This is a genomic window from Pseudomonas sp. IT-93MI4, assembly GCF_949767635.1.
Taxonomy (GTDB): domain Bacteria; phylum Pseudomonadota; class Gammaproteobacteria; order Pseudomonadales; family Pseudomonadaceae; genus Aquipseudomonas; species Aquipseudomonas putida_A.
The window spans coordinates 57672-113158 of the sequence record NZ_CATKPP010000005.1 but is presented as its reverse complement, the minus strand read 5'-3'; the positions used below and the strand labels follow the sequence as shown (position 1 = coordinate 113158).

At 59.5% G+C, this 55487-nt stretch carries 58 protein-coding genes, 1 tRNA gene and 1 pseudogene (2 of these 60 cut by a window edge); 33 read left to right on the top strand and 27 right to left on the bottom strand.

The genetic code is table 11. The annotated features are described in order from the left end of the window. Nucleotides 1-640: the 3' portion of a helix-turn-helix domain-containing protein gene (locus tag ACM6I7_RS04680; RefSeq protein WP_414888049.1), read on the top strand. Its footprint begins 134 nt before the window's first position; only the last 640 of its 774 coding nucleotides appear in the window; its start codon lies beyond the left edge, outside the window; its stop codon occupies nt 638-640. 10 nt (nt 641-650) lie between these two features. Here ACM6I7_RS04680 and phnE read toward each other — a convergent pair whose 3' ends face one another. From phnE to ACM6I7_RS04655, 5 genes are all read right to left on the bottom strand, one after another. Continuing rightward, nucleotides 651-1418, bottom strand: coding sequence for a phosphonate ABC transporter, permease protein PhnE (gene phnE, locus ACM6I7_RS04675; protein ID WP_003224391.1), 768 nt, complete (start codon nt 1416-1418; stop codon nt 651-653). After that, nucleotides 1415-2242, bottom strand: a complete 828-nt coding sequence (locus tag ACM6I7_RS04670; protein ID WP_027613821.1) for a PhnE/PtxC family ABC transporter permease — start codon at nt 2240-2242, stop codon at nt 1415-1417. The genes phnE and ACM6I7_RS04670 overlap by 4 nt, the downstream gene beginning before the upstream one ends. Next, nucleotides 2236-3033: a phosphonate ABC transporter ATP-binding protein gene (locus ACM6I7_RS04665; RefSeq protein ID WP_027613822.1), complete on the bottom strand. Its 798-nt coding sequence runs from the start codon at nt 3031-3033 to the stop codon at nt 2236-2238. The genes ACM6I7_RS04670 and ACM6I7_RS04665 overlap by 7 nt, the downstream gene beginning before the upstream one ends. Beyond that, complete coding sequence (locus ACM6I7_RS04660) at nt 3030-3893, bottom strand: putative selenate ABC transporter substrate-binding protein (protein WP_223008582.1); 864 nt, start codon at nt 3891-3893, stop codon at nt 3030-3032. Before ACM6I7_RS04660 ends, ACM6I7_RS04665 begins: the two co-directional genes overlap by 4 nt. Nucleotides 3894-4044: 151 nt before the next feature. Then, a complete protein-coding gene (locus tag ACM6I7_RS04655; protein WP_414888048.1) occupies nt 4045-4449 on the bottom strand; it encodes a RidA family protein in 405 nt (134 codons plus the stop codon). Nucleotides 4450-4571: 122 nt separating this feature from the next. Here ACM6I7_RS04655 and ACM6I7_RS04650 point away from each other — a divergent pair, with 122 nt between their 5' ends. The 3 genes from ACM6I7_RS04650 (at nt 4572) to ACM6I7_RS04640 (ending at nt 7867) form a co-directional block, all read left to right on the top strand. Then, a complete protein-coding gene (locus tag ACM6I7_RS04650) occupies nt 4572-5516 on the top strand; it encodes a LysR substrate-binding domain-containing protein (protein WP_414888047.1) in 945 nt (314 codons plus the stop codon). Between the two features lie 74 nt (nt 5517-5590). Continuing rightward, nucleotides 5591-6751 (top strand): radical SAM protein, encoded by a 1161-nt coding sequence (locus ACM6I7_RS04645; RefSeq protein WP_414888046.1) that lies wholly within the window; start codon nt 5591-5593, stop codon nt 6749-6751. A 93-nt stretch (nt 6752-6844) separates the two neighbouring features. Further along, entirely contained in the window at nt 6845-7867 is a 1023-nt protein-coding gene (locus ACM6I7_RS04640; RefSeq protein WP_414888045.1) for a GlxA family transcriptional regulator, read from the top strand. A 25-nt stretch (nt 7868-7892) separates the two neighbouring features. Here the strand turns inward: ACM6I7_RS04640 and ACM6I7_RS04635 are convergent, their stop codons facing one another. Continuing rightward, complete coding sequence (locus ACM6I7_RS04635) at nt 7893-8927, bottom strand: alpha/beta fold hydrolase (RefSeq protein WP_103367572.1); 1035 nt, start codon at nt 8925-8927, stop codon at nt 7893-7895. A gap of 302 nt (nt 8928-9229) precedes the next feature. Here ACM6I7_RS04635 and ACM6I7_RS04630 point away from each other — a divergent pair, with 302 nt between their 5' ends. After that, entirely contained in the window at nt 9230-9643 is a 414-nt protein-coding gene (locus tag ACM6I7_RS04630) for a cupin domain-containing protein (RefSeq protein ID WP_414888044.1), read from the top strand. Nucleotides 9644-9649: 6 nt separating this feature from the next. Here the strand turns inward: ACM6I7_RS04630 and ACM6I7_RS04625 are convergent, their stop codons facing one another. Then, the gene (locus ACM6I7_RS04625) at nt 9650-10669 is read right to left on the bottom strand and encodes an AraC family transcriptional regulator (RefSeq protein WP_027613830.1); all 1020 of its coding nucleotides are present in this window, start codon (nt 10667-10669) and stop codon (nt 9650-9652) included. A gap of 90 nt (nt 10670-10759) precedes the next feature. Next, nucleotides 10760-11455, bottom strand: coding sequence for an SDR family NAD(P)-dependent oxidoreductase (locus ACM6I7_RS04620; RefSeq protein ID WP_096796857.1), 696 nt, complete (start codon nt 11453-11455; stop codon nt 10760-10762). 439 nt (nt 11456-11894) lie between these two features. On the opposite strand from ACM6I7_RS04620, the gene ACM6I7_RS04615 reads away from it, so the two are divergent. Further along, entirely contained in the window at nt 11895-13391 is a 1497-nt protein-coding gene (locus ACM6I7_RS04615) for a diguanylate cyclase (RefSeq protein ID WP_414888043.1), read from the top strand. Nucleotides 13392-13432: 41 nt separating this feature from the next. Here the strand turns inward: ACM6I7_RS04615 and ACM6I7_RS04610 are convergent, their stop codons facing one another. The 3 genes from ACM6I7_RS04610 to ACM6I7_RS04600 form a co-directional block, all read right to left on the bottom strand. Beyond that, the gene (locus tag ACM6I7_RS04610; RefSeq protein ID WP_097089988.1) at nt 13433-14350 is read right to left on the bottom strand and encodes an AraC family transcriptional regulator; all 918 of its coding nucleotides are present in this window, start codon (nt 14348-14350) and stop codon (nt 13433-13435) included. Nucleotides 14351-14430: 80 nt separating this feature from the next. Continuing rightward, a complete protein-coding gene (locus ACM6I7_RS04605) occupies nt 14431-14688 on the bottom strand; it encodes an Atu4866 domain-containing protein (RefSeq protein ID WP_096796853.1) in 258 nt (85 codons plus the stop codon). Between the two features lie 168 nt (nt 14689-14856). Continuing rightward, nucleotides 14857-15621, bottom strand: a complete 765-nt coding sequence (locus tag ACM6I7_RS04600; protein ID WP_027613835.1) for an SDR family NAD(P)-dependent oxidoreductase — start codon at nt 15619-15621, stop codon at nt 14857-14859. A 165-nt stretch (nt 15622-15786) separates the two neighbouring features. Between ACM6I7_RS04600 and ACM6I7_RS04595 the strand changes: the two genes are divergently transcribed. The 4 genes from ACM6I7_RS04595 (at nt 15787) to ACM6I7_RS04580 (ending at nt 20338) form a co-directional block, all read left to right on the top strand. Next, complete coding sequence (locus tag ACM6I7_RS04595; protein WP_027613836.1) at nt 15787-16731, top strand: helix-turn-helix domain-containing protein; 945 nt, start codon at nt 15787-15789, stop codon at nt 16729-16731. Between the two features lie 182 nt (nt 16732-16913). Beyond that, nucleotides 16914-17648 carry an SDR family oxidoreductase gene (locus ACM6I7_RS04590; protein ID WP_097089989.1) on the top strand — a complete coding sequence of 245 codons (735 nt, stop codon included), beginning with the start codon at nt 16914-16916 and terminating at the stop codon, nt 17646-17648. A gap of 178 nt (nt 17649-17826) precedes the next feature. Beyond that, nucleotides 17827-18048, top strand: coding sequence for a hypothetical protein (locus ACM6I7_RS04585; RefSeq protein ID WP_097089990.1), 222 nt, complete (start codon nt 17827-17829; stop codon nt 18046-18048). Between the two features lie 163 nt (nt 18049-18211). Then, on the top strand, nt 18212-20338 hold the full coding sequence (locus tag ACM6I7_RS04580; protein WP_097089991.1) for a TonB-dependent siderophore receptor: 2127 nt from the start codon (nt 18212-18214) through the stop codon (nt 20336-20338). A gap of 67 nt (nt 20339-20405) precedes the next feature. On the opposite strand, the gene ACM6I7_RS04575 is transcribed toward ACM6I7_RS04580, so the two are convergent. Next, nucleotides 20406-20945, bottom strand: a complete 540-nt coding sequence (locus ACM6I7_RS04575) for a GAF domain-containing protein (protein ID WP_027613840.1) — start codon at nt 20943-20945, stop codon at nt 20406-20408. A gap of 217 nt (nt 20946-21162) precedes the next feature. On the opposite strand from ACM6I7_RS04575, the gene ACM6I7_RS04570 reads away from it, so the two are divergent. Both ACM6I7_RS04570 and ACM6I7_RS04565 read left to right on the top strand, forming a co-directional pair. After that, the gene (locus tag ACM6I7_RS04570; protein ID WP_027613841.1) at nt 21163-21393 is read left to right on the top strand and encodes a hypothetical protein; all 231 of its coding nucleotides are present in this window, start codon (nt 21163-21165) and stop codon (nt 21391-21393) included. A gap of 83 nt (nt 21394-21476) precedes the next feature. Further along, on the top strand, nt 21477-21716 hold the full coding sequence (locus tag ACM6I7_RS04565; protein ID WP_027613842.1) for a hypothetical protein: 240 nt from the start codon (nt 21477-21479) through the stop codon (nt 21714-21716). Nucleotide 21717: 1 nt separating this feature from the next. Here the strand turns inward: ACM6I7_RS04565 and ACM6I7_RS04560 are convergent. Beyond that, a pseudogene (locus tag ACM6I7_RS04560) lies at nt 21718-21880 on the bottom strand (LysR family transcriptional regulator); the annotation flags it as partial. A 133-nt stretch (nt 21881-22013) separates the two neighbouring features. After that, nucleotides 22014-23789: a metallophosphoesterase gene (locus tag ACM6I7_RS04555; RefSeq protein ID WP_097089992.1), complete on the bottom strand. Its 1776-nt coding sequence runs from the start codon at nt 23787-23789 to the stop codon at nt 22014-22016. 372 nt (nt 23790-24161) lie between these two features. On the opposite strand from ACM6I7_RS04555, the gene ACM6I7_RS04550 reads away from it, so the two are divergent. The 3 genes from ACM6I7_RS04550 to ACM6I7_RS04540 all read left to right on the top strand — a co-directional run bounded on the left by ACM6I7_RS04550 (nt 24162) and on the right by ACM6I7_RS04540 (nt 25932). Beyond that, nucleotides 24162-24377: a hypothetical protein gene (locus tag ACM6I7_RS04550; RefSeq protein ID WP_097089993.1), complete on the top strand. Its 216-nt coding sequence runs from the start codon at nt 24162-24164 to the stop codon at nt 24375-24377. Between the two features lie 235 nt (nt 24378-24612). Next, a complete protein-coding gene (locus ACM6I7_RS04545; RefSeq protein WP_143503126.1) occupies nt 24613-25557 on the top strand; it encodes a hypothetical protein in 945 nt (314 codons plus the stop codon). A gap of 6 nt (nt 25558-25563) precedes the next feature. Next, complete coding sequence (locus tag ACM6I7_RS04540) at nt 25564-25932, top strand: hypothetical protein (protein WP_097089995.1); 369 nt, start codon at nt 25564-25566, stop codon at nt 25930-25932. Nucleotides 25933-26551: 619 nt separating this feature from the next. On the opposite strand, the gene ACM6I7_RS04535 is transcribed toward ACM6I7_RS04540, so the two are convergent. From ACM6I7_RS04535 to ACM6I7_RS04515, 5 genes are all read right to left on the bottom strand, one after another. Then, on the bottom strand, nt 26552-26806 hold the full coding sequence (locus tag ACM6I7_RS04535; RefSeq protein WP_414888068.1) for a hypothetical protein: 255 nt from the start codon (nt 26804-26806) through the stop codon (nt 26552-26554). Then, nucleotides 26803-27348 (bottom strand): NADAR family protein, encoded by a 546-nt coding sequence (locus ACM6I7_RS04530; protein WP_027613778.1) that lies wholly within the window; start codon nt 27346-27348, stop codon nt 26803-26805. The genes ACM6I7_RS04535 and ACM6I7_RS04530 overlap by 4 nt, the downstream gene beginning before the upstream one ends. 11 nt (nt 27349-27359) lie before the next feature. Next, nucleotides 27360-28160, bottom strand: coding sequence for an enhanced serine sensitivity protein SseB (sseB, locus tag ACM6I7_RS04525; protein WP_096797645.1), 801 nt, complete (start codon nt 28158-28160; stop codon nt 27360-27362). Between the two features lie 164 nt (nt 28161-28324). Further along, nucleotides 28325-28486: a hypothetical protein gene (locus tag ACM6I7_RS04520; RefSeq protein ID WP_414888042.1), complete on the bottom strand. Its 162-nt coding sequence runs from the start codon at nt 28484-28486 to the stop codon at nt 28325-28327. 234 nt (nt 28487-28720) lie between these two features. Continuing rightward, a tRNA-Ser gene (locus tag ACM6I7_RS04515) sits at nt 28721-28808 on the bottom strand. Between the two features lie 123 nt (nt 28809-28931). On the opposite strand from ACM6I7_RS04515, the gene ACM6I7_RS04510 reads away from it, so the two are divergent. Together ACM6I7_RS04510 and ACM6I7_RS04505 are read left to right on the top strand one after the other, a co-directional pair. Beyond that, on the top strand, nt 28932-29603 hold the full coding sequence (locus ACM6I7_RS04510) for a Bax inhibitor-1/YccA family protein (RefSeq protein ID WP_027613775.1): 672 nt from the start codon (nt 28932-28934) through the stop codon (nt 29601-29603). Between the two features lie 419 nt (nt 29604-30022). After that, complete coding sequence (locus tag ACM6I7_RS04505) at nt 30023-31381, top strand: hypothetical protein (RefSeq protein WP_414888041.1); 1359 nt, start codon at nt 30023-30025, stop codon at nt 31379-31381. Between the two features lie 43 nt (nt 31382-31424). Here ACM6I7_RS04505 and ACM6I7_RS04500 read toward each other — a convergent pair whose 3' ends face one another. Both ACM6I7_RS04500 and ACM6I7_RS04495 read right to left on the bottom strand, forming a co-directional pair. Further along, complete coding sequence (locus ACM6I7_RS04500; RefSeq protein ID WP_097090060.1) at nt 31425-31751, bottom strand: YceK/YidQ family lipoprotein; 327 nt, start codon at nt 31749-31751, stop codon at nt 31425-31427. A 58-nt stretch (nt 31752-31809) separates the two neighbouring features. Continuing rightward, the gene (locus ACM6I7_RS04495) at nt 31810-32247 is read right to left on the bottom strand and encodes an Lrp/AsnC family transcriptional regulator (protein WP_027613772.1); all 438 of its coding nucleotides are present in this window, start codon (nt 32245-32247) and stop codon (nt 31810-31812) included. Between the two features lie 150 nt (nt 32248-32397). Between ACM6I7_RS04495 and ACM6I7_RS04490 the strand changes: the two genes are divergently transcribed. After that, nucleotides 32398-33294, top strand: coding sequence for a DMT family transporter (locus ACM6I7_RS04490; protein WP_027613771.1), 897 nt, complete (start codon nt 32398-32400; stop codon nt 33292-33294). On the opposite strand, the gene ACM6I7_RS04485 is transcribed toward ACM6I7_RS04490, so the two are convergent. From ACM6I7_RS04485 to ACM6I7_RS04475, 3 genes are all read right to left on the bottom strand, one after another. After that, nucleotides 33281-35170, bottom strand: a complete 1890-nt coding sequence (locus ACM6I7_RS04485; protein WP_414888040.1) for an acyltransferase family protein — start codon at nt 35168-35170, stop codon at nt 33281-33283. The genes ACM6I7_RS04490 and ACM6I7_RS04485 overlap by 14 nt on opposite strands. A gap of 79 nt (nt 35171-35249) precedes the next feature. Then, the gene (locus tag ACM6I7_RS04480; RefSeq protein WP_190953407.1) at nt 35250-36290 is read right to left on the bottom strand and encodes an FUSC family protein; all 1041 of its coding nucleotides are present in this window, start codon (nt 36288-36290) and stop codon (nt 35250-35252) included. 46 nt (nt 36291-36336) lie between these two features. Continuing rightward, on the bottom strand, nt 36337-37962 hold the full coding sequence (locus tag ACM6I7_RS04475) for an NADP-dependent glyceraldehyde-3-phosphate dehydrogenase (RefSeq protein WP_027613768.1): 1626 nt from the start codon (nt 37960-37962) through the stop codon (nt 36337-36339). Between the two features lie 373 nt (nt 37963-38335). Here ACM6I7_RS04475 and ACM6I7_RS04470 point away from each other — a divergent pair, with 373 nt between their 5' ends. The 14 genes from ACM6I7_RS04470 to ACM6I7_RS04405 all read left to right on the top strand — a co-directional run bounded on the left by ACM6I7_RS04470 (nt 38336) and on the right by ACM6I7_RS04405 (nt 52545). Continuing rightward, nucleotides 38336-38689, top strand: a complete 354-nt coding sequence (locus tag ACM6I7_RS04470; RefSeq protein ID WP_414888039.1) for a c-type cytochrome — start codon at nt 38336-38338, stop codon at nt 38687-38689. A gap of 76 nt (nt 38690-38765) precedes the next feature. Beyond that, on the top strand, nt 38766-40094 hold the full coding sequence (locus ACM6I7_RS04465) for a D-arabinono-1,4-lactone oxidase (protein ID WP_414888067.1): 1329 nt from the start codon (nt 38766-38768) through the stop codon (nt 40092-40094). Between the two features lie 74 nt (nt 40095-40168). Then, nucleotides 40169-41377 (top strand): DSD1 family PLP-dependent enzyme, encoded by a 1209-nt coding sequence (locus ACM6I7_RS04460; RefSeq protein ID WP_414888066.1) that lies wholly within the window; start codon nt 40169-40171, stop codon nt 41375-41377. Nucleotides 41378-41651: 274 nt separating this feature from the next. After that, nucleotides 41652-42263 (top strand): transposase, encoded by a 612-nt coding sequence (locus ACM6I7_RS04455; protein WP_247269082.1) that lies wholly within the window; start codon nt 41652-41654, stop codon nt 42261-42263. Between the two features lie 57 nt (nt 42264-42320). Beyond that, nucleotides 42321-43919 carry a ShlB/FhaC/HecB family hemolysin secretion/activation protein gene (locus ACM6I7_RS04450; RefSeq protein ID WP_414888038.1) on the top strand — a complete coding sequence of 533 codons (1599 nt, stop codon included), beginning with the start codon at nt 42321-42323 and terminating at the stop codon, nt 43917-43919. A 12-nt stretch (nt 43920-43931) separates the two neighbouring features. Continuing rightward, a complete protein-coding gene (locus ACM6I7_RS04445; RefSeq protein WP_414888037.1) occupies nt 43932-45731 on the top strand; it encodes a DUF2341 domain-containing protein in 1800 nt (599 codons plus the stop codon). Between the two features lie 11 nt (nt 45732-45742). Then, a complete protein-coding gene (locus tag ACM6I7_RS04440; protein WP_414888036.1) occupies nt 45743-46168 on the top strand; it encodes an ExbD/TolR family protein in 426 nt (141 codons plus the stop codon). Between the two features lie 3 nt (nt 46169-46171). Next, on the top strand, nt 46172-46876 hold the full coding sequence (locus tag ACM6I7_RS04435) for an energy transducer TonB (protein ID WP_027613761.1): 705 nt from the start codon (nt 46172-46174) through the stop codon (nt 46874-46876). Nucleotides 46877-46915: 39 nt separating this feature from the next. After that, entirely contained in the window at nt 46916-48613 is a 1698-nt protein-coding gene (locus tag ACM6I7_RS04430; RefSeq protein WP_414888035.1) for a putative porin, read from the top strand. 18 nt (nt 48614-48631) lie between these two features. Next, nucleotides 48632-49261 carry a DNA repair protein gene (locus ACM6I7_RS04425; protein WP_414888034.1) on the top strand — a complete coding sequence of 210 codons (630 nt, stop codon included), beginning with the start codon at nt 48632-48634 and terminating at the stop codon, nt 49259-49261. 30 nt (nt 49262-49291) lie between these two features. Further along, nucleotides 49292-49762 (top strand): YbjN domain-containing protein, encoded by a 471-nt coding sequence (locus ACM6I7_RS04420; protein WP_027613758.1) that lies wholly within the window; start codon nt 49292-49294, stop codon nt 49760-49762. Continuing rightward, entirely contained in the window at nt 49759-50706 is a 948-nt protein-coding gene (locus ACM6I7_RS04415) for a peptidylprolyl isomerase (protein WP_414888033.1), read from the top strand. The genes ACM6I7_RS04420 and ACM6I7_RS04415 overlap by 4 nt, the downstream gene beginning before the upstream one ends. Before the next feature lie 157 nt (nt 50707-50863). Further along, complete coding sequence (locus tag ACM6I7_RS04410; RefSeq protein ID WP_414888032.1) at nt 50864-51844, top strand: LysR family transcriptional regulator; 981 nt, start codon at nt 50864-50866, stop codon at nt 51842-51844. 191 nt (nt 51845-52035) lie between these two features. After that, the gene (locus ACM6I7_RS04405) at nt 52036-52545 is read left to right on the top strand and encodes a GNAT family N-acetyltransferase (protein WP_333991703.1); all 510 of its coding nucleotides are present in this window, start codon (nt 52036-52038) and stop codon (nt 52543-52545) included. Between the two features lie 20 nt (nt 52546-52565). On the opposite strand, the gene ACM6I7_RS04400 is transcribed toward ACM6I7_RS04405, so the two are convergent. Next, a complete protein-coding gene (locus ACM6I7_RS04400; protein WP_247269090.1) occupies nt 52566-53258 on the bottom strand; it encodes an aspartate/glutamate racemase family protein in 693 nt (230 codons plus the stop codon). A 205-nt stretch (nt 53259-53463) separates the two neighbouring features. Between ACM6I7_RS04400 and ACM6I7_RS04395 the strand changes: the two genes are divergently transcribed. Beyond that, the gene (locus ACM6I7_RS04395; RefSeq protein ID WP_414888031.1) at nt 53464-53955 is read left to right on the top strand and encodes a hypothetical protein; all 492 of its coding nucleotides are present in this window, start codon (nt 53464-53466) and stop codon (nt 53953-53955) included. Between the two features lie 132 nt (nt 53956-54087). Here ACM6I7_RS04395 and ACM6I7_RS04390 read toward each other — a convergent pair whose 3' ends face one another. Next, nucleotides 54088-54306: a CcoQ/FixQ family Cbb3-type cytochrome c oxidase assembly chaperone gene (locus ACM6I7_RS04390; RefSeq protein WP_096797626.1), complete on the bottom strand. Its 219-nt coding sequence runs from the start codon at nt 54304-54306 to the stop codon at nt 54088-54090. 18 nt (nt 54307-54324) lie between these two features. Beyond that, on the bottom strand, nt 54325-55487 hold the 3' portion of the coding sequence (gene ccoN, locus ACM6I7_RS04385) for a cytochrome-c oxidase, cbb3-type subunit I (protein ID WP_027613751.1). The gene runs 265 nt beyond the window's last position; only the last 1163 of its 1428 coding nucleotides appear in the window; its start codon lies off the right edge, out of view; its stop codon occupies nt 54325-54327.

Genomic DNA, 55487 nt, shown 5'->3' with positions numbered 1-55487 from the left:
CAAGGATCTGCAGGCGCGCTACGTAATGGCCAACCAGACGCTGGTGCAGCGCTGCGGTTTGAAAGACCTGCGACCGTTACTGGGCAAGACCAGCGCCGAGGTGTTTCCGGCGCAATTGGGCCCGGGCTATACCGAGCAGGATCGGCGCGTGCTGGAAGAGGGGTTTGTGTTGGAGGATCAGCTGGAGTTGCATCTGTACGGCAGCCGCGAACCGGGCTGGTGCCTGACGCACAAGCGTCCGCTGTACGACCGCGACAACCGGATCATCGGCCTGGCGGGGATTTCCGTCGACTTGCAGACCGCCAGCGAAACCCATCCGGCGTATCAGCGGCTGGCGGCGGTGGACGAGTACATTCGGGCGAATTTCGCCAGCCGCGTCAGCCTCGGCGAACTGACGCGCATCGCCGGAATTTCAGTGGCGCAACTGGAGCGTTACTGCAAGCGCGTGTTCCACCTGACGCCGCGGCAGATGATCCAGAAAGTGCGTCTTGAGCATGCGCATCGGCTGTTGCACGGCGACCTGCCGATCACCGAAGTGGCGCTGCAGTGCGGCTATACCGACCACAGCGCATTCACCCGGCAGTTCAAGGCTTCGACCGGATTTACCCCGCGCCAGTATCGCTTGGCGACAACGCCCTGAGGCTTGCCCGTCAGGCCTTGACCCAGCGCTGCCGGCTCCAGGCACTCAGCGAATCCACGCCCAGCACCAGAATCAGCATCGCCAGAATCACCGTGCTCGCCTGCGCTTCCTGAAACAGGCTGAGGCTGACATACAGCATCTGCCCCAAACCCCCGGCACCGACAAAGCCCAGCACGCTGGCCATGCGAATGTTGTTTTCCCAGCGATACAGGCAATACGCGAGCAATTGTGGGGCGAGGTTGGGCAGGGTGCCGTAGCAGAACGCCAGCACCGGGTTGCCGCCCTGCAAGCGGATCGCTTCGGCCGGTTCCGGCGGGGTGTTTTCCAGCGCTTCGGCGAACAACCGACCGAGCACCCCGGTGGTGTGCAGGGCCAGCGCCAGGGTGCCGGCATTCGGGCCGAGGCCGGCGGCGAGCACCATCAGTGCCGCCCACACCAGTTCCGGAATCGCCCGCAGACCGTTGAGCAGCAGGCGCGAAGCGCTTTGCAATGGCCAGCCGAAACGCCCGGCGGCGGGCAGCGCGAGGAGGATGCCGAACACCGCCGCGAGCAGGGTGCCGAGGGCCGACATGGCGAGGGTTTCCAGCGAGCCCTTGAGGATCGCCTGCAAATGCGTGGCGCTCAGGTCCGGGCTGAGAAAGCGCTGCGCGTAGGCACCCATCTGCTTGAGGCTGGTGGCGCTGCCGAGTTCACCGAGGTCGAGTTCGAGGTAGCCGAACGAGGCGATGACCGCGACGCCAATGCCGACGATCAGCAACAGATTGATCAGGCGATTCATGTCAGCCTCCAGCGCAGCAGGCGGCTGAGTTGGTCGGCACCGAGCACCAGAATCAGGAACGTCAGCAACATGCTCGCCACTTCACCGCTGGCGAACATGCGCAATGACAGGTCGATCTGTTGGCCGAGGCCGCCGGCGCCGACAAACCCCATCACCACTGACGCACGAATCGCGCACTCCCAGCGATACACCGTGTACGACAGCAGCTCCGCCGCGACATTCGGCAGAATCCCGTAGGCGAACGCCGCGAGCCGTCCGCTGCCGGCCTGCATCAAGGCGTGCGCCGGGCGTTGGTCGGTGGATTCGAAAATTTCCGCGTAGACCTTGCCGAGCATGCCGCTGTAGGTGATGGCGATCGCCAGCACACCGGCCGCCGGGCCGAGGCCCACGGCGCGCACAAACAGCAGTGCCCAGACGATCTCCGGCACGCTGCGCAAGAAGATCAGCAGCCCGCGCACCGGCCAGCGCAGCAAGCTTCCGACCCGACTGGGAATGCCGCTGCGGGACGCCGCCGACAACGACAGTGCGCGACTGGCAATCAGGCTCGCCGGCACCGCCAGCAGCAGCGCCAGAGCCATACCGGCGGTGGCGATGGCCAGGGTTTGCAGGGTCGCCTTGAGCAGTAACTGGAGAAAATCGTGGTCATGCGCCGGTGGCCAGAAGCCTGCGATGAAACGACCCATTTCGGTCTGGCTGTCGCTGTGCAGCAGCACGCCAAGGTCCAGTTCGCTGAGCTGGATGCCCGGCCACAGCAGGGCAAGTGCCAGCAGGGTCAGCAGCAGTCGCGGCGCGGCGGCCGGGTCGCGTGAATCGGCCTTCAGCATCGCGGGATCTGCACAATCAGCGGCGCATTGGGCGTCGTCGGGCTTTGCAACTGCTCGTTGGCGTACAGCGTGTCGAGCATCTCGCGGCTGACCTGTTCGGCCGGGCTGTCAAACAGGATCTGGCCGTCGCGCAAACCGATGATGCGCGGAAAGTGCGCCAGCGCCAGTTCCACTGCATGCAGGCTCGCCACCAGCGTGACGTTGTGTGTCCGGGCGTGCTGCGAGAGGATCGACAGGGTGTGCCCGGCCAGCACCGGGTCCATCGCCGACACCGGTTCGTCCGCCAGCAGAATCTCCGGTGCCTGATACAGCACCCGGGCAATGCCTACGCGCTGCAATTGGCCGCCGGACAATTGCTGGCAGTAAGCGAAGAGTTTGTCGCCCAGATCCAGGCGGGCGAGGGCCGCACGGGCGCCGGGGATGTCCGTGGGATGCAGCAGATTCAGCAAGCTCTTGCCTAAACTCCACTGGCCGAGTTTGCCGGCCAGCACTGCCGTCACCACCCGTTGGCGCGGCGGCAGCGGTGGGGCTTGATGCACCAAGCCGATGCGCGCACGCAGGCGTTGCCGTTGACGAGTGGAGAGGTGCCAGGGACGTTCGCCCAGCACCTCGATTTCGCCGCTGCTGGGGCGCAACGCGGTGGCCAGCAGATTCAACAGACTCGACTTGCCGGCCCCGGAAGGACCGATGATCGCCACCTGCTCGCCCGCGCCAATCTGCAGGTCGACGCCGCGTAGCGCATCGACCCCGTTGGCGTGGTGCAGGCGGGCGTGTTTGAGGCTCAGGGTCATTTCAACAGATCGGCAGCGCGAGCAGCTTCCTCGATACCCTTGTAGTTTTCGGGCTTGGTGTCGATGAAGCGGCTGGCCGCCTGCAGATCAAGAATCTTCTTCTGCTCGGGGTTGGCCGGGTCGAGGTCGAGGAAGGCTTTCTTGATCTTCGCCGCCAGCGCCGGGTCGAGGGTGCCGCGCACGGTCCAGTTGTAATCGAAGTAGGCCGGGGTGGTGGCGAACACGTGGACCTTGCTGGTGTCGACCTTGCCGGCGTCTACCAGTTTCTGCCAGACGCTGGCGTTCAGCACACCGGCATCGACCTTGCCGGCCTGGACCCAGGCGACGGTGGCGTCGTGGGCGCCGGAATAGGCAACGCGGCTGAAATAGGCTTCAGGCTTGATGTTGTCGTTCTTCAGCATGAAATAACGCGGCATCAGGCTGCCGGAGGTGGACGACACCGAGCCGAAGGCAAAGGTTTTGCCCTTGAGGTCGGCCAGGCTCTTGACGTTCGGGTCGGCGGTGATGAATTTGCTGGTGAACTGCGCATCCTGCTCGCGCTGCACCAGCGGGATCACCGGGGTGGTGGCGTCGGTCTTCAGGCGTGCCTGAACAAAGGTGAAACCACCCAGCCAGGCCATGTCGAGGCGGTCGGTCGCCAGCGCTTCGACCACGGCCGGATAGTCGGCCACGGGAACGAACTGCACTTTCATGCCCAACTGCTGCTCCAGGTACGCACCGAGCGGCTCGAACTTGCGCAGCAATTCGGTCGGGGCTTCATCGGGAATCGCGCTGACCCGCAACACATCGGCGGCATGCGCCACCAGAGCAGAAAAAGACAGGGCCAGAGCAGCAGTCAGTGCCAGGGTTCGTTTGAGCATGGAAATCTCCGTTTCATGAGCGTCGCATTCTAAGCGCCGCCGGGCGCGGTGTCGCGCGCGGACGCTCAATCAGGTTAGACGAAACGGTGAGGTTATACGCAGCCGGGCAGTCAAAGGCCAGCCGTAGTGGCTGGCGATGTTTTACCTCAGGTTACGCTGCATGATTGTCCGGCAGCCTGGCGATTACCTTGATCTCGAACTGAAACCCGGCCAGCCAGGTCACGCCCACCGCAGTAATCGTCGGATACGGTGCGCTGCCCCAGAACTCCGGTACCACTTCCCAGATGGTTTCGAAGGTCGATTGTGGATCGATCATGAACACCGTGACGTCCACCGCATCGGCGAAGCTGCAACCGGCGGCATCGAGGATCGCGTTGAGGTTATTGAACGCCAGGCGCACCTGGTTCTGCAGATCCGGCTCGGGCGAACCATCTACACGGCTGCCGACTTGCCCCGAGACAAACAGAAAACCGTTGGAACGAATCGCTGGCGAATAACGATGGCGCTCGTAAAGCGCATGGCGGGCTGGCGGGAAAACGACGTCGCGCTGGGTCATGGGTGTCTCCATCATTGTTTGGTGGTTGCTGATGGAGTGACTGTAGGGGCTTGCGCAGTGGCGATAAACGCGCAAGCTTGGCGTTCACTGTTTGCAGATTCCAAACAATTCGAGGGCGCAAAGTGGACCGTTTCGATGCAATGCAGGCGTTCGCCCGGGTGGTCGAGGCGGGCAGTTTCACCAAGGCTGCCGAGACCTTGCACATGAGCAAGACCACCGTGACCCAACTCGTGCAGCAACTGGAAGCCCGGCTGCGGGTCAGGTTGCTCAACCGCACCACGCGCAAGGTCAACGTCACTGCCGATGGCGCAATCTATTACGAACGGGTCATTAGGTTGTTGGCCGATATGGACGACGCCGAAACCAGTCTGTCCGGCGCCTCGGCATTGCCCAGAGGACGCTTGCGCGTAGATGTGCCGAGCCCGCTGGCGAGGCTGATTCTGGTGCCGGCATTGCCTGAGTTTCATGCGCGTTATCCGGACATTCAGATCGATATGGGTGTCAGCGACCGCATCGTCGACATCATCGATGAGAACGTCGATTGCGTGGTGCGCGGCGGCGAACTGCTTGATCAGTCACTGATGGCGCGGCGGGTCGCCGATCTTCAGCTCGGGGTTTTCGCCGCGCCGGATTATCTGGCCCGCGCTGGCACGCCGCAGCATCCACGCGAGCTGGAGGACTCGCATCATCGGGTGGTCGGATTTCTCTGGGCGCGCACCGGCAAACCCGTGCCTTACGCCTTGCACAATGGCAGCGAACACCTGCAGATCAAGGGCCGCCACGTGCTCGCCGTCGATGACGGCAACGCTTACCTTGCGGCAGGTCTGGCCGGCATGGGGGTGCTGTGGTTACCCAGGTACATGTCGCACGCGCATCAGGCTCGGGGCGAGTTGGTGCCGCTGTTCGAGGACTGGCAACTCGAGTCGATGCCGCTCTACGTGGCGTACCCGCCGAACCGGCATATCAGCCAAAAGCTAAGGGTATTTATCGATTGGATCGTGGAATTGATGGCGCACCATGGCAATGGCCCGGAACTTGCTGAGCCGCGCTCCGGGACTGTCAAATAACTAACGAATAACGCCAACCATGACAGTCGCTTGCTCTGGATGCACCGCTATTCACTCAAGGAGCGTCACCCGTCATGAATATGTATATCGATATTGTCGGTGCGTGCAATTTAAGCTGCCCTTCGTGCCCGATGGGCAACTCGGAAAACGTCAACTTCAAGAAAGCCATGCAAGTCGACATGTTCCGCAAGATCGTCGAGAAGGCCCGCAACGAAGGGGTCGAGACGATCTTTCTGTACAACTGGACCGAGCCGTTGATCCACCCGCGAATCGGTGAGTTTGTCGAGATCATCAATGCCGCCGGTTTGCAGAGCGGTATCAGTTCCAACTTGAACCTGGCCAAGAACATGGAAACCACCATGCTGGCCAACCCGTGGTTCTTCCGTATTTCGTTGTCCGGGTTTTACCAGGAGACTTACCAGCAGGGGCACGTGGGCGGCGACATTGAAGTGGTCAAAGCCAACATGATCAAACTGCATGAACTCAAGCAACAACATGGCTTGAGTACGCGCATCGAGGTTTACTACCACCGTTATCTGGACAACATGGAAGAAGAAGGGCTGATGCGCGAATTCAGCCAGAGTCTGGGTTTCGAGTTCTCCACCGGGTATTCAGTGATGATGCCGCTGGAGAAAACGCTGGCGCTGATCGAGCGCGACCCTTCGGTGACGGATACCGATCATGAAACCCTGAAAAGGCTGGCGCTGCCGCCCTTCGACGATCTGGTCAATCTGGTCCGTCAGTATCCCAAGCAGGCGTGCTCGCTCAAGGATGACTGGCTGGTGCTCGACTGCAACGGCAATACCGTTTTGTGCTGTTCCGTTTTCAATCAGACCGAATACCAGGTCGGCAAGTATCTGGACATGCCTCTGGCGCAATTGACCGGCCTGAAGTCCACCCAGAAAAATTGCGTCGACATGTGCAATCGCTGCGCAAAAAACGGCTTGCACATCTACTCGACCCAATCCAATCGGGGGCCGCTGGAAAGTCACGCCGTCAACCGCATTATCGACTTCCAGCGGCGCACGATCATGGGGCTGCCGGTCGAAAGCGAAAAGCTTGGGCGAACCGGCGAAGTCAGTGCGGAGAACTTCGACGAAGCGCAATACCTGCATATGAACCAGGACGTCAAAAACGCGATTTCCACGGGCGCGTTCACCAGCGGTTATCAGCATTACGTGCTGTTCGGTCGTCTGGAAGGCCGGCTCGGTGCGGGTTATCTCACGGTCGTCTGACCGTGCGGATCAGGTCCCGCCAATTCAGTTGCCACAAGCGTGATTGACTCTTTGGCCCATCAAGCCAACTATCGGCGCATAACAACATGACCGATGGGCCAGACCTTGATCGAACGACGTCAATTCAGCGGAGGCATGAAGGGTAAAAACCTCCGCTATCTGAATGAGCAATCCGCCGAAACCCTCATCACCCGCACCGGTTTCCTGTTGCTGGAGCACTTTTCACTGCCGGCCTTTACCCAGGCGCTGGACACGATCATCACCGCCAACCTGTTGCGCGCCGGACTGTTCAGCTCGCGCACGTTCGGGCTGGGCGAGGGTGAGGTGATCAGCGATCTGGGGTTGGTGATTCGCCCGGATGCGCGGATTGACGCCGCCAGCCTTGCGGATCTGGACTTGCTGGTGGTGTGTGGCGGCTACCGCACTGAGCTGAAGGCCTGCGAGGAGTTGATCAGCCTGCTGCGCTCGGCGGCGGAGCGCGGTGTCAGTCTGGCCGGTTTGTGGAACGGTGCGTGGTTTCTCGGCCGCGCCGGGCTGCTCGATGGTTATCGTTGCGCGATCCACCCGGAACACCGTCCCGCACTCACGGAAATTGCCAAGGCCACCCAGGTCAGCAGTGAACCTTATGTGATCGATCGCGACCGGCTCACCGCGTCGAGTCCATCCGGGGCTTTCCATATGGCACTGGACTGGATCAAGAGCCTGCACGGCAAGGCGCTGGTCGAAGGCATCGAGGACATTCTGGCGTTTGAGGAGTCGCGGTATCGGCGGATCAAACCGGATGAAAACCTCTGCGTCAGTGCACCGTTGCGCGAGGTGGTCAAGCTGATGGACGCCAACCTCGAGGAACCGCTGGAGCTGGAACAACTGGCGGTGTACGCCGGTCGCTCGCGGCGACAACTGGAGCGCTTGTTCAAGGAGCAACTCGGTACCACGCCGCAGCGCTATTACCTGGAATTGCGCATCACCGAAGCCCGGCGCCTGTTGCAGCACACCGAGCTGTCGCAGATGGAAGTGCTGGTGGCCTGCGGTTTCGTTTCGCCGAGCCATTTCAGCAAGTGCTACAGCGCGTTTTTCGGTTATCGCCCGTCCAGGGAAAAACGCCTGGTCAAATAGACCGAGGCGTTTTCTGCCTTCGACCTCAGAGGTGATCGGCGTCGATCACTGCCTGAGCAAACGCCTGCGGATCTTCCTGGGGCAGGTTGTGGCCGATGCCGCCGTTGATCAGGCGGAACTGGTACTTGCCGGTGAAACGCTTGGCGTAATCCTCAGGCGCCGGGTGCGGCGCGCCGTTGGCATCGCCCTCGAGGGTGATGGTCGGCACGCTGATCGACGGGGCGCTGGCGAGTTTCTGCTCCAGCGCCGCGTATTGCGGTTCGCCCTGCACCAGGCCCAGACGCCAGCGGTAGTTGAACACGGTGATCTCGACGTGATCGGGGTTTTCCAGCGCTTTGGCGCTGCGGTCGAACGTGGCGTCATCGAAGGCCCATTTCGGTGAGGCGAGCTGCCAGATCAGCTTGGCGAAGTCGTGGGTGTTTTTCCGGTAACCGTCCCGGCCACGGTCGGTGGCGAAGTAGAACTGATACCACCACTGCAATTCGGCCTTGGGCGGCAACGGGTTCTGCCCGGCAGCCTGATTGCCGATCAGGTAGCCGCTGACCGAGACCAATGCCTTGACTCGCTCCGGCCACAGCGCCGAGACGATATCTGCCGAGCGCGCGCCCCAGTCGTAGCCACCGAGCACCGCTTGCTTGATGTTCAGGGCATCCATGAAGTCGATCACGTCGCTGGCCAGCGCTGCAGGCTGGCTGTTGCGCAGTGTCTGATCGGAGAGGAAATGCGTGTCGCCATAACCCCGCGCATACGGCATCAGCACCCGATACCCCTTGGCGGCGAGCAACGGCGCGACCTCGTCATAACTATGAATGTCGTACGGCCAGCCGTGCAGCAGAATCACCACCGGCCCCTGCGCCGGGCCGGTTTCGGCGTAGGCCACATCCAGCAGCCCGGCCTTCACATGCTTGAGCGGGCCGAACGGCGAGGGCGCGGAATAGCTGACGTTGTGGTCGCCGGTTGCCGGCTGCGCGGCGGCGGCCGTTGGCATTTGCGTCGCCGCCAGCGCGCCGAACAGCGCCACGGCGAGGATGTTCGTGCGGCTGAATGCTGCGTTTTTCATGCTGAAGTCTCCTTGGCAATCCTGTCGAGGGGCAGGTGCGGGCTGAGCCCGGCAAACCTTGCAGGCATTTGAACGCCGGGACGTATCTGGCCCATGTCGAAAAAACGCGATGATTCAAGTTCATGTATCGCCGGGGCATCTGTACACACTGTGATACACAGCCGGTGTGCTTTGTATGGCCGTGTATCCAGCTCTGCACGTGATACACGGCGAGACCAAACGCGGGTTTTTCGACACATCGCCGCTACACCCGGCAGTCACAGTGCAGGCCTTCACACCATGACTGTCGAGAGGGCATTTGCATGCAACGCACACTGATTCTGGCCACTGTGGCCGCACTGGTTTCATTCACCGGCCTGGCGCAGGCGGCAGACGCTCAGGCCATGAGCTGGCAGCAGGGCTTGAGCCGTACCGACCTGATTCGTCAGGACCTGGGCGCCGCGGATCGCGAGGTGATACAGGCACGTATCGATTTCGAACCGGGTGTCACCGCGCCGCGGCATGCGCATCCGGGTGTCGAAGTGGCGCACGTGGTCAGCGGCACGCTGGAGTATCAACTGGAGGGGCGGCCGGCGGTCACGCTAAAGGCCGGTGACTCGCTGTTCATCCCGGCTGGCGTGGCCCATGTGGCGAAGAACGTCGGCCAGGACAAAGGCGTGGAACTGGCGACCTATGTGGTGAAAAAAGGCCAGCCGCTGCTGGAGCTGAAGCCGTGATCGGGCTTATCTGGCGCGCAGCAACTTGCGGTAATCCACCGGTGAAATCCCGCGTGCCTGACGGAAGGAATGGCTGAAAGAACTGGCCTGCGAGTAACCCAGCATCAGGGCGATGTTCATGATGCTGGTCTCGGTGCGGCGCAGGTAATGGTCGGCCAGTTCCATGCGCATGGTTTCCAGTACCTGATTGAAGTTTTCCCCTTCGGCCGCCAGTTTGCGCTGCAAGGTGCGCGGCGAAATCGCCAACTGCCGGGCCAGACTTTTCAAGCTGAAATCGCCGGTCGGCAATTGCTCGGTGAGCAGCGCGCGCAATCGATCTGTGACCGAAAACGCCGGATACGACAGGCACAACTGCCAGTCGGCCTCCAGCAGCATGCTGCGATGCATGCGCGGGTCGGCGCCCTGGATCCGCGTTGAGAGCGTCGACTCGGCAAACACCAGCGCATTGCAACCGGCCTCGAACTGCACCGGACAACCAAAGAAGTGTTCATACAGCGCCGGTTCGCCTACCGCCGAATGCATCATCCGCACTTCCAGCATCGGCTGATTACTCGCGATCAACCAGCGGCCGAACGCTGCCCAGCCGACCATCAGCGCTTCCTGATGCAGGGCGCAGTAAGGCTCCAGCTCGCTGATGCGTTGATCTTCGAGGGTCACGCGGCCGTCGCCGATGACGATCCGGGTCTGACTGGACGGACTGTCGTAAACGATCTTGCCGAAACGCAGAATCATGTTCAGCGACTCGCCCAGTGTCGCGCTGGTCATCAGCACATAACCCAGCACGCCATAGGTGCCCGGGCGCACGGCGGCGCCGACCAACAGGCCGAAATGCGGCAGGTTGCTGCTGAGCGCCGCCAGTTCCAGCAAGGCACGCAGTTGGCGCATGGGAATGCGCACGATCGAGTCGGACAACTGCTCGCGTGAGAGTCCGGTCTGCTGCAACAGCCAGTCGCCATCGCAGCCGTATTGTTCGGCGACATCAAGGACGTGGTTAACGAAGGCAGCGCTGGAAGTGGCGGGTCGCATGGGGGGAGGGGAAGTCCGGTAATCCGGTGATCTTGCTTTTCCGAAAGGTGAAGAAAGCGACGTCGCCAAGGCGCGCGGCGTCAATAGACCCTACATGCGCCCGATCACCGGAATACCGGTGCCAGTGACGGCCGACGCTTGTTCCGAGATCAGAAACAGAATGACCGCCGCCAGTTGTGCGGGCGTCACCCAGCGCTGGTGCTCGGCGTCGGGCATGGCTTCACGGTTTTGCGGGGTGTCGAGCACGCTCGGTAGCACGGCATTGACCGTGATGCTCATGTCCTTGAGTTCTTCGGCGAGGCTCTCGGTCAGGCGCAGTACGCTGGACTTCGACGCAGCGTAAGCGCCCATGCCCAGCCCGGCCTTCGCCGCCATGCTCGATCCGATATTGACGATGCGTCCCGCCGAGGATTGCAGCAGCAATGGCAGCAAGGCTTTGCTGGCGTTCAATGCGGTTCGAAGGTTCAGCGAGTAGAGCCGATCCCAGGCCTCTATCGCACTGCCCAGCAACGGCTCCCACGCATAGCCTCCGGCGCCGTTGACCAGGGCGTCGAGGCGTCCGAAATAGCGGTTGATCTGGTGGGCGACTGCCTGGCAATCGGCAAGGGAGGTCAGATCGATGCCGGACAGGACCAGTCGATTGTGGGAACTGGGAATCGCCATCGTCGCCTGATCGATCAGCACCAGATCCGCGCCCTGGGCTGCGGCCATGTCCGCCAGGGTCTCGCCGAGATTCCCCAGGGCGCCGGTAATCGCCACAACGCGCCGTGAGAGTGACTGAGTCATCAAGAGTCCTTTCCTTTTTAAGGGCGCATACTCTAATGATATCGGTGGCCCGTGGCATGCTTTTGGATGTCAACTTGTTGTGCAAAAGTGCCAAAATTTTATGCTTGGCAACACATCACGAAAGGGTCGTGAAACAGGCGTCAGAAAGTTGGCTTCTGACGGTGGGCGCCAAGCGGATTCTGAAAGCCTGGCGATGGTTTGGTCTGGCATTCTTGTCGCTGTTTCGCCAAGCGCAAAGCCAGTCCTGAAGTCTTTAGCAGGCTTTTTCCGGACGATGCAGCGCGAATCGGAAGTATGTCTTTTTTGCGCGACATAATCTGTTGCTGCAGCAAGCCAGTGCTGCTTGTATCCTTGCGCGCGACAAGGACACGCGGCTGCAGTCATCGAGTCGGTCGACCCGCCGCAGGAACGGAAACCGGACTTTCCCAAAGGTAGTAATGTGAAGCGTGATACCCGCCTGGTTGTGCTTTTGTTGTTGGTGATCGGTTGTTCCCTCGGGTCACTGACGGTGTGGAAAGTGCTGGCCTCTCGAGAGCGCGCACTGGAGGAGGTAAACGTTCATGGCCTGAACCTGACCCAGGCGCTGGCGACTTATTCCGAAGGGATCGTTCGCCAGAGTTCGTTGCTGTTGCTCGGGATCGTCGAACGTCTGGAAACCGAAGGCAGTGGCCCCCCGCAGATCCAGCGTCTGAGCGCACTGGTCAATCGTCAGGAACCGCTGATGCCGCAGCTCAGCGGCATCACCATCTACGACAACCAGGGCCGTTGGCTGATGTCGTCCAACCGACCGATTCCGGCCGGGGCCAACAGCAGTGATCGTGTTTATTTCATCCATCATCGTGACGACCCGAGCCGCGAGACCTTTATCGGTCCGCCGATCCAGAGTCGCTCCAATCAGGAGTGGGTGATCACCGTCAGCCGCCGTTTCAATGATGCGCACGGCGAGTTTGCCGGTGTGGTGGCGGTGACCCTGGGAATCGAAAACTTCCTGCGCCTGTTCGGCAAGATCGATGTGGGCCAGGAGGGTGCTATCGGCTTGTCCTATACCGACGGTACGTTGCTGGTGCGCTATCCCTTCCGCGAGCAGGACATGGGCCGCAATTTTTCCAAGTCGCCCATCTATGAGAAGTATCTGGTCGATCGATCGGTTGGTACCGCGTCGTTTACCTCCAGCCTCGATGGCGTCGAGCGGCTCTACGCTTTCCGCAAGAGTGACCGGCTGCCGCTGATCACCACTGTCGCCCTCGGCAAGCGCGAAGCCCTTGCTGCGTGGCGCATGGAGGCCTGGCTGTCGGCAGTGGTGGTCGCGGGGTTGCTGGGGCTTACCGGGCTCATCGGCTGGCTCCTGATTCTCGATATTCGCAGGCGTACCAGGGCTGAAGATCAATTGCGCGGGACGCAGCAGCAGTTGCTTTCCTCCAATCGTCAGCTTGAGTTACTGGCGATGAAGGACGCCCTGACCGGCCTGGCCAACCGGCGCTGCTTCGATGAGAGCCTCGCCATGGAAGCCCGGCGCGCACAACGTGACGGCACGACACTGGCGTTGCTGATGATCGATATCGACTACTTCAAGCTGTTCAACGACTCATTCGGGCATGTCGCTGGCGATGCCTGCCTGCAGAAGGTCGGCACAATCCTCGAAGGTTGTGTACGGCGCCCCTCGGATCTGGTGGCGCGTTACGGCGGCGAGGAGCTGAGCGTGATCATGCCGGCCACCGACAGTGACGGTGCTGCAGTGGTCGCGCAGTTGATCCTCGAACGCTTGGAGCAAGCGAACATCGCACACCCGTCCAGCCCATTCGGCCGGCTGAGTGTGAGTATCGGCATCGCTACGGCCTCGGGGGCGCAACTGCAATCCTTGCAAGGGTTGATCGAGGTCGCCGATCAGGCGCTGTATAACGCCAAAACGCTGGGGCGTAACCGGTTTGTGAAGTGATTGGTGGGCATTAATCCGATAGATCGCCGTCGGGCTGACTTTCACGCCGGGCGGCGAACCCGCTGGGTGTCTCTTGATGGCGGACACCCGAACTGGCGACTGTATTCCCGGCTGAATTGCGACGGGCTTTCGTAGCCCACTCGATAGCAGGCACTCGCCACATCCAGCCCTTCGCCGAGCAATAAGCGGCGGGCTTCCTGCAGGCGAAGCTGTTTCTGGTATTGCAGTGGACTCATGGCCGTCACGGCCTTGAATTGATGATGCAATGTGGAGCTGCCGAGACTGGCGACCCGCGCGAGTTCTTCGATGCGCAAGGGTTGGGTGTAGTGGTTGTTCAGCCAATCGATTGCCCGCGTTACCCGGCGTGTTTGCGAGTCAACGAGGGCAAGCTCATACAGACGACGACCGTGCACACCTCGCAGGAGCCGGTAATACAGCTCGCGAAGGGCGAGGGGCGCGAGCATGCCGATGTCTTTCGGTGTTTCCAGCAGCCGGACCAGCCGAAGCATGGTTTCCAGCAGAGGCACATCGACCTTTTCAATGAACAGGCCAAGCTCCGGCTCGTCCGGGACGCCCGTCGGGGGCGCATCGGCGATGACCTGCGCGATTTCCGTGGCTTCGAAATCAATGCGGATACACAGATAGGGCGCCTCCGGGCTGGCCATCAGCACGCGCCCGGACACGGGAAGTGTCACTGAGACCACCAGGTAACTGAGCGGGTCGTACAGGTAATGGTCGTCACCCAGGCCGACTTCTTTTTGTCCTTGCACGATCAGGCAAAGTGCCGGCTTGTGCACGGTGTGGATCAGCTCCGAAGGTGCGTCAAAACGGATTACATGCAAGGGCGCTACGGCGGTCTCATAGACCCCGGGTGCGCTAAACCGTTGCGTCAGCAAGCGAACCAGTTCGTCACGGTAGATGGCCGTGTTTTGCAGGATGAAAGCATCGCTCTGTTGCATTTCAGGCTCTCACAAGTGTCCATGAGCGTCTGCCCGGAACTGTCCAGGCAGACGATATTCACCCGACATCATTAAAGTGCTCATTGCCGATAAAGGACCATGCCGGCGTGATACAGCACGTCGTCATGAAAATGCCCGTCAGCGGTGAAGCCGGTGTCGTCCCAGTACTGGATATAGTCACCGGTTATTTCGTAGCGACCTTCATAAGCACTGTTATTTTTACCACGGGCCTCGTCATAACGCCCAGTGGTCAGAAGCTCGTGACGGATGAACCCATCAGCGGTGACCCACATCCCGGCGTAACGATGGTCAGGCGTGGTTTGTCTGGCATTTTTCATCAGCTTTTCTCCTCAGTCCTCATTCAATCCGAGCGGCCTGCCGTGGCCTGTGTCTGCATCCGTTGCGTGCTTTCAGATTACGTAGCAGAGCGCAGAGGTGTCAGAACAAAACTGCCGCAGATTTGCCTGATCCTCTCGGGCTTGCGGGCGGATCTTTCCTGTAATGGCTCAACCGGCCGTGACGGTCATGCCGCCGTCGGCCATGACAACCGAACCGACCATGAAGCTGGCACGGTCCGAGGCGATGAACGCGACCACTTCGGCGATTTCTTCCGGTTGTGCCGCACGGCCGATCGGCGCGGCCTCGCCGTGTTGGGCGAGAAATGCCGGGCCATCGTCGACTACATTGTTGAGGATGTTGGTCACCACATCTCCGACGCCGACGGCATTGACGCGGATGCCGTGGCCAATGACTTCAAGCGCCAGGGTGCGCGTCAGTTGCGCGAGTGCGCCTTTGGAAGCGGTGTAGGCGGCGATGGTGGGGAAGGCGAAGTAGGAGGCGTAGGACGCGATGTTGACGATCGAACCGGATTTATTCGGCATCATCGCCTTGACCGCTTCGCGGCTATGCAGAAATGCCGCCGTGGCATTGACCGCCTGAATGCGCTCCCAGTCTTCGCGAGTCATGTCGATGACCAGCTTGTTGATGATGATGCCGGCGTTATTGACCAGAATGTCCAGTCGACCAAATTGCTCGACGGCCAATGCGACCGCGCGTTCAGCGGCCCCGTCCTGAGTGATGTCGGCTACCAGTGGTACCAGCCCGGGGCGAGCCAGCGCCTCTACCTCAGGGCTGATATCTTCGGCGATGACTTTGGCGCCGCGGGCATGCAGCAGTAGTGCGATGGCCTTGCCGATGCCACTGGCCGCGCCAGTGATCAGAGCCACTTTACCGGCCACTTCGTTTGGTGTGCTGTGCTTGATATCGGTCATGATGTTCTCCAGCATTTTGATCGAGTAGGGATTGGCCGGGTCGGCGCCCGCAAGGCGCTGTCATCGGCGACGGGCCTACTGTCTCGCAGCGGGGCGAGGTCGGCTTTCGGGAGATTGCCCCGGCTGTCGGGGTTTTGCGCTGAATCTCAGCAAAAGGGCATGTTCATGACCAATACCGGGCAAACGGCGTTGCAACAGAAGTCCACTTCCTCCCAGGACTTGCGCATCACCGGGCAGTCGATGGGAGACTACCTGCCGGGCGAGCCGCAGGCGTTGCCAGCGTGTCCGGAAATCAAGGACATCGTGATCCGGTTTTTTACCCATGGCAGCGTGGTTGAACCCATTCTCGTGCCTGCGGTGGTGGAACCGCTGCTCGTCCTGGTTCTGGCGGGGTCGGCGAGGGTGGAGGAGCGCGTGCCGGGTGGCGAGTGGGAAGCGGCGGAGGTCAGCGCGGGCGATTTTTTCCTCACCAGTTCCGACGAGCCTTATGAGATGCGCTGGCAGACTCAAGGGGCCGACACCTTTGAAGTCATGCACCTTTATCTGGGGCTGCCGTTGATCGAGCACGCGTCGCGTGAGTTGTTGGGGGATTACGGGGGAGCTGTGCGTTTGCGTGATATTTCCGGGGCACGCGACGCGCGCGTCGCGTTTGTCATGGAGCAGTTGCGCACCGAACTGGTTCTGGAGCGCTCGCCCAGCGCTCTGTTTGCCCGCTCGCTGGCACAGGCGCTGGCCGTACATCTGGTGCGCAGCTATCGCGCCGAGGCCCGAGGCGGACGTCGGAGCAACGCTTTGCAAGCCTACAAGCTGCGCAAAGTCACTGACGCCATGAGTGCGGATCTGGGCGCTGAATTCAGTCTGGCAAAGCTGGCCAGACTGGCCGAGCTGAGCGAGTACCACTTCAGCCGTCTGTTCAAGCGTGCGACGGGTTTTTCGCCTTCGCAGTACTTCATCCGCTTGCGCATGATTCGCGCGCGGCAGCTGTTGCTCGAGACCGGGCGCAGTGTCATCGACGTCGGCCTGGAGGTCGGCTATTCAAGCCCCAGTCACTTCTCTCAGGTATTTCGTCGCGAGGTGGGCGTAACGCCCAGCGAGTTCCGTGGGGCTTGAGCATCGCTGCTTTATCTGTTTTGCAGATTGATGCACACCGACACGAATAGGCAAAAGTTGCGCAGGTTTCGGCACGCGCCGAGCAGGCATGTGCCCTTAATCTTTTCGACGTACCCCGCAGCAACGCCCGCAACTTCAGCGGTCGCTGCTGAACTTAAATGCTGAGAGCAGGAGCTACGGATATGTCGAACATTCACAACAAAGTCGTGCTGATTACCGGTGCAAGCAGTGGTATTGGCGAAGCGGCGGCCAGGCTGATCGCCAGCAAAGGTGCCCATGTGGTACTCGGTGCCCGCCGTACAGAGCGTCTGGACCAACTGGTCAGCGAGATCCGGGCCGAGGGTGGCTCGGCCAAGGCCCGCGCACTGGATGTCACCGATCTGCAATCCATGCAGGCGTTCGTGACGTTCGCCAAGGCGCAACATGGCAAGATCGACGTGATCATCAATAACGCGGGCGTGATGCCGCTGTCTCCCCTGGCCTCGCTGAAAGTCAATGAGTGGAACCAGATGCTCGATGTCAACGTGCGCGGGGTGCTGCATGGTATCGCTGCGGTCTTGCCGGACATGCAGGCGCAAGGGTACGGGCAGGTTATCAATATCTCGTCGATTGGCGGTCTTGCGGTCTCTCCAACCGCCGCGGTGTACTGCGCGACCAAATTCGCCGTCCGCGCCATCTCGGATGGTTTGCGCCAGGAAACGGACAAGATTCGCGTCACGGTGGTGTGCCCGGGTGTCGTCGAGTCGGAACTGGCCGATACGATTTCCGATGAGGAGGCACGCGAGGAAATGAAAGCCTTCCGGCGTGTGGCGCTCAACGCCGACGCCATTGCACGAGCCCTCGCTTATGCCATCGAACAGCCCGACGATGTTGATGTAAGTGAGATTGTGGTACGTCCGACGGCCAGCCCGCACTGAGCCATCCTGGAAGGCAATCGCTCTCAGGCTCAAAGCAGTCGTGCATCAACGGCTGCTTTGGGCCGCTTCATTTTCGAGGCCGCAACGAAAACCATCTGTCGCGCCGTCAGTCGCCGCCGCTGAACACTCCAGAACCGCAGCCCTCTACCGACTTACAAGTCACCCGGGGGTAATGACCATGAGCGACGTTCGGAAAGAGCAGGCGTTGGCCGCCTGGCGAAAATTACTGGAAGAGCCAGAGATCCGTATGGACGCCGAGGATCAATACGACGAGTTGCTGAAAATGGCCGACACCATGGAGCAGGAAGGGCTGATTACAGCAACAGAATGGCGCCAGTTGGTGCGCAAGGCCGGTGCGAGGTTCGCCCAGGCCACCGAGGGGCTTTCGGGCGGAACCTGAGAATTTGGCGGGGCAGGGCGCAGAGCGACGGTGCCGCATTGACAGCGGCAACTGTTGTTAATGGGAATCTGTATTAATTGCGAATAATTTTGTATAGCATGCGCGGGAGTTTTTTGGCGGATTCACCCCCTGCATTGGCCTATTCGTAAAGGTTTCCCTCTCCATGCGTCGAACCCTGCTTTCCATTTGTGTGCTGCAAGCATTGTCGCCTGCCTCATGGGCTGATCAAACGGGGGCATCACCCTCAACGCTGGAGCTGGACGCTACCGATGTCATCGGTACGGCGAATTACGAAAGGGCGGACGGCCCGGTGCAGGGTTATCGCGCGACGCGCTCGGCCAGCGCCACGCGTACCGACACCTCGATCCATGAAACTGCGCAATCGATCAGTGTCGTCTCGAAGGATGCGGTCGAAGATCTGGGCGCCACCCGATTGCAGGACGCGCTGGACTACGCCGGCGGCGTGGGGCGGGCGAACAATTTTGGTGGGCAGGGTCTGACCACGTTTACCGTGCGTGGCTTCACCACTGGCGAGTTCTATCGCAACGGTTTCCCGATCAACCGCGGCTATCCGAACATGCCGGATGCCAACACAATCGAACGCCTCGAAGTGCTGCGCGGCCCGGCCACCATGCTCTACGGTCGAGGTGATCCTGGCGGCACCTTCAACGTGGTGTCCAAGCAGCCGTTGCCTGAAAGCAGCGTCACCCTGGGCAGCCAACTCAACGATCAGGGCATGAAACGCGGCACGCTGGACGCTTCCGGCCCGCTCGACGAAGAAGGGCGTCTGGCCTATCGCTTAAACGTTGTGGGCGAGGGCGGCGACACTTTCCGCGATCATGTCGAAACCGAGCGCTACGGCATCGCACCGGTGCTCACCTGGCAGGCTACCGACGCGACCAAGCTGATTTTTGAAGGCGATTTCATGCGCAACAACGCGCCTCTGGATCGCGGCCTTACCCGTTACGCAAAACAGACGGGAACCGCTTCGCGCGACAGTTTTTTCGGCGAAAAAGACGCTGGCAAACTGCATAACGACAACAACATGGCCCAACTGCGTTTCGAGCACATGCTCAATGACGACTGGACCCTGGGCGGCGGGTTCCAGTGGCTCGACGGTTCGCTCAAGGGCAACGCAATCGAGGCCAATGGCATTGCCGATGACGGCCGCACGTTGGGGCGCAATTTCAACTATCGCAAGCTGGAGTGGACCGACAAGGATACCCAGCTCAACCTGACCGGGCATTTCGATACCGCGGGTTTGCAGCACACGTTGCTCACCGGTATCGAGTACGAGGATTACGACTACAAGTCGATCATCCAGCGCTCCAGCGGCGCCGTCGGTGCGTACCCGATCGACATCTTCGACCCGGTCTACGGCCAGCCGCGCCCGGCACTCACCCGCACGCCGACACACGACAAGGAAAACCTCAAGACGTATGCCGCGTTCGTGCAGGATCAGGTGGCGTTGACCGATAAACTCAAGGTGTTGGCCGGGGCGCGTTTCGAGCGCTTCGAACATGACTACGAAACTTACGTGCCCGGTGGCAAGAGCTGGCAGGCCAGTGACAACGCGGTGACTCCGCGCATCGGCGTGACCTATGACCTGACCGAGACATTGGCGATCTATGCCGACACGGCGCGCTCTTTCAAGCCGAACACCGGCGCCAGTCGCCAGGGCGGAGGGTTCGAGCCAGAGAAGGGCAAGTCCTATGAAATGGGACTCAAGTGGGAAGCGCTGGATCAGCAGTTGAGCGTCGACGCGGCGATCTATCAGATCGAAAAACGTAACGTGCTGACCACCGACCCGGTTGACTCGACCTTCAGCGTTGCGGCCGGCGAAGTGCGTAGCCGCGGTTTCGACGTCAACGTGGCCGGCAACCTGACTCCCGAATGGCGGGTGATGGGTGGCTACGCCTATGTCGATGCCGAGGTAACCAAGGACAACGTGCTGCGCTCTGGCACGCGGCTGATGAACATCCCGAAGAACAGCTTCAGCCTGCTGAACATGTATGAATTCCAGGACGGCACCTTCAAGGGACTGGGCCTGGGCACCGGCCTCAAGTACGTCGACGAGCGCGCCGGCCAAACCGCCAACACCGCGTTTTCGATGGGCAGCTATACCGTTGTCGACTTGCTCAGCTTCTACAAGATCAATGACAAGGTGCGGCTTAATCTCGACGTGAAAAACCTGTTCGACCGTGATTATGAAGAGGGCGCATTCGGCAACGTCTATGCCTACCCGGGGGCGCCGCGAACCGTGCAGATCGGCGTTTCCTACACCTTGTAGCAGGGTGGAGCAAAATTCTCACAGGCCACAAATGAAACAGCCCTGAATATTCAGGGCTGTTTCTTGTTTATCCGATAACGCTTGAAACGTTCTTGCTGTAGCCGCTGCCGGCCTCCGTCAGATTCGCGTAAAAGATACAGCCGATCAGTCTCGCGAACAGGCCTAACGTATCCGCCAGATCCGGGTCGTCGAAAATCACCGCCCTGGAGTCCAACGCACACAGCGCGCCCCAAAGTTGTCCGTCAGGAAGGAAAATGGGCGCGCCTGCGTAGCTTTCAATCAAATATTGCTTCACCACGGGGCGTGTGGAAAATCTGCCGTCGCGACTTATCTGCGGCACGAAAAGCACCTGAGGGTCTCTGCGAAACTCACTGCACAGCGTGGTTTCCAATTCCAGCGTGTCGCCGGAGTTGATCCCAAGCTCGATCGGATCGTAGGCGGAACAGACGATCCAGTCAGTCTCGGTGAATTTCGCGATCGCCGCGAACCGCGTCCCGGTCATGCGTGTAACAAGCTGCAGAATATTGGTTGTAGCTTCAATTTCAGCGATAGAGGAACGTTCCTCTGCGCTTAGCAACGCTCTGTCAATGGTGTCACTGAGGGGCATGCATTGTTCTCCGGTCATGATTTTTTAAGTTGGCGACTGCTAAACGCTTTTGAAACTGCTCATTTTGATACTAAACAAAATGGATTCGTTCACATCAAAGGTTCCTGATGGCTGCAATAGCGAAGCGTCATTGGCGTGCGGCTTGAGGCGCCGTTATCGGCGGCGTAGCCTTGATCTCATAAATGTTGGATGTCGCATTGAATGAAAGGTGAGGAAAGTGGAAGGCGTAGTGTTGAGCGAAAAGATGCAACGTGAAGCTGATCGGCTCCTGGCGCAGATTGTCCGGGCAGACTCGATGATCATCGCCGTGAAGGCGGGGGCTCGTGCGGATGGCTTCGTGCTTGGGCTGGAAACCAGCGAGGTTCTGCGTGCCGGCGATGCTGAAAAGCTGTACGTGATTTTTGAAGCGGCTTTGGTCGAGCGGCTGAAAACGCTTTCTCGCAGTTGAGCTGCAGAACATTTATCCGCTTGAACTAACGATTGACCGGTAAGTCAGGGTAGTTATCTGCCACTCTGATTTTGAGGTTATCAATGCGCAATTACACCATCGAGTACCTGTTCAACGGCGAGTCCCGTACGCATCAACTCGCGTTGCAGCAGTCGAAGCTCTCCATTCACGACGCTGCCATGCATCTGCTGGAACTGCATTTTGGGGATGCTGAGAACAGTCTGATCATGCCAACAGCTGACTCGACTGCTGAAGAGATACTGGAGCAGGCCAGTCTGGTGGGTATTACGCAAATCGACGTGAAGGATGCAGGCGCTGACTGATTTCTTCTTCGCTCGCCCCCGGCCCCTGCGCGATGCCCAATCCTGCGTTGACGATACTCACGTATACACTCAGGCGAGTTGACACGCTGTTGATCGGAAATCGGGACATCAGCATCCTTGAACCGCCAGTTGGTTCCAGTGGACAGGAGGGTATAACTGAGGCAGGCGGCGAAGGCGTCCCTTATGGCTCCTTTTTGTGCGCATAAAAAAGGGAGCAAAAAAGGGTACGGACAAAAAAGGGGGTTGATTTATTTCCAAAATATAAATCAGTTCCCATTTTAGTGGTCGCCATTTTAGTCATTTCGGAACACCTCCTGCCAAATCGAAGGCATAGCTGACGGTCTCTGGCGGCTTGTGGTTCTTATTGAACGAAAAAACTTTTCCGCCAGCGAGAGCGGCGCATGCTAGGCGCTCCTGCTCGGCAATGTTACCAATGAGCGAAGCGTCCATAGATGCTTGAGCGGTTCTGTAGCGGGTCAAAAAATCAGGTGTCGGGCGCAGCGCACTACCTGTGCACTCGGCGTAGTCCTTTTCTTCGACGGCCTGCCCCGCGAGGTCACGCATGGACCTACCGGCGAACGTTAGGCGTTCGCACCATTGTTGCTGCGGCTGAAAGCGTTTGCTGTGGGCGTATGTTTCGGCTGAAACCCGACCTGCCGCAGCTGCTTTGGCTTGTGGCGACCCGTCGGCCGCGCAGTTCAATTCCGTCCAGGGGGTACGCAGTTCAGATGTAAGCAGCAAACGCGAACGTTCTGCGTCCCAGCTGAAGATCGCCTTACGGTAGTGGACGGGTGCATCGATGAGCGAGCCGACGTTGATCTCCCGGATTACGCCCTTCGACACTTCTTGGTCGTCGCCCACAGCGGTGTATCCCTCGTGAGTGTGTGCACTGAAGTAGACAGGGGTTACGAAGGGAAACTCGTCGTGCAGCTTTAGCATCCACTGTGCCGAACTGCGGTCAAGGGCGCGAAGCGGATAGTGGCCGGTCAGCACTACCGCCTTGACGCTGCGCGTCGGATCGTCCCGCCATGACTTGAGCTGCTCTACGACTAGGTCACGCTGGCCTTGGCGAATAGTGCCGACATTGGAGTTCGACTCTTTCGACAGAAACTTAAAGCTCGGCACGCTGGGCCAATCAGTTGTGTCGAGCAGGATCACACCAAGCTCCGCACTGGTGACATTGCCAAGCTGTTTAAGGGGGACGCGTACGGATTGGAGCAGCGAGCCCTTGTTCCATTTATTCACCGAGTTGCCGGTGTTCATTGTTGCCGTGTACTCGTATGGGGTGTGGACAGTCAACTGCGAATTAACGAGCGGAGGTGTTGCTTTGCCCGCCGCCACAAGTACGCGTCGGTGATAGTCCGAGGCGTTGCAGAAGGTATCAATTGCAAGTGGGAGTTTTCCGCCGCTCTTCAACCGCAGGTAATCACAGTTGAACTGGTGCGGCCATTCGCGAGCATCTGGAAATGGGCGCAGTCTGTTGGCATCAGATGCAAGCGGATTGTCATCCAGCTGGCCGCAAACGGCGTTGAAGTGCCCCTCAAGTGAGGGATCGATGCTGTGGTTGACAGTAATTTTTCGGATGTAAAGCCAAGCCGTTCCCATCCAGCCGCCATAACTCATGTTCCCCTGAAAAATTCCATCGTGATTACCTTTGGCAATGTAGACGTTTGGAGCAGATAGAAAGGACAAGCGCTTAAGGCGCTTAAATTCGGAGTGGCATGAATAGTCCAAAAGATCGCCTAGGTGGATCACCGGTGGAGTCCCGTCTTGCTGAGTAATTCTCCGCATCACCGACTCGGCAACATACTTGGTGTAGAGATCCTGCTCGACGGAGCGGATGGCGACGTCGCTGGTGTCCTGCGCAAGGCGCGCGGAGTAGTACGTCGGATCGCCGAACAGCTCTCTCTCCTGATTGTCGGCCATGAAGTAGACAACGGCCATGGGGAAGTCGCCGCCGGCAATCGGCGTGGCAGATGGAGAATCTGGCAGAACTCGGATGGTCGAGTAGCATCCTGTCAGAACGGAAAAAAGGAGTGCGACGCTTATGCGCGCTAAAACGTGATTATCCATGTGCCTTGTCCACCATCAGAGCGTACGGTTGGAACTTCCACCCAGAGCCTTAGATTAGGCGACTGAAAAGTGGGACCGTTTTCATAAGGAGCAACGATTAAGCCAAAGGGCGAACGAAGTGAGCGGCAGTTAAGCGCATTACAGTTTCCGCTACTTGTGTCTGGTTGCGCTCCTTGCATGTGCGTAGCTCACTGTTCAATCTGTGTAACGCGCCAGAAAAACGACATGCGGTGAGCAAGAAAGGCGACATAGCTTTTGGCCATACCATGGAGCCTAGCAGTGTATCCATAGTCTGCAATTGGCCGATTCTGTCAAAAAATAGCTTCACCTCTCCATTCCCCTGGCAGAGTTTCTCTGTCAGTGAGCGCGGGGATGAACAGCATGATTGGGTTGTTACCGGAAGGGGAGCAGCACTCGTTCAATCTGGAAAACCACGTCTCACCCCACCACCTTTTACGCAGCATTGACCAGTGCTCGGATTTAAATGACCTGTGTACCCACCTGAAAGTAGTCGCCGATCAGCATTTGATGGCGAATGTTCATCCGTGCCTCAGAGAAAAGGGGACTGATTTATTTTCTGAGAAATAAATCCGTCCCCATTTTTTTGGTCCCATTTTTTTGCGCCCCCATTTTTTGCCATTTTTTGTTCCGTATTCCATGAAGAACCATTTTTTTGATGTGCGGTATGTGCGTTATGGAATGGCCACCCAGGTTTTTATTCCGTTTTATTTAAAAAAATATTGGACAGTGTGATTTTGATTGACTAGTGTCATTTTGCCTTTGCAGAGATATCCATAAAATTAATGTGCAAGGAAGCGATCTTATGCGATTAACTCCTAATTTTAGTTCTGGATCGAAACTTGCTTTTCTAGTGGCTACTGTTTTTATGCTTGCTGGTTGTCCCAAGCCTGCATTATATCGAGAGCCAATTGTTAGATATCAGCAGGCGTCGACAGTGGTTATCGAAGGAGCGCGCACTGAGTATGGTCTGGCAAACAGTAGAGAGTACGATAGTCTACTTAATGCTCATCTTGCTAAGCGAGAGCGTATTTCGCTTAGTGAAATTGATAAAGGAGATTGGCGTGTAATTAGCGCTGATGCTTTGGCTGTTCGTATGTCTGCGTTAGACGCTTTGACAAAACACGGTAAGTTATTGTTGGCTCTTGCAAGTAGTGATGCTCCTGACAGAGCAAAGGACGCAGCAAACTCACTTGATGATGCTGTCAAGGGTCTTCGTTTGTCACTTAATAATAATACCGCTCCTGATACGGTAGATGCTAAAGCAACTGCTTTTGCAGGCGTGGTGGCAGAGGTAACAAAACTTACTTTGGAAGCTAAAATTCAAAAGGCTCTAGATTCGGCAATAAAGTCATCTGAAAGTGCTGTTGAAGGACTAATAGTTTCAATTAAAGATGATATGGCTAATTTATATGAGCGCCGTCGCAATTCTTTGAGTTTGTCAAGAAAATCCGCTGTTGATGCCTATAATCTAGAGTTGACTCAGAAAATTCCTGATGCGGAAAAGCTGAAGAAGAATATTTCAGGGATTAAAAAGGCTGAGGAGGATTGGGACGGATTACAACTAATGCTAGGTGCTGGACCTGGTCTTGATGCAATGCTTCAAGCCCATCAGGAATTAGTCGTTTATGCGAAAAGCCCAAAGAACCCTCAGGATTTTTCTGAACTAGTGGAGGCTGTCGATGCTTTTGTGTCTAGTGCGACGGTGATAGCTGATTCCATTAAGGTTTTACGTTCCGGGAAGGAGTGATGATTTATGTCTTCTGATATTATTTCTTACACTGATTTGATTAGGGCTGTTGGTGACTTGATAGTTAGGGTTGATGTGCTATCAACCGAATTTGATCCTGGCGTTCCAAAGCGACTTATTTTAGATGATATACGTGATGATTTAGATGTTTTTCAGAGGAAGTTGGTTCGTGCTTATTTCGATACGACGACGCCTCAAATTAAGAGTAAGGTGGATTCTTTAAGTAATATAAACTTTGAAATTAAAAAGACTATCAGTGATCTGGATAAATTTACTAAAACTTTGGAGCAGTTAGTGAAGTTTATAGAGGTGGGACAAGAACTTGTGAAGTTGCTTCCTGTTCCCCTGTCTTTGCGCTCTGCTTTACTGGTATAAGCGCACGCATATAGTTTAGCGTGCGTGGAATGTCAAAAGAGCTGTGCGATATAGTAGTAAGTAGTGCAGTGGTGGGTGCGTATCATATTGACTGTGTTAGCTATTTGTGCGTCTGTGCTATTCTGGAACGGGTTCGAATCCCTATTCCCCTCCACATAAGCCCCCCCTGTAGCTCAATGAGTTACAGGGGTTTTTCTTTGTTTTTTAATGCTCAAATCGCCTCGGGGGCATAAGACGGACAATTTGGGAGCAAAATCCGCTACCTCCTTACCGCTTCAGCCCCTTCCCAAATCCCATCGGTTCTGAGACATGCGAGGTCATCTGTTTAGCATTGGATGGGATCAGCTTGCCATAGTGTTTCTTAATCATGGTGGTGCGTGAGTGAATCCCCCCCCCCGGCTTTGTAAACATCCTATGACCGCTTTTGCCGAATGCGGTCGCTCCTGAGCGCCAGCCATCGGCCCAGAGTGTGTAAAACACCATGAACCTCATCGTTGTCGAGCAGTGACATTTGCTGACCGAGAGATCGCACGGTCATGTCACGCGCCATATCGTTCGTAGCTTGGAACACGGCAACGCTGTTTTTACAGCCTCTGGAATGGGCCGAAATCAGCCTTTTTCAGGCCATTAGCGCTTGCATCAAACCGTAGGCACCGATGATTTTCATGACCCGTTTCAAGTTGTAGGCGAGAACATTCAAGCTCATCAGCGCACTCACTCCGGCCAGCTTTCGCGTCAGGAACTGCGTCCGCCCCCATTCATTGTTTGAGCGTCCCGAAGGAAAAGCGAGCACGAGAGGGCGGTCGCGTAAGCTGCCCGGCTTCTGTGCGGTACGCCCGTCGCGGTGTTCGCCACTGCGACGTGGGCGAATCATGTTTCGTCGCGGACCTGCATCAGCGCGAACCCCAGCAGATTCAGGCCTTGCCACAGGTTGGGGTTATTCGCGTTTACGTGATCCTGGGCGAGTCCGATGCCCCAGATGCTGTCAACCGGGCTGGCCTCAACGATGATGCGAGAACCGGTATTCTTGAGGAATGCATTCAACTCCGGGTTTTGCGAGAACTTGGCCTGGTTGGCCCGGACGACAATTGCATATCGGTGTTGCAACCAATCGTGCTCGTTGAATCCGCGCACGTTGCGGCCAAGCGCCTTGGCCGCGTTGGGCGTAGGCGCCGTTAGCACTTGAGCGCGAATGTCCTGATCGCCGAACAAGGCTGCTTTCTCTGCCATCATGAAATGTTCGGCAGTCGCGTAGCGTTGCCCGTCGACAACAAATTCGGCTTCGAACCACTGGCTGAAGCACGAAGCGCTGACTCCGTGCCTGCTTCGCTGGTGTCCCCAGAAAAAGACATAGTTCAGCTCCTCTCCAGCGTTGAAGCGGGAGCGGAGGTCTTCCAGATATTTGGAGTCGTGCAATTGGACTTCCTTCATGCTTTGTCAAAACCAAACAATGAACGCAGCCAACCTGCCGACTTCCGTTCATAGAAGGGCGTGGTTTGCTTGAGCAAGTAATCGCTAAGGCCTGAATCTGCGTCATGAACGCGGTACAGGTCAACGGGTTCGCCATCCGGAGCCAAGTCCGCGGCAACGCTGCCCGCTTCGCGCATGACCTGTTCAAAATCGCCGTCCGCTTCGATCCCGATGATCAGATGAGGCTTTTGGTCAGACGAAGCGTCATGCATCAATGCCAGAAACGCGCGCTTCACATTGCGATGTCTGGCGAGTAGTTGCTTGAGCGAATGGACCATCTTCGAGGGATATTGCGACGGCTGTCCCAGCAGTACCTGAGTGTCCTTTTCGACCGTGCGCTGCACCGGTCCCTGGCCGATCTCATCGGAGAGCAGGTAGCGCACTTCCTCGGGGAAAAACTCTTTCCCGTAAGGAGACTTTGGATTGAGGAAAAGAGGAGTGCCCAGCGTGATTTCAAACAGCGATCTGGCCGGGATCTCTATATAGGACTCCTCGCTGTTTATGGATCTTCGTAGTGTATGCAACGAAGTGAAAAACGGGATGACAGCGGAGCCGTCGGGCTTTTGCCAGTGCGCAATGCTGATGTTGCTGCCTGCCTCAAGGTTGACTCGCCCTTCGCCAGTGCCGGCGGTGCCGAGGACGTAGATATCCGAATTCAGCAGCGTCTTGAAAAAATCAGGTCGGTGGGCGGGTTCATCCGCCGCCAGTCTGAGTGACTTTTCGAGGGTGTTTTCTTGCTGGGTATCCATGATGTCCATCGGCCGTTCCATCAATGCAGGCAAAAAATGGGTGACAAAGAACGCGCAGTTTTTCACGCTGCTGTGAAAACAGGAAGAACTGAAGCCTGATAAATCTGCCGCATCAGGAAGGCAACACCGCGTGATGACGCCGAGCCGCGTGGAAAGAATGCTCTATCTCGTCTTCAGTTTTGCGCACCGTAGAAGTGGTTGAGCAGTATCAACTCAATCACCGCTACAAAAACGCACAGCACGAGAAAGCCAGGACTGAAGACGCGCTTGCGGCCGGATGAGCTTATATCCATCCAGTTAGCGCCGGAATCGCCGGAAGTCAGCAGCAGGAACATTACTCACGCACAAGCCCAAACTTTGCCCCAGAAACCAGCATTTCTGAAAGAAGTCATCCGTGTTTTTCCGTATGCCGCTTGATTCGGCAGATCTTTATTTGCTGGTTAAGCTTGGCGGGAGGGCATTTACGCCTTCCAGAGAACGCTTCCGTGCCAAACGAGACGGCCGATTGATTTCCTCAACCCCCAGAAACGACAAAGCCCTGAATAATCAGGGCTTTGTCGTATCAAATATGGCGGAGGCGATGGGATTCGAACTCATGGACCTGTTACAGTCGACGGTTTTCAAGACCGTTGCCTTAAACCACTCGGCCACACCTCCGTTTGCGTTGCGGGCGCCATAATACCTGAATGAAACACACTGTCAAACTCTGTGCATGGCTTGTTACAGAGCGTCTGTTATGATCTTTGCCACTGAACGTTTCAAACCAACAGGAGTGTCGCCATGCGCGAACAGGATTACGCAGTTCACAACAGCGTGCAGGCTGAGCAGCTAGAGGTTAGCCGCGTCCTGCGCAACACTTACGGTCTACTGGCGCTCACCCTCGCATTCAGCGGTGTGATGGCTTTCGTGGCCCAGCAGATGCGCGTCGGCTATCCGAACATTTTCGTGGTGCTGATCGGTTTCTACGGGCTGTTCTTCCTCACCAACAAACTCCGTGATTCCGCGTGGGGCCTGGTGTCCGCCTTTGCGCTGACCGGTTTCATGGGTTTCCTGCTCGGCCCGATCCTCAACCGTTACCTGGGCATGCAGGGCGGCGCAGAAGTGGTCAGTTCGGCATTCGCGATGACCGCGCTGGTGTTCGGTGGTCTCTCGGCCTATGTGCTGATCACCCGCAAGGACATGAGCTTCCTCGGTGGTTTCATCACCGCCGGTTTCTTCGTGTTGCTGGGTGCAACGCTGGCGAGCATGTTCTTCCAGATCAGCGGCCTGCAACTGGCGATCAGCGCCGGTTTCGTGCTGTTCTCGTCGGTGTGCATTCTGTTCCAGACTAGCGCGATCATCCACGGTGGCGAGCGCAACTACATCATGGCAACCATTAGCCTGTATGTATCGATCTACAACCTGTTCATCAGCTTGTTGCAGATCTTCGGCATCATGAGCCGCGACGACTGATCGCTATTTGTGAATTAACAAAAAACCCGCTTCGGCGGGTTTTTTGTTGCCCGTGCGAAAGCGTAGTGGCCTTTGGCCGAGATTTTTTCAAGAAATCATGGCGCCTTTATGGAATTGGCCTACACCTAAGACAAGGAAGAACGGCAGGCGGTCGACAGGAGTCGGCATGCAGTAACACCTTCTACAGCCCCCGCATCCCATTTTTCTTCTTCTGTTCAAGCCCGTAGCTTCGCCCGGGTTGTCGTATTCGTTCATCCGGAAAACAGGAGGTCCTCCAAACCAGCCTACCCAGATTCAACCGTGAGTTGCTCTCGGCCTGCAAGCCGAGTCCCTGATTATCAAAAAAATAATGGAGGCCCTGGTGGTCGGACTCGATTCATGGGTCGCTGCAGGCGTTGTCCCAATCAAGGAGATCATCGATGAACCAGCCCCAAGGAAAGCGTGCCGTATTGGCTATCACGACAGCACTGTTCAGTGCCTCGACTCTTGCCGGTGTCTACCCCGATTTTGGCTATCAGCCACCCGCCAGCCAATATTCAGGCCCGTTGTTCGAACTCAGCCAGAGTTACCCGACCCAAGCTCCCCAAGGAGCGCTGCCGGATTTTTTCAAAAAACTTCCGGCCAAACCCGACAACAACTTTGAAACCTGGCGTGCCTACATGGAGGAGGTGAAACACTATTGCCTGGAAGGCAATGTCGAGGTCGATTGGAATGTACAGAAGAACAAGCTGCGTCAGTGGTACCACATGCCTTGGCAGCACTATGGCCCGCTGGGGCGTGAAGGTATTCATGGTCTGACCAAGGAAGCGCAGATTCCGGTCAAACAACTGGCACAGACGCAGATCGCCAGTGGCCAGACCTACGCCGTGGGCATTTACAACGACATTGGCGCCTACACCATTGGCGAGGTCTGGAAAGATCCGAACAACCCGGATCCTGGCTTCACTTCGCAACCCAAAAGCTTTTCCAATGGCACCGTAGTCTGCAAGGCATTGTTTGCCGATATTGATCGCACCACCGTACCGTTCCTCGTCAACCCGGTGTTGTGGCAAGGCTATATCACTGAAACTTTCACGTCCGCAAATCGCAAGATCAAAGATGTTGCGCTCATTCAGATGGACATCGCCGTGCGTGATACCCGTATGAGCGACACCGGCTGGATTTTCGGCACCTTCCAGTACAACGGGGCTAAAACCGGCAAAGCCGGTTGGGACAATCTCGTTCCGGTCGGGATCATGTGGGGTAACGATCCGAAAGAAACCGGCAATGACTTCACCAATCCGACGCCGACTGAAACCAGAATCAACCCGGCATTGCAGCAGACGGCAATCAACGCCAATACCAAAGAACTGCCGCCCACCCACCTGGGCTGGAACGGTCGCCTCAACGGGCCTGTAGACAACCCCAACAGTTCCTGCCTGAGCTGCCACGCCACGGGTGAGTCGCCACAGGTGGCGATCATGAATCCCACCTTCCAGCCCAAGGACAAAATACCGAGCCCGGGTTCTGCGGAATGGATGAAGTGGTTCCAGAATATTCCGGCGGGTCATCCGTTCACGCCAGGCACCAAGAGCACGGACTACAGTCTGCAACTGTCAGGCGGTCTGGTTAATTATTTCGAATGGAAATGTGACATGAGCGGGATCTACGCCGATGGCAAGAACGCCTGCGCCAAGGTTCAGAACCTCAAGTTGAAAATGCTCAAGACAGGCGACGACAATTCGCAGCCTCAGCAAAAAGTCATGCGTGACCCAAGTTTGCAGCAATTGCTTGAGTAAAGTGCAGCAGCCTCCAGACGTCTCGGCGTCTGGAGGTTTTCAATCAGTTGATCACGATGCTGCCATCGGCCTGTTGCTTGTAAATCGTGTAGGGCAGCAGAAACGTATCCAGCACACCCGAAACTGCTGCATCGACCACCAGGCCAAGGGAGGCGTTGTTGTAATTGAACGCGTCGACGTCATCCGGCTTTTCGGCGTGCAGCATGCAGAAGTCGTAGGTTGCACCGCTGTAAATGCGTGGGACGGCGCCACAGTAGGTTTTCTTGGTTTTCAGCTGGTTCACGGAAAACTTGTCGTTGAACGCAACCGTTTGCACCGTTCCGCACCCGGTGAGCAATACTGCCAACAGCATCAATGCCTGAAATTTCATTACCGCCAATCCTTCGCCGGAAAAATCTCAATCTACGCCAATCCTGCGCGAAACGCACTCATGCCATCGGCGGCAACCGGCGCTTGACCGGGGTTTTCTTGACGATCGCGGTGTTGGTTTCGGCCAGCGTATTGAGGCGGTCGAGCAGGGTGTCCAGCTGTTCCATCGAACGCACATGCAATCGGGCGATGAAGCAATCTTCCCCGGTGACCTTGTCGCACTCGGTGAACTCCGGGATCGACATGATTTGACGTTCCACCTCCTGCAATTGCCCCGGCAGTGGTCGCACCCGGACGATCGCCTGGAGCTGATAGCCGAAGCATTTGGGGTCGATCTCGACGGTATAGCCCTTGAGCACGCCGCGCTCCTCCAGGCGGCGCAGGCGTTCGGCCACGCTGGGTGAGGACAGGCCGCTGATTTGCGCCAATGCCTTGAGCGAGCGACGCGAGTCGTCCATCAAGGCGCTGATGAGGATCTGGTCGATATCGTCGGTCATGGGGCAACTCCGGTATTAGGCATTTAAGGGAAACCACCCACGATAAAAAAGGCAGAAATCGAGTTTAGCCTGCTTTTTGCGCTGGAGGCGCTCGTGGTCGGCTTGGCATACTTTTGCCACGCTTTCGTCAAACGCTTAGGGAGATCGATGATGGACAACACAATCCGCCGTGGTTCATTGGAAATGACCGCCGCCATGCTGATTTCCGGGACCATCGGCTGGTTCGTGCTGGTGTCCGGGCAACCGGTGCTGGATGTGGTGTTCTGGCGTTGCGTGTTCGGCGCCGGCACCTTGCTGCTGATATGCGCGGCGTTCGGCTTCTTGCGTCCGGGCATTCTGACCCGCACCACGTTCCTGCTCGCGGTGCTCAGTGGGGTGGCGATTGTCGGCAACTGGGTGTTGTTGTTCGGCTCGTATTCCCGGGCCTCGATTGCCATCGGCACGGCGGTCTACAACGTGCAGCCGTTCATGCTGGTCGGCTTGGCGGCGCTGTTTCTCGGCGAGAAAATCACCTTGCAAAAGCTGTTCTGGCTGGCGATTTCCTTTCTCGGCATGCTGGCGATCGTCAGTGCCCATGGCGGGCAGGGCGAGGGCGGTAGCGAATATCTGCTGGGGATTGCGCTGGCGTTGGGGGCGGCGTTGCTCTACGCGATGGCGGCGCTGATCATCAAGCGACTGACCGGCACGCCGCCGCATCTGATCGCGCTGATCCAGGTCTGCACCGGAGTGCTGTTGCTCGCGCCGTTCGCGCACTTCAACGGCCTGCCGCAAACCAACGGAGCCTGGGCCAGTCTGGTGACGCTGGGCATCGTCCACACCGGCTTGATGTACGTGCTGCTGTACGGCGCGATCCAGAAACTGCCGACTGCCCTGACCGGTGCGCTGTCCTTCATCTACCCGATTGCGGCGATTTTCGTCGACTGGTTCGCCTTCGGCCATCGCCTGCAGATCCTGCAGTGGATCGGGGTGGCAGCAATTCTGCTGGCCGCCGCCGGGATGCAACAGGGCTGGGGCCTGAAAGCCCGGCGCCAGCTCAAATCGGTTTGATCAGATCCTTGAACAGGCCTTTGAGCTGTTGATTGCCGGCATCCACCAGATGATTGTCGTCAAAGTACAGCGGCACGCCGTCCATGGAGCCCATGCAATTGCCGTTGGGGCACAGGTACGGCGTCGGGTCGATCACCGTCGCGTTGCAGCGGCTGGCGGCGGCTTCGATGGTTGCGATGGCGATGCGGTTGCGCTTTTCATAGGCCTGCAACGGCAAGGAAATGTCTGTGTTTTGCCGGAACAAGCGCTGATTCAGATTCAAGCCCTTGTAGACGCTGAAAGGCATCTCCGGGATCGGTTTGACGATGTACACCGGATGGTTTTCCGCGATCGAGCAGACCGTGCTGACGTACTCTTCGGTATACGCTTCGGCAAACGTGGCCTGGCGCTCGGGAAAGGAAATCCGGTAGCTGTTTTCCCGGCCCGAATCCGCATACAGCGCCGCACGGCTGAACAGCACCACCGGCACCCCGGCGTACGCGGTTTTCAGTTGTTGCAGCTTTTCCTGATTGAAGCCCCGGCACTGGCTTTCGACGGTCTTGTCGTGCATGGCGAAGTGCGTCAGGGTCGGGCAACCGCCCCGTGACCATGACAGTGCCGCTTGCGGGTTGTCCATCTGCACCGCCGCTGCGGTGGATTGCGCATGGCTGTCGCCGTACAGAATTACCGACACATCACCCGTGCCCAGTTTGCAATCCGCCGCCGCATAGGCATTCGGGTAGCACTCCTGCGGATACAGCTTGCTGGTGTATTCCGGCTGGCCAAGTTCGACCAGTGCCGGGCGCCAGTCGGGGTGTTGCTTGACCAGCGACGACGTCGTTGCCGACACGGCCACCACCGCTACCGTCAGTGACGCGAACTTGATCACTGTTCGAGTAGCGCTCGTACCTTTCTTCACCTTCGATTCCACCAGGTAGAACGACAGGGTGCCGAGGGCGAACGAGGCGATGATTGCGCCGATCACGTGCGGCCAGCTGCTCAACAGCCCGCACAGGTAAAGCAGCACCACCAGCGGCCAGTGCCACAGGTACACCGAGTAGGAAATGCTCCCGACAAATTGCAGCGCAGGATTGCCGCTGAACATCGACCGGGTGTTGGCGTGAATCACCAGCATCGTCCCCAGCACCGGCACCAGTGCCAGGTAGCCCGGCCACAGATCCGCCTCCGAAAAAGCCAGCACGCTGACGGCGATTGCCAGCAGGCCGAATCCTTCGCAAATCGCGCCGCCGCGCTGGCCCAATCGTAGGGGAAACAGAAAAACCAGCCCGCCAGCGATCATTTCCCAGGCGCGGGTGGGCAGCATGTAGAAGGCGAACGTCGGGTTGACGCGGGTCACGATGATGGACGCCAGCAGCGAAATCAGCGCCACGGCCAGCAAGGCAAAGCGAGTTTTATCGGTGCCGAAGAACCGGTGCAGCCCCATGATCAGCACGGGGTAAAGCAGGTAGAACTGCCATTCGACCGACAGCGACCAGGTATGCAGCAACCAGTTTTCATGCAGCGGCGCCGCGAAGTAATTGCCGCTTTGGGCAAAGCTGAAGTTCGAGCTGAACAGCAGACTGCTCTTGATCGTACGGATGGTTTCGCGCAAGTCATCCAGCGGCAGATAAAAGTAGCCGAAGATCAGCAGCGCAACGCACAGGACCAGCAGGGCGGGAATGATGCGGCGGGCGCGGGAGGCGTAGAAACCGAGGAGGGAAAAGTTCTGCTGCTGCACGCCATTGACGATGATGCCGGTCATCAGGAAGCCGGAGATGACGAAGAACACGTCTACGCCGACAAACCCGCCCTCGAACCCTGGCACCTTGAAATGAAACAGCACGACCGAGAGCACGGCCAGTGCCCGCAAGGCGTTGATACTCTTCCTGAATTGCATTTATGCGTCCATGTCACATCCATTGTGCGGCGCATTGTAGTGATGATGTCGGCTTTGTTACATGGATTTTTCCGCTGATTCAGATGTTCCAGCGCGGCGCCGTCATCGCCAGGCGTTGGCGCAGCTCGCCAATGTTCGCGGCCAGTTGTCGGGTCAGTAACCGGTAACCGTCCAGCGTGTTGTAGACCGGCGTGTCGAGACTGGCGTCCGGCAACTCCAGCGGGCGCTCCAGACGTTGCGTGGCGCCGGATTTCAAGGCCCGGGCCATGCCGATCAGTTGCACGCGGATCACCCGGTGCTCGGCCCGCAGTGCCGATTGCAGGTGTGCCATGGCGTCGGGGTCGTTGGCATCCGGGCGGGTGTTGCCGAGGATCTCCAGAGTGCTGACGCACATGCGCAGGTTGCGTTGAATCGCGTCCAGCTCGGTCATGGAGATTTTCACTTCCTTGGACACCGAAGGCATCAGCGAGCGCAGTTGCACCATCACTGTGGTCACCCGGCCCATCAGCTTCAGATGTTCATCGGCGCTGACCGGTTGGCCGCTGATGATTCGCCCGTACAACGTGGCGCAGTCGCGCAAGGCATCGGCCAGGTTGTACCGCCACGAATACACCGCGTACAGCGGCAGGGCGAAGGAGAACGCCAAGGCCAGGGCGATACCGATCAGGATGTCGACCCCGCGCCACAAGCCGTCAGTGATCGGGTTGTCGCCATGCCCGGCGACAATGAATACGGTGATGGCCGAGAGCAGGGCGGTGTACCCGCCCTTGCCGATCGCGTGATAGGAGAAGAACCCGCAGACCACCGCCATGGCAAAGTAGGTCAGCCACGGCAGGCCCAGCCATGCCTGTTGCGCTACCAGCAGCAGACCGACGCCGGCACCGATCAGGGTGCCGGTGGCGCGTTCGGCGGCTTTCTTGCCGATGTTGCCGTGGTGTTGCAGGCCGCCGATCACCACCAGCATGGTCACCGAAGCCCACTCGCCGTGGGGCAGGTTGATGCCGGTGGTCAGCAGGATGGTCGCCAGCAGCCCCAGCGCTACCCGCACCGCGTGAATCAGTCGGGCGTTCTGATAGCGGCGGTACGGGTCCAGCAACGGACGCAGGATTCGCCGCAGCAGCGGTGGCAGTTGTCGGGTGCTGAAGGTGCTCAGTGCAAAGTCCTCGTCAGAAGATGTAATCGGTGGTCAGGAAGCTCGAATCGCGGCCGCGAATGATTTCGCTGATCAGGTCCTTGTTGCTGTCCTGGAACTTGGTTGCCACCAGTGTGCGGATCGAAAACACCCGCAGGGCATCGTGTACCGACAGCGTGCCTTCGGCGGAGTTCTTGCGCCCGTTGAACGGGTAGGTGTCCGGGCCGCGCTGGCACTGGGCGTTGAGGTTGATCCGCCCGACCTGGTTGGCGAAAGTGTCGACCAGTCGACCGATCGCCACCGGGTTGGTGCCGAACAGGCTCAGTTGCTGGCCGAAGTCCGACTCCAGCACGTAATCGATCACGGTATCGAGGTGACGGTACGGCACGATCGGCACCACCGGGCCGAACTGTTCTTCGTTGTACACGCGCATCTGCGGTGTCACCGGGTACAGCACCGCCGGGTAGAAGAACGACTCGCGACTCTCGCCGCCATTCGGGTTGACCACTTGTGCGCCCTTGCTCTGCGCGTCGGCCACCAGACCGTGCAGATAGTCGACCTTGCCCGACTCCGGCAACGGCGTCAGCGCCACGCCGCTGTCCCACGGCATGCCCGGCTTGAGGGTGGCGAGTTTGGCGTTGAATTTTTCGATGAAGGCGTCGACTACGTCCTCGTGCACAAAGAGGATCTTCAGCGCGGTGCAGCGCTGGCCGTTGAACGACAGCGAACCGGTGACCGCTTCGCTGACCGCATTGTCCAGATCGACTTCCGGCAGGACGATGCCGGGGTTCTTCGCATCCAGGCCCAGCGCGGCGCGCAAGCGGTGTGGTTTCGGGTGCAGTTTCTTCAGGTCACTGGCGGCCTTGTTGGTGCCGATGAAGGCGAAGATGTCGATCTTGCCGCTGGCCATCAGCGCGCTGACGGTTTCGCGGCCGCTGCCGTAGATCACGTTGATCACGCCGGTCGGGAAGCTGTCGCGGAACGCTTCGAGCAACGGGCGGATCAGCAACACGCCGAGCTTGGCCGGTTTGAACACCACGGTGTTGCCCATGATCAGCGCCGGAATCAGCGTGGTGAAGGTTTCGTTCAGTGGATAGTTGTAAGGCCCCATGCACAATGCCACGCCGAGCGGCACGCGCCGGATCTGGCCGAGGGTGTCCTGTTCCAGTTCGAAACGGCTGGAGCGGCGGTCGAGTTCTTTCAGTGCATTGATGGTGTCGACGATGTAGTCGCAGGTGCGGTCGAACTCTTTTTCCGAGTCCTTGAGGTTCTTGCCGATCTCCCACATCAGCAGCTTGACCACGGCTTCGCGCTGCTGGCGCATCCGGCCGAGGAACGCTTCGACGTGCTGGATGCGTTCGGCCACGCGCATGGTCGGCCACAGGCCCTGACCACGATCGTAGGCACGCACGGCGGCGTCGAGGGCGGTGAGGGCGGTGTCGGCGTCGAGCAGCGGGGTGCTGCCGAGAATCACTTGTTCATCGCCGTTTTCGCCGTGCAGATACACCGGGCTGCGCACGGTGGCGAGTGGGCCGTCCCAGCGCCGCAGTTGGCCATCGACGAGGTATTCGCGTTGCTCGACCTGACCGTCGAGGCGGTATTTTTCCGGGATGTCGCTGACAGAAGGGAACAGATTGCCAAGGATGTTTGCTGTGGTCATGTCGCTACCCCGTGTTGATGTCCGTATACAGATCAAAAAGTCTTTACAGGTTATACGCCTGAATGAGCCGACATTTAAACCCGCCAATGTCACGCGAATGTCACGCAGAGATGCGGAACAGAGCTCTGACTGGTTTATGAGTTCCACTGTGGGAGCGGGCTTGCTCGCGAATGCGTCCTTTCAACTGACATCCTCATTTGCTGACATACCGCATTCGCGAGCAAGCCCGCTCCCACAGTTGAATTGGGTGGCCTGAACACTCTCTACTGGCCCCGTTTGGCCCCATCGTTGTCCGGCAATGCCCTCAACCCGCTGCCGTGCCTGCCTTAAGGTGTGATCACAACAAAAAGCGATGCCACCCTCGAGGATCGTTATGCGGGCAATCCGACTCACTTTACTGCTGGCGCTGATGATGACGCTGTGCGGCTGCGACGAAAAATCCGCACCGCCGGCGACCACTCACAATGCCACACCCTCTGACCCGGCCCTGGCGCAGATCTACGCCAACAGCTGCCAGCTCTGTCACGCCTATCCCGCCGCCAACGCACCATTGACCGGTGACCGAAAAGCCTGGGAACCACGCATCCGCCAGGGCGCCGACACGCTGCTCGACCACGCCATCAACGGCTACAACGGCATGCCGCCGATGGGCCAGTGTGTCGAGTGCAGCGAAGAACAATTCCTGCAACTGATCGGCTTCATGGCCGACCAGCCCCTCCCACAATAAGGGCGCGCGCATGAGTATGGATCTGACACGGCGTCAGTTGTTGCAACGGGCAAGCATCGTCGGCGCGTTCAGTGCACTGGCGGCCAATCCCGCGCTGGGACAATTGATGCGCGCCCCGCGACTGATTCCCTGGCGCAACTGGTCGGGCGGGCAGAGTTGCCTGCCGGCGGCGCGGCTGGCGCCGAAGAATCTTGATGAATTGACCGCCGCGATTCGTCAGGCCCAGGGCAAGATCCGCCCGGTCGGCTCGGCACATTCGTTCAGCGCACTGGTGCCCACCGACGGCACGTTGCTGTCGCTGAGCTACTTCACCGGGCTGCTCGACCACGACCTGAAAACCCTGCAGGCCGAATTCGCCGCCGGCACGCCAATGTCGCGCATGGGCGTGCCGCTGAAAGACGTCGGCCAGGCCCTGCAGAACATGGCCGATATCGATTACCAGACTCTCGCCGGGGCGATTTCCACCTCGACCCACGGCACCGGCAAAACCTTTCAGTCGTACTCGGCACACGTCTGTGGCCTGCAACTGGTGACGGCCAATGGCGAGGTGCTGGACTGCGACAGTCAGCGTCACCCCGATGTGTTCAACGCCGCGCGGGTGTCCCTCGGGGCACTGGGCGTGGCGACGAAAATCCGTCTGCAAAATCGCCCGGCCTACCGCCTGCGCGAACGCCAGTGGATCGCCAAGACCGAAGAGCTGCTGGAAGACCTCGACAAGAACACCCGGGAAAACCAGCACTGGGAAATGCTCGTCGTCACCCATTCCGACTACGCGCTGTCCATCGCCCTCAACGAAACCAGCGACCCGGCCACACCGCCGATCCCGCCCGAAGAGGAGGGCGGCAACGAGTTCGTGACCCTGATCGAGAAGATCGACAAATACGGCAGCGACTTCCCCGAGTTGCGCCGCACGCTGCTCAACAGCCTGCGGCATATGGCGAGTTTCGATGATCGGGTCGGCGACTCGTTCGACATCTACGCCAACGTGCGCACCGTGCGCTTCAACGAGATGGAATACTCAGTGCCCGCCGAACACGGCCCGGCCTGTCTGCGTGAAATCCTCAAGCTGATTCAGGACAAGGACCTGCGCACCTGGTTTCCCATCGAGTACCGCTACGTCAAGGCCGACGACATTCCGCTGAGCATGTTCGAGGGCCGCGACAGCTGTTCGATCTCGGTGCACCAGCATTACCAGATGGATCACCACAACTTCTTCGCCGCGGTCGAGCCGATCTTCTGGAAGTACAACGGCCGCCCGCACTGGGGCAAATTGCACACGCTCAACGCGAAGAATCTGCAACCGCTGTATCCGCGCTGGCGCGAATTTGTTGACGTGCGCCAGGCGCTGGATCCGAGCGGGCGTTTTCTCAATGCATATCTGGCATCGATTTTGGGGGTGAGCTGATGGCGGTCAATCGACGCAATTTTCTCATCGGCACGCTGGGTGTCGGCGCTTTGTTAGTGGGCGTGGGCGCCTGGCTGCGACCGAGTGATCGTGGCGGCCCGTACAGCGAGTATTTTCGCGCGCTGAATAAAGAGTTGAAGGGCAACGGCCCGATGCGCCCGGTGTTGTTGATCGATCTGGATCGCCTCGATCACAACATCGACGTGGTGATACAGTCGGTCAAACGCGGCGGCAAGCAATTGCGTCTGGTGGAAAAATCGTTGCCGTCGCCGGGGTTGCTCAGTTACATCGCCCGGCGCGCCGGAACGCAAAAACTCATGTCGTTTCATCAGCCGTTCCTCAATCACGATGCAGTCACGTTTCCGCAGTCAGACATCCTGCTCGGCAAGCCGTTGCCGGTGCGTTCGGCCGAGCTGTTTTATCAAAGCCACAAAGGTCCGTTCGACCCTTCCAGGCAGTTGCAATGGCTGATCGATAACCCCGAGCGTCTGCAGCAATATCTGGCGTTGGCCCAGGGACTCGGCACGCGGATGCGCATCAACATCGAACTGGATGTCGGCCTGCATCGCGGCGGGGTCAGTGATGTGAATGTGTTGGGGCAGATGCTCACGCTGATCAGCGCCAATCCACAGCATCTGCAGTTCGCCGGGTTCATGGGCTACGACCCGTTCGTGGGCATGGGCGTGCCGGGGATTCTCGGTTCGCCCGAGGAACTGTTCGCCAAGGTGATGGTGATTTATCAGCGCTGCGTCGATTTCACCCGCCAGCAGTATCCGACGTTGTGGAATGACAACCTGTGCCTGAACACCGCCGGCAGCCCGAGTTACCGCATCCACGAAAACGAAAAGCTGAGCACCGAGGTTTCGGTGGGCACGGCGATGCTCAAACCGACGCATTACGACCTGCCGTCGCTGGTTGACCACGTGCCGGCGACCTACATCGCCACGCCGGTGCTGAAGAGTACCGGTGCGGTGAATATTCCGGCGCTGGATGACAAGTCGACTTTGTTCTCGTGGTGGGACACCAATCAGCGCCAGACCTTTTTCATCTACGGCGGTTACTGGATGGCCGAGTTCGAATCGCCGCCGGGGTTGCAGAGCAATGGGGTGTATGGGCGCAGTTCGAATCAAGAGATGGTCAACGGCTCCCACGCCGTCGGCCTGACCATCGAGGATCAAGTGTTTCTGCGCCCGACCCAGACCGAAGCTGTCCTCCTGCAATTCGGTGATCTGCTGGCGGTGCGTGACGGCAAGATCGTCGATACCTGGCCGGTCTACACCTGACCCAAAAACACCTCAGATCCCCCTGTGGGAGCGGGCTTGCTCGCGAAGGCGTCCTGTCAGTCAGCATCTATTTGACTGGCACACCGCATTCGCGAGCAGGCTCGCTCCCACAGGGTTTTGTGTTGTCTGTCAAATCTCGATCAATTTCTGTAATGAAGCTTTTATGACAAAAGTTCGGTAGCACATAGCCAGTCCGGTCATGCCTATGTAACGCGCTTGAGGGGCCCAACGGGGCGCTTTTCACAAGCCGAGGCGGGACGCCGGGAGTGAGGCAATGGGGACTATGGAACGCTACTCGAAAGTGGGCATGCAGGAACTCGATCAGCGCCTGTCGAAGATCGTCGAGGCCGCGCGCAAGAAGCCGGTTTCGGTATATCGCTACGGCGCGCCGTGGGTCTGGATCGTCTCGCAGGATGACTGGCAGGGCGCCTTGAAAGAGGTCTCCAGCTACATTCCGCCCGGCCATTCGCTGGTGTTGCTGCGCCCGCAGATCGATGACTTGCTCAACGCCCACCAAGGCCTGCTGCACGAGCTCAATGCCGAGCCCGGCATGCTCATCCCCGCGCAAACCGTCATGCACATCCTGCTCCTGCAACTGCTGTATTCGGTGCCCAGCGAGCAGCAACTGTATGAGCAACTCAATTACAACCTGCTGTTCCGCTGGTTCGTCGGTCTTGGCCTGAACCAGAAAGTCTGGAGCTTCAACGTCCTCAGTCGCGACATCGCCACGCTGCTCAACAACCCGCGTGCGGTGCAGCTCATTCAAAAAATCATCGGCGAAGTGTTCTGCGGTGCCTTGCTGCAAATGCCCGAGTTCTCGTTGAACTTCGCGCTGCTGCACACCTGGCTCGGCAAGCACAGCGGTGCCTCGACGGTCAGCAACTGACGCAACACACAAGGCGCGCAACAGCGCCAACAGGTCATCGCGAATTCAGGGGGTAGTGTGGATCAGATTTTCACGTCACGGCTGGCGCTGTGGGGCTGGCTGCTGGTGACGGCCGGCGCGCAACCGGCATTCGCCGAAGAGGCCGCCCAAGGCGCCGCGCCGCAACGTCTGGTGGACGTCAACGAATACTTCGTGCGCGGCAACACCGTGCTCGACGCCCGGGCAATTGAAGAGGCGGTGTACCCGTTTCTCGGCCCGCAAAAAGCCATGACTGACATCGAAGGCGCCCGCGATGCCTTGCAGAAGGCTTATCAGCAGCGCGGCTACCAATCGGTGTTCGTCGAACTGCCGGAGCAAGCGGTAGCGGACGGCATCGTCTACCTGCAAGTCAGCGAAACCAAGGTCGGCCGGGTGCGTGTGGTCGGCGCCAAACACTATTCGCCGCTGGACATCCGCGACAACGTCCCGGCGCTGAAAGAGGGTGAGGTGCCGGACTTCGCCAAGGTTCAGGGCGAACTGGCGCAGCTCAATAAAACCCCGGGCCGCCAGGTCATGCCGCTGGTGCGCGAAGGTCAACGCCCCGGCACCATGGACGTCGATTTGCAGGTCGAAGATCAGAACCCGTGGAGCGCCAGCGTCGGCCTCAACAACGACTACAGCGCCGACACCGAGAAGCTGCGCGCCGTGACCAGCCTCGGCTACAACAACCTCTGGCAACTCGGCCACAGCATCAACCTGACGTACTTCACCGCACCGCAAGACACCGACAACGCCAAGGTCTGGTCGGCTTCCTACACAGCGCCGCTGAGCGAGCGCTGGAGCGTGCAGTTCTCCGGTTATCAATCCGACAGCAACGTCGCAACCATCGGCGGCAGCAACGTGCTGGGCAAGGGCCATTCCTACGGGGTGTCGGCGATCTACACGCTGCCGTCCAGCGGCAGTTGGTCGAACTCGCTGTCGGCCGGTATCGACTTCAAGGACTTCGACGAGCGCCTGACCCTGTCCGGCGAGAGCGACAAGGTGCCGCTGAAATACGCGCCGTTCACCTTCGCCTACAACGGCTTCCGCTACACCGAAAAAAGTCAGCTTGGACTCGGCCTGAGCCTGGTCGCAGCCACCCGCAGCATTTTCGGTTACGGCAGTTCCGACGAAGATTTCGATTACAAGCGCTACCGCGCCAATCCGAGTTTCGCCGTGCTCAAGGGCGACAGCAACTTCACCTGGACCTTCGACAACGACTGGCAGAGCGCGAGCAAAGGCGCGTTCCAATTGGCGTCGGGGCCACTGGTGTCCAACGAACAGTTTTCCGCTGGCGGCGCGACCTCGGTGCGCGGCTATCTGGCGGCCGAGCGCACCGGCGATGACGGCGTGCTGCTCAGTCAGGAGCTGCGCACGCCGTCGCTGGCGAAATACGCCGGCAGCTGGATGCAGGAATGGCGCTTCTATGCCTTTGCCGAAGGCGCGCAACTGTACCTGCGCGACGAACTGCCGGATCAGGACGCCAGTTACGCCCTGGCCAGCGTCGGCCTCGGCACCCGCGCCAGCCTCAGCAAATGGCTGTCCGGCAGCCTCGACTGGGGCTACCCGTTACTCGAAGGGCCGAACACCTCGAAGCAGGAGTCGCGCCTGCACTTCAACCTTCAAGCCACTTTCTAAAGGAGCACGTTCATGCAGCGCCTCATTCTTTCGTTGTTGATCTGCCTGGGCTTCGTGCTCCCGGCCACGGCGCAGGCCTGGTGGCAGGACGACTGGCATTACCGCAAACAGATCGCCGTCGACACCACGCCGCAGGGTGCCGGGATCAATCAGGCCCTGGGCCGCACTGCGCTGCTGGTGCGCCTGCACACCGGCAACTTCACCTTCGACGGGGTCAAGGAAGATGGCGCGGATTTGCGCTTCGTCGCCGCCGATGACAAAACCGTGCTCAACCACCAGATCGAAAGCTTCGATGCGCTGATGGGCATGGCGCTGATCTGGGTCGATGTGCCGAATGTCGAGGGCGGCCAGCGTCAGGACATCTGGATGTACTACGGCAATCAGAAGGCCCCGGCCACCGGCAACGGCCAGTTGACCTTCGATCCGAATTACACCGCGCTCTATCACTTTGACGGCGCCACCGGCACGCCGGCCAAGGACACCACCGCCTACGGCAACACCGCACAAAGCGCCACTGGCGCGGCGATTGACGGCGTGGTCGGGCGCGCCTTGCAGTTCAGCGGCCAGCCGTTGCTGCTGCCGGCCAGTCCGTCATTGCAGCACAGCGCCGGCAGTGCGTTCACCTTCAGCGCCTGGCTGCGTCTGGATCAGGCCAATGGCGAACAACTGATCCTCGCCCGCCGCGAAGGCGCCAACAGCCTGCTGGTCGGGGTCAATCAAGGTGTGCCGTTTGTGGAGATCGACGGCCAGCGCGCCGTGGCCTCTCAGCCGCTGAATCCGGGGCAATGGCAGCATGTCGCGCTGACCGCCGAAGGTTCGAAAGTCAGCCTGTACATCAACGGTCGTGAGAGTGCGACCCTCGCGCAAGCGATGCCGGCGTTCAATTCAGTGATGGCGATTGGCGGCGATCTGGCCGCTGGCCCGTACCAGCCGTTCGTGGGCGCCATCGACGAACTGCGCCTGTCGAAAGTCGCGCGCCCGGCACCATTGCTGCTGGCTGATGCGACCTCCCAAGGCGCCGAGTCGAAACTGGTGGCCTACGGCGTTGACGAAGAACAGTCCGGTTTCGGTTTCGGCAGCCTCGGTTTCCTGCTCAATGCGGTGCCGGTCGACGCCTGGGTGATCATCGCCGTGCTGGTGCTGATGATGTTCCAGTCGTGGATCATCATGCTGCGCAAGAACCGCACCCTCAGCCGCGTGAGCAAGGCCAACGAGGATTTCCGCGAGCAGTTCGCCAAGGTCGGTACGCGCCTGGAGATGTTCGCCGACGACGCGCAACTCGCCCAGCGTCTGCAGCATTCGCCGCTGTGGCGCCTGTACGCGGTGGCGGTCAAGGAAATCCGTACTCGCCGCGAGCAGGGCGCCGATACCTCTTCGGTGTCCGCGGCAACCATTGAAGCGATCCGCTGCTCGATGGACGGCGTGCGTACCCGTGAGAACCAGGCGCTCAGCTCGAAACTCTCGACGCTGTCCAACGCAATCGCCGGCGGCCCGTACATCGGCCTGCTCGGCACCGTGCTGGGGATCATGGTGGTGTTCCTCGGCACGGCCATGGCCGGCGACGTCAACATCAACGCCATCGCGCCCGGCATGGCCGCCGCATTGCTCGCCACCGCCATGGGCCTGTTCGTCGCGATCCCGGCGCTGTTTGGCTACAACCGCCTGATCACCCGCAACAAGGAAGTCAGCGCCGACATGCGCGTGTTCGTCGACGAGTTCATCACGCGTCTGGCGGAGATGCACGGCGAAGGCCAGTCCAGCGAAGCGGCGCATCAGCGCGGCCATCACGCCAACCACTCCGTACCGGCCTGAGGAGCACTGCCATGGCGTCCGTAAATGCCTCCCACGACGATGACGAAGATGCAGCGGTGGACAGCATCAACATCACCCCGCTGGTCGACGTGCTGATGGTGGTGCTGGTGATGTTCATCCTCACCGCCACTGCGCAGGTTTCCGGGATCCAGATCAACCTGCCCAAGGCCAGCGCCTCGGTGTCGCTATCGGAAGCCAAGACCAAGGCGATTTCGGTCAACGACGGCGGTCAGGTGTTCCTCGACGCCTCCCCGGTGACCCTTGCGGAGCTGGAAGAGCGCCTGCGTATCGAGAAGGCGCAGAGCCCGGACTTCCCGGTGATCGTGCGCGGCGACGCCACGGTGCAGTACCAGAAGGTCATTGAAGTGCTGGATCTGTTGCGCCGGCTCGAACTGTCTCAGGTCGGTCTGGTGACCGGCAAACCGACGCAGGGCTGAGTGATGACCGCACAACTTCCGATCGAGCCGCTGCCGGTGAAAAGGTCGCCGATGCGCTTTGTAAAGTGGGGCGCCGGGCTGCTGCTCGGCGCGCTCGCCGCGTGGTTCCTGTGGCAGTGGGCCAATGACATGAGCGGCGTGCGCCGTGAAGCTCCGAAGGTGCCGACGATCATTCCGTTGCCGCCACCGCCGCCGCCACCTCCGGAAAAACCACCGGAGCCGGAAACCCCGGTGGAAGAAAAAGTCGTCGAGCCCGAGCCCACGCCCGAGCCGCAAGAGGTCAAGCCCGAGGAAGAGGCGCCGCCATCGCCGGCGGACGATCTGGCCAACCCGATGCAAATGGACGGCGACGCGCAGAGTGGCAACGACGCTTTCAACATCGGCGCCGGCAAGGGTGGCGGCATGGCCGGCGCGGGTGGCGGACGCCTGGGCACCGGCACTTACAGCCAGTTCCTCGCGTTCACTTTTCAGCGCTTGCTGCGCGAGAACCCCGATCTGCGCAACCTCGCATTCTCGCTGCAGGCCGATGTGTGGCTGAGCAGCGTCGGCGAAATCACCCGGGTCGAGTTGGTCAAGTCCAGCGGCAAGCCCGAGATCGATACCCAGGTGCTGGCCGCATTGCGTAACGCGCCCCATCTGAGCGAACGGCCACCGGCCTCCATCACCTTGCCTGTGCGCCTGTCCCTGCAAGGGCGGCGTCCGGGTTAACCGAATTCATAAAGCTGTATGAAAAGGAGTTGTGTGCAGATGATTTCCAACGTGAATCGATTGTCCCTGGCGGTCGGCATGGTCATCGCGACCCTGGTCGGTCAGGCCGCGGCAGCGCCTGCGCCCTCGGAGAACGCCACGATCAATCTGATCCGCTTGCTGGTCGAGCAGGGCATTCTGAAACAGGACAAGGCCGACGCGCTGATCGCCCAGGCCCAGAACGAAGCGGCCCAGGCCAAGCAGGCAGCGGCTTCGACAGCGGTCGCAGCCGGTCCGGTGGCCGCACCGGGCGATGTGCGCGTGCAGTACGTGCCGGCCGCGGTGCGCGACCAGATCCGCGATCAGGTCAAGGCCGAGGTCATGGCCACCGCCAAGCAGGAAAACTGGGCGGCGCCCAACACCTTCCCGGACTGGGCGTCACGCATCAGCTTCGATGGCGACATCCGCCTGCGCGACGAATCGCGCTACTACTCGGGCAGCAACAGCAACGAAATCGTCGACTTCGCCAAACTCAACAACAACGGTCCGTACGACGTGAACCCCAACAGCAGCACCAGTCTGCCGCCGTTGCTCAACACCCGTGAAGACCGCACCAACCAGTTCCGCCTGCGCACCCGCCTGGGCATGAAAGCGGTGATTTCGCCGGAATGGACCGCCGGCATCCGCATCGGCACCGGCTCGGACAACAACCCGGTGTCGACCACGCAGAACCTCGGCGGCGGCTTCGCCAAGAAAGATATCTGGCTCGATCAGGGCTACCTGAACTGGAAACCCACGGATGAGCTGACCCTGACCGGCGGGCGTTTCGCCAACCCGTTCATGTCCACCGACATGCTCTATTCCAACGACCTGAATTTCGACGGCGTGGCGGCGATTTTCGACCACAAGCTCAATCGCGACTGGGGCGTGTTCGGCACCGTCGGCGCGTTCCCGGTGGATTACACCAACGACACGAGCACCAGCAACGGTTTCGACAAGGAAGAAAGCGACAACAAGTGGCTCTACGGCGCGCAGCTCGGCGCCAAGTGGGCGATCAACAGCAACAACCGCCTCAAGGGTGCGTTGGCCTATTACCGCTTCGACGACATTCAGGGGCAGCGTTCCAGCCCTTGTGAGCCGTGGGCCGGCGCTCCGGGCTGCGACACCGATGGCAATCGTGCCGCGTTCATGCAGAAGGGCAACAGCGTGTTCCTGCTGCGTGACATCACGCCGAACCCGGCCAACCCGACCACCACGCCGCAGCCCCAATTCGTCGGTCTGGCGTCGGAGTTCAACCTGCTCGACCTGAACCTGGTGTGGGACGCCGATCTGCCAGAGGACTTCAAGCTGCGCAGCCAGGGCAACTACATCCACAACCTCGGTTACGACGAAGGCGACATGCGCAAGCGCTCCGAGGGGCAGATCGTCAACAACCTCAACAGCAACGGCGAGATCGAAAGCGGCGCCAATGCGTGGATGGTCCAGTTCACCCTCGGCAACGCGCTGGACCTGAAGAAGCAGGGCGACTGGAATATGTTCGCCGGCTACAAGTACATCCAGCCGGACGCCTTGCCCGACGGCTTCAACGATTCCTCGTTCCACCTCGGCGGCACCAACGCCAAGGGCTATTTCCTCGGCGGCAATTACGGTCTGGCGAAAAACGTCTACGCCACCGGCCGCTGGCTGAGCACCGAGGCGGTGTACGGCGCGCCGTTCGACATCGATGTCTTGCAGCTTGAGATCAACACGCGCTTCTAAGGCGCCGGGAGGACGGTCATGCACGCACGAGTTTTACTGTTGGGGCTGAGTTTTTTCATTGCACATGGCGCACACGCCGAAGGCATGGAGGAGCGTCTGCGTACCCAGTTGCGCAGCACCACTCAACAGTTGCAGGCCCTGCAGAGCCAGCAGGCTCAGGCCAGCGCCGCGCAACTGGCGGCGCAGAACGAAGCCAAGGCTGCGCAGGCGCAGATCAAGCAATTGACCGCTGAACTGGCCAAGGCCAAAGGCCTGGCCGAGCAGTTGGCCGGCCAGCAGCAGAACCTGCACAGCCAGGCCCAGGCGCAAATCGCCGCCAGCAGCGAGCAGGTCGGCAAGTTCAAGAAGGCCTACGACGAGTTGCTGGTCATGGCCCGTGCCAAAGAGGCAGAACGGTCTAAGCTTCAAACGCAATTGGCTGAACGTGACACACAAGTGCAGCAATGTTCAGTCAAGAATCAGCAGATGTATGGCGTCGCCAAGCAGATCCTCAGCGCTTACGAAAACATCGATGTGGCCGAGGTGATGAAGATCCGCCAGCCCTTTGCGGGCAGCGCCCGGGTCAAGTTCGATGAGCTGGCCCAGGGGTTTGGTGACGAGCTTTACAAGACTCAATTCGACGCGCCGCAAGCTGCGCTCTCGCACTGATTAAAAAGCCTGTTAAACAAGGAAGAAACAATGACTCAATTGATCAGCCACGTATCCCCACAATCCCTGACCGACGTCCTGCAAGCCGCCGGTTATCGCGTCAACCAGACCGAACAGAACGGCATCGTGCAGTTGCTCAGCGCCAGTCAGGGCATCGGTTATGCCGTGCGCTTCGGCAACCCGGCGGTGGAGCAGGGCAGCTACGTCGATTTCACTTTCAGCTGCGCGCTGCGGGTGCAAGGTGAGTTGCCACAGGGTGTGGCCGAACAGTGGAACGCCACCCGGCGTTTTGCGCGGTTGTCGTTGCAGGGCGAGTTTCTGGTGATGGAAATGGACGTGGTGCTGGCGGCCGGTGTGAGCAGCGATCACCTGCGCGGCAACCTGGAATTGTGGGATCGCCTGTTGCAGGAATTCATCGTCTATCTGCGTGATTTCAGCCAGGCTGCGCAAGCCTCGACGGCCAAAGTCGCTACCGCTGAGCAAGAGGAAGTCGCGCTGTGAAAAAGCCTGCCATGGTGATCGGCGCCGGGGCAGTGGCGCTGTTGGTGGTAGCCGTGGCGCTGGTGCTGCGACCGGGTGCTGACCCGGTCGCCGCCCAGCAATCGTCGCCGTTGGCGGCGGTTGCTGCGGGGCCTGCGGTAGCGCGGTTGGGCAATCAGCAGGTGACGCCGCAGGAATTGCAGGCGCTGCTGGCTACCGTCCCGCCGGCGACTCGCGAGCAATTGCGCGGCAACCGTGAAGCGCTGGAGCGCTGGCTGCGTACGCGGTTGGCGGAGAAAGTCGTGCTGGAACAGGCCGATGCTCAGGGCTGGGCGCAGCGTCCGGACGTGGTGCGGCAAACCCGCGCGGCCACTGAGCAGATCGTGTTTCGCGATTACCTGCGCTCGGTCAGCACGGTGCCGGCGGACTACCCGAGTGCGGCCGAGTTGCAGCAGGCGTATGACGCTGGCAAGGGCAACTGGCAGACGCCGGCGTTGTACCGGGTGAGCCAGATTTTCCTCGCTGTGCCGGATGCCCAGAGCCTGGAAGCCGTGCGCAAGCAGGCCACCGAGCTAAGCAAGAAGGCCCAGAGCACGCCGGGGGATTTTGCCGCGCTGGCGACTCAGTATTCGCAGGACCGGCAGACTGCCGAACGTGGCGGCGACACCGGGCTGCAACCGTTGCAGCAACTGGTGCCGGAGGTGCGGGGTGCGGTGGCGAAATTGAAGGTCGGTGCGGTGTCCGATCCAGTGCAGAGCACGGCCGGCTTCCATGTGATCAAACTCACCGAACAGCAACCGGCACGTACTGCGACCCTCGACGAGCTGCGCGATCAACTGACACAGGCCTTGCGTGCGCAACGGCAGGAGCAGATTGCTCAGGCGTATCTGGACGGGATGCTCAATACCGCGACGCTGAGTATCGATGGGGCTGAGCTGAACAAGGTCCTCGAATCCAACCATTAGAGCACTGGCACACCACAAACCCTGTAGGAGTGAGCCTGCTCGCGATAGCGATGTGTCAGGCAAAGAGATGTCAGCTGTGCCGACGCCATCGCGAGCAGGCTCACTCCTACAAGGGGCTGCGCAATGTCTAAATACAAAGATCGACAGGGAGTCATCGATGTCATTCACCGAACCCGCAGGACGACAGGGTAGCCCCGACTATCGCTGGGCACAGGGCGAGCGCGAACCATGGCTGGCGCAAGCCGCGACCATTGATGCCGAGGTCGCGCAATATTTTCTGGTCAGTGCCCGCTGCGGCTGCTTCATGCAGGCCGCGCGCAGCCTCAACGTGCGTTCGACTTTGCTGCGCAAGCAGTTGGCGCAGCTTGAGCAGGAGCTGCAGCACTCGCTGTTCAGCTTTCAGGGCAGCGCCCTGAGCCTGACCCGCGAGGGCCAGCAACTGCAGGCGCAACTGGTCGCGCTGGCCCACGAACGCAAACTGCCGGTGGTCGAGCAGCCACTGATTCGACTGGCGGTTGCCGAATCGATCCTGCATGACATCCTCGGTCGCGACCTGATCGCGTTGCTGCGCCGCAATGCCAGCGTGCGCCTGGAGATCATTGCGCTGGACAGCGAGTTGGCCTTGCGCGCAGTAAGCGCCGACGTGGTGCTGTGGCTGGCCCACGGCGAAACCCCCAGCCCCGGCCCGACCTTCGCCACCAGCCAGCCGCAGGCCCTGGCGCGTCTGGATTACCTGCCGCACATCGCCAAACGCTATTCCCGCGTCACCGCGCGCCCGGCGAGTGCTGATGATCTGAGCGATTTCATGCTGGTGCAATGGCAGCACGACCGGCAGATCGACAGCTTCCGGCCGTGGAATGAGCTGGTCGAACAACGCTTGGCGGGCGTGGTGCAGATGCAGTCTTATGAACTGATGCTGGAAATGATCCGTTGCAGCGCTTGCATCGGGTTGCTGCCGGCGTACATGAGCCGTTTCGATCGCGGGCTGATTGCGCTGCCGGGGCTGTTTGACGAGCCGATGCAGTTGCAGGCATGGCTGGCGGTGAATGCTGAATCCCGGGACGTCGCCGAAGTGCAAGCCTTGGTCGAGCTGATCCAGCACACCTTCAACGAACGCCAGGAATGGTTTCAGACCTGACCCGATTCTGCCAACACCCCCAATCCCCTGTGGGAGCGGGCTTGCTCGCGAAGGCGGTGTGTCAGGTGACAGAGATGTTGAATTTCAGACCGCTTTCGCGAGCAAGCCCGCTCCCACATTTTGATATTCGCCAGCCAGAGGCTCAACGGTTTAGAGTAAGCGGCCACCCATCGATCCAGGAAGGATCTGCCATGCCCGACCACGCTCCCACCATCAAAATCGAACGCTTCAATGAGTCGCACCTTGAGGGCATCACCGCGCTGTACAACGATCCGGCCGTGACCCGGCAGGTGCTGCAGATGCCGTTTCAGCCCACTGAGGTTTGGCGCAAACGCCTTGCGCCAGATAACGAACGGGTGGTGCAACTGGTGGCGCTGCATGAGGGTGTGGTCATTGGCAATCTCGGGCTGGAAAACTATTCGCGGATCCGCCGCGCCCACGCCGGCAGTGTCGGCATGGCCGTCGCCGTCGCGTGGCAGGGCAAGGGTGTCGGGTCGAAACTGCTGGCGGCGGCGCTGGACGTCGCCGACAACTGGATGAACCTGCACCGGGTCGAACTCTCGGTGTACGCCGACAACCAGGCGGCTATCAATCTCTACCGCAAGTTCGGCTTCGAGAACGAAGGCCTGTTTCGTGACTACGCCGTGCGCGACGGGCAATGGGTCGACACCCTGAGCATGGCCCGTCTGCGTCGTCGATAAGCCAAAAAATCCTGTGGGAGTCAGTTGCCCAGAGCGAACGCCACCGCCGCCTGCGCATGCAGTTCGGTGGTGTCGAGCAGCGGCAGGGCGCTGTGTTCGGGTTTGACCAGCAGACCGATTTCCGTGCAGCCGAGGATGATCGCCTGGGCGCCGCGCGCGGTCAGCGCTTCGATCACCCGTTGATAGATTTTGCGTGATTCGTCACTGATCACTCCGACGCACAGTTCGTCGTAGATGATCCGGTGCACGTCCTTGCGCTCGGCGTCGTCCGGCACCAGTACCGTCAGACCCTGCGCAATCAGGCGCTGCTTGAGAAAGTCCTGCTCCATGGTGAACGCCGTGCCGAGCAGACCGACCGTGCGCGCATCGATGGCCAATGCCGCCTGCGCCGCCGGTTCGGCGATGTGCAGAAACGGAATGCTGATCGCTGCCTGAATCTGCTGCGCGACCTTGTGCATGGTGTTGGTACACAGCACCACGCATTCGGCGCCGCCGGCCTCGAGCCTGCGCGCGGCATCCACCAGAATCGCCGCCGCATCGTCCCAGCGCCCGGCGTGCTGCGCCTGTTCGACCGGGCCGAAGTCGACGCTGTACATCAGGATTTGCGCCGAGCGCAGCGAGCCGAGGCGGTCGCGGACCTGCTGATTGATGAGTCGATAGTATTCAGCGCTGGATTCCCAGCTCATGCCGCCGATAAGGCCGATGGTGCGCATTGAAATTCCTCGAACAATGGCCCGTATTGGAAAAGTCGGGCTCCGGCCGAGTGTCCATCGGTTCAATGACGGATGCCAGTACAAAGCAACTGTACCGTTGATCCTGTTGCCAAGTGTCCCGGTGCCGGCGATCGAGGTTTAACGTACGCCGGCGCCTCGATCTGTCACTATCGACTATCGCAGGCTCACCCCGAGGAACGTACCGATGAACGACGTACAACAACTGGGCGAAATGCTTCGTCACTATGCCGAGAGTGAAGCGCACAAGAAGCAATTGTTCGAAACCCAGTCACAGGCGTGGGCCAGCCGCATCACCGAGCTGTTCGGCCAGATCCGGCAATGGCTGGAACCGGTGCAGGCACCGAACCTGCTGGAGGTGAGCCGCGAGGCTTACGTCGCATTCGGGCCGAGCACGCCGGTGGAAACCTCGACCTTCAAGACCGAGAAACTGAGCATCGTGATTGCCGGCAAACCGGTGGAGTTCGTGCCGGACGTGATGGGCAGCGCCGGGCAGATTTCCCTGGCGGTGATGGGCCTGACGGCGGCGCGCTACGGCAGTATTTCGCTGGTCGGGCTGCCGAACGGCGAGTGGCAATGGCGCAAGACCAATGGCTTGAAGGATCCGGACACCTTCGTGTTTGATGCGGATTTTCTCGCGCAGCAGTTGCAGAGCCTGATTCCGCGCGATCGCAGCTGATATCAGGGCTTCACCCATTTCCCATTGTGGGAGCGGGCTTGCTCGCGAAGGCGGCAGCCCATTCGACATTGATGGCGACTGATAGACCGCTTTCGCGAGCAAGCCCGCTCCCACAGGGGATTGAGGGTGATCCTACATATCGAGGTTGATCCAGCCCGGTTTCGCCTCTTCCGGCGCCACGGCTTTCACGGTTTTACCGGTGGCCAACTCAACCCGCCGTGCCACCTCCGGATCATCAGCAAACGGCACCATGCTCGCATCGTCGAGGCTCTCTGAAGTCTGATGGCGCAGGCAGTACTCCACCGCCAGCCACAGAAACACCACCCCCAGCACATTCAAGAAAATATCCATCCTCTGCGGCTCCCTGCCTCAGGCGATCTGCGCCTGGCTGCGTGCCAGCGCCACGTCGGCGACCCGCACCGTGCGCCAGACGTTGTAGGCCATCAGCAGCATGCCGCTGAGGAAGAACACCCCGCCGGCAAAGCGCACGATGAACCCCGGATGACTGGCCTGCAGCGCCTCGACAAACGAGTAGGTCAGCGTGCCGTCCTCGTTGATCGCTCGCCACATCAGGCCCTGAGTGATGCCGTTGACCCACATCGAGGCGATGTACAACACCGTGCCGATGGTCGCCAGCCAGAAGTGCAGGTTGATCAGCGGCGTGCTGTACATCTGCTCGCGGCCAAAGACTTTCGGCACCATGTGATACGTCGCGCCGAAGGTGATCATCGCCACCCAGCCCAAGGCCCCGGCGTGAACATGGCCGATGGTCCAGTCGGTGTAGTGGGAGAGGGCGTTGACGGTTTTGATCGCCATCATCGGCCCTTCGAAGGTCGACATGCCGTAGAACGCCAGCGACAGGACGAGGAAGCGCAAAATCGGGTCGGTGCGCAACTTATGCCAGGCACCGGACAAGGTCATCATGCCGTTGATCATCCCGCCCCAGCTCGGTGCCAGCAGGATCAGTGACATCGCCATGCCCAGCGACTGCGCCCAGTCCGGCAGCGCGGTGTAGTGCAAGTGGTGCGGACCGGCCCAGATGTACAGGGTGATCAATGCCCAGAAATGCACGATCGACAACCGGTACGAATACACCGGGCGATTAACCTGTTTCGGCACGAAGTAATACATCATCCCGAGGAACCCGGTGGTCAGGAAGAAACCCACCGCGTTGTGCCCGTACCACCACTGCACCATGGCGTCGGTGGCCCCGGAATACACCGGATACGACTTGAACCAGTCCACCGGGATCGACAGGTGATTGACCACGTGCAGCATGGCGATCACCAGAATGAACGCGCCGAAGAACCAGTTGCCGACGTAGATGTGTTTGGTCTTGCGCTGCACCACGGTGGTGAAAAACACGATGGCGTACGCGACCCAGACCACCGCCATCCACACCGCGCCGGAGAATTCGATCTCGGCGTATTCCTTGGTGGTGGTGTAGCCCATTGGCAGGGTGATCAGCATGATCACGATCACCGATTGCCAGCCCCAGAAGGTGAAGGCGGCGAGCTTGTCCGAATACAGCC

Excerpts from the sequence above, each read along its gene's own strand:
- ACM6I7_RS04600 (WP_027613835.1), bottom strand. The coding sequence starts at position 15,621 with ATGACCGATATCAAGCACAGCACACCAAACGAAGTGGCCGGTAAAGTG.
- phnE (WP_003224391.1), bottom strand. The coding sequence starts at position 1,418 with ATGAATCGCCTGATCAATCTGTTGCTGATCGTCGGCATTGGCGTCGCG.
- ACM6I7_RS04435 (WP_027613761.1), top strand. The coding sequence starts at position 46,172 with ATGACCGCACAACTTCCGATCGAGCCGCTGCCGGTGAAAAGGTCGCCG.
- ACM6I7_RS04660 (WP_223008582.1), bottom strand. The coding sequence starts at position 3,893 with ATGCTCAAACGAACCCTGGCACTGACTGCTGCTCTGGCCCTGTCTTTT.
- ACM6I7_RS04445 (WP_414888037.1), top strand. The coding sequence starts at position 43,932 with ATGCAGCGCCTCATTCTTTCGTTGTTGATCTGCCTGGGCTTCGTGCTC.
- ACM6I7_RS04625 (WP_027613830.1), bottom strand. The coding sequence starts at position 10,669 with ATGCGACCCGCCACTTCCAGCGCTGCCTTCGTTAACCACGTCCTTGAT.
- ACM6I7_RS04390 (WP_096797626.1), bottom strand. The coding sequence starts at position 54,306 with ATGGATATTTTCTTGAATGTGCTGGGGGTGGTGTTTCTGTGGCTGGCG.
- ACM6I7_RS04405 (WP_333991703.1), top strand. The coding sequence starts at position 52,036 with ATGCCCGACCACGCTCCCACCATCAAAATCGAACGCTTCAATGAGTCG.
- ACM6I7_RS04655 (WP_414888048.1), bottom strand. The coding sequence starts at position 4,449 with ATGACCCAGCGCGACGTCGTTTTCCCGCCAGCCCGCCATGCGCTTTAC.
- ACM6I7_RS04505 (WP_414888041.1), top strand. The coding sequence starts at position 30,023 with ATGAACCAGCCCCAAGGAAAGCGTGCCGTATTGGCTATCACGACAGCA.
- ACM6I7_RS04670 (WP_027613821.1), bottom strand. The coding sequence starts at position 2,242 with ATGCTGAAGGCCGATTCACGCGACCCGGCCGCCGCGCCGCGACTGCTG.
- ACM6I7_RS04590 (WP_097089989.1), top strand. The coding sequence starts at position 16,914 with ATGTCGAACATTCACAACAAAGTCGTGCTGATTACCGGTGCAAGCAGT.
- ACM6I7_RS04665 (WP_027613822.1), bottom strand. The coding sequence starts at position 3,033 with ATGACCCTGAGCCTCAAACACGCCCGCCTGCACCACGCCAACGGGGTC.
- ACM6I7_RS04485 (WP_414888040.1), bottom strand. The coding sequence starts at position 35,170 with ATGCAATTCAGGAAGAGTATCAACGCCTTGCGGGCACTGGCCGTGCTC.
- ACM6I7_RS04640 (WP_414888045.1), top strand. The coding sequence starts at position 6,845 with ATGGGCCAGACCTTGATCGAACGACGTCAATTCAGCGGAGGCATGAAG.
- ACM6I7_RS04495 (WP_027613772.1), bottom strand. The coding sequence starts at position 32,247 with ATGACCGACGATATCGACCAGATCCTCATCAGCGCCTTGATGGACGAC.
- ACM6I7_RS04540 (WP_097089995.1), top strand. The coding sequence starts at position 25,564 with ATGTCTTCTGATATTATTTCTTACACTGATTTGATTAGGGCTGTTGGT.
- ACM6I7_RS04410 (WP_414888032.1), top strand. The coding sequence starts at position 50,864 with ATGTCATTCACCGAACCCGCAGGACGACAGGGTAGCCCCGACTATCGC.
- ACM6I7_RS04500 (WP_097090060.1), bottom strand. The coding sequence starts at position 31,751 with ATGAAATTTCAGGCATTGATGCTGTTGGCAGTATTGCTCACCGGGTGC.
- ACM6I7_RS04425 (WP_414888034.1), top strand. The coding sequence starts at position 48,632 with ATGCACGCACGAGTTTTACTGTTGGGGCTGAGTTTTTTCATTGCACAT.
- ACM6I7_RS04510 (WP_027613775.1), top strand. The coding sequence starts at position 28,932 with ATGCGCGAACAGGATTACGCAGTTCACAACAGCGTGCAGGCTGAGCAG.
- ACM6I7_RS04455 (WP_247269082.1), top strand. The coding sequence starts at position 41,652 with ATGGGGACTATGGAACGCTACTCGAAAGTGGGCATGCAGGAACTCGAT.
- ACM6I7_RS04400 (WP_247269090.1), bottom strand. The coding sequence starts at position 53,258 with ATGCGCACCATCGGCCTTATCGGCGGCATGAGCTGGGAATCCAGCGCT.
- ACM6I7_RS04490 (WP_027613771.1), top strand. The coding sequence starts at position 32,398 with ATGGACAACACAATCCGCCGTGGTTCATTGGAAATGACCGCCGCCATG.
- ACM6I7_RS04395 (WP_414888031.1), top strand. The coding sequence starts at position 53,464 with ATGAACGACGTACAACAACTGGGCGAAATGCTTCGTCACTATGCCGAG.
- ACM6I7_RS04610 (WP_097089988.1), bottom strand. The coding sequence starts at position 14,350 with ATGCAACAGAGCGATGCTTTCATCCTGCAAAACACGGCCATCTACCGT.
- ACM6I7_RS04550 (WP_097089993.1), top strand. The coding sequence starts at position 24,162 with ATGAACAGCATGATTGGGTTGTTACCGGAAGGGGAGCAGCACTCGTTC.
- ACM6I7_RS04565 (WP_027613842.1), top strand. The coding sequence starts at position 21,477 with ATGCGCAATTACACCATCGAGTACCTGTTCAACGGCGAGTCCCGTACG.
- ACM6I7_RS04605 (WP_096796853.1), bottom strand. The coding sequence starts at position 14,688 with ATGAAAAATGCCAGACAAACCACGCCTGACCATCGTTACGCCGGGATG.
- ACM6I7_RS04545 (WP_143503126.1), top strand. The coding sequence starts at position 24,613 with ATGCGATTAACTCCTAATTTTAGTTCTGGATCGAAACTTGCTTTTCTA.
- ACM6I7_RS04430 (WP_414888035.1), top strand. The coding sequence starts at position 46,916 with ATGATTTCCAACGTGAATCGATTGTCCCTGGCGGTCGGCATGGTCATC.
- ACM6I7_RS04635 (WP_103367572.1), bottom strand. The coding sequence starts at position 8,927 with ATGAAAAACGCAGCATTCAGCCGCACGAACATCCTCGCCGTGGCGCTG.
- ACM6I7_RS04620 (WP_096796857.1), bottom strand. The coding sequence starts at position 11,455 with ATGACTCAGTCACTCTCACGGCGCGTTGTGGCGATTACCGGCGCCCTG.
- ACM6I7_RS04630 (WP_414888044.1), top strand. The coding sequence starts at position 9,230 with ATGCAACGCACACTGATTCTGGCCACTGTGGCCGCACTGGTTTCATTC.
- ACM6I7_RS04585 (WP_097089990.1), top strand. The coding sequence starts at position 17,827 with ATGAGCGACGTTCGGAAAGAGCAGGCGTTGGCCGCCTGGCGAAAATTA.
- ACM6I7_RS04535 (WP_414888068.1), bottom strand. The coding sequence starts at position 26,806 with ATGATTCGCCCACGTCGCAGTGGCGAACACCGCGACGGGCGTACCGCA.
- ACM6I7_RS04645 (WP_414888046.1), top strand. The coding sequence starts at position 5,591 with ATGAATATGTATATCGATATTGTCGGTGCGTGCAATTTAAGCTGCCCT.
- ACM6I7_RS04580 (WP_097089991.1), top strand. The coding sequence starts at position 18,212 with ATGCGTCGAACCCTGCTTTCCATTTGTGTGCTGCAAGCATTGTCGCCT.
- sseB (WP_096797645.1), bottom strand. The coding sequence starts at position 28,160 with ATGGACATCATGGATACCCAGCAAGAAAACACCCTCGAAAAGTCACTC.
- ACM6I7_RS04555 (WP_097089992.1), bottom strand. The coding sequence starts at position 23,789 with ATGGATAATCACGTTTTAGCGCGCATAAGCGTCGCACTCCTTTTTTCC.
- ACM6I7_RS04595 (WP_027613836.1), top strand. The coding sequence starts at position 15,787 with ATGACCAATACCGGGCAAACGGCGTTGCAACAGAAGTCCACTTCCTCC.
- ACM6I7_RS04520 (WP_414888042.1), bottom strand. The coding sequence starts at position 28,486 with ATGTTCCTGCTGCTGACTTCCGGCGATTCCGGCGCTAACTGGATGGAT.
- ACM6I7_RS04575 (WP_027613840.1), bottom strand. The coding sequence starts at position 20,945 with ATGCCCCTCAGTGACACCATTGACAGAGCGTTGCTAAGCGCAGAGGAA.
- ACM6I7_RS04470 (WP_414888039.1), top strand. The coding sequence starts at position 38,336 with ATGCGGGCAATCCGACTCACTTTACTGCTGGCGCTGATGATGACGCTG.
- ACM6I7_RS04475 (WP_027613768.1), bottom strand. The coding sequence starts at position 37,962 with ATGACCACAGCAAACATCCTTGGCAATCTGTTCCCTTCTGTCAGCGAC.
- ACM6I7_RS04420 (WP_027613758.1), top strand. The coding sequence starts at position 49,292 with ATGACTCAATTGATCAGCCACGTATCCCCACAATCCCTGACCGACGTC.
- ACM6I7_RS04440 (WP_414888036.1), top strand. The coding sequence starts at position 45,743 with ATGGCGTCCGTAAATGCCTCCCACGACGATGACGAAGATGCAGCGGTG.